Annotated in this window: 40 protein-coding genes and 1 riboswitch; of the genes, 34 read left to right on the top strand and 6 right to left on the bottom strand. The window is 42.6% G+C overall.

The window, feature by feature from the left end; translation table 11 throughout:
* Window positions 1-488 precede the first annotated feature (488 nt).
* From ADA55_RS06170 to purD, 13 genes are all read left to right on the top strand, one after another.
* Window positions 489-689, top strand: coding sequence for an NETI motif-containing protein (locus tag ADA55_RS06170; RefSeq protein WP_048680636.1), 201 nt, complete (start codon window positions 489-491; stop codon window positions 687-689).
* Between the two features lie 74 nt (window positions 690-763).
* Window positions 764-865: riboswitch (purine riboswitch) on the top strand.
* Window positions 866-1044: 179 nt separating this feature from the next.
* The gene (gene purE, locus ADA55_RS06165) at window positions 1045-1533 is read left to right on the top strand and encodes a 5-(carboxyamino)imidazole ribonucleotide mutase (RefSeq protein ID WP_034306127.1); all 489 of its coding nucleotides are present in this window, start codon (window positions 1045-1047) and stop codon (window positions 1531-1533) included.
* Window positions 1517-2677 (top strand): 5-(carboxyamino)imidazole ribonucleotide synthase, encoded by a 1161-nt coding sequence (purK, locus tag ADA55_RS06160; RefSeq protein ID WP_048680633.1) that lies wholly within the window; start codon window positions 1517-1519, stop codon window positions 2675-2677. Before purE ends, purK begins: the two co-directional genes overlap by 17 nt.
* A complete protein-coding gene (gene purB / locus ADA55_RS06155; RefSeq protein ID WP_034306123.1) occupies window positions 2674-3966 on the top strand; it encodes an adenylosuccinate lyase in 1293 nt (430 codons plus the stop codon). The genes purK and purB overlap by 4 nt, the downstream gene beginning before the upstream one ends.
* Window positions 3967-4068: 102 nt before the next feature.
* Window positions 4069-4788 (top strand): phosphoribosylaminoimidazolesuccinocarboxamide synthase, encoded by a 720-nt coding sequence (gene purC / locus ADA55_RS06150; RefSeq protein WP_048680630.1) that lies wholly within the window; start codon window positions 4069-4071, stop codon window positions 4786-4788.
* A complete protein-coding gene (gene purS, locus ADA55_RS06145; RefSeq protein WP_034306118.1) occupies window positions 4781-5035 on the top strand; it encodes a phosphoribosylformylglycinamidine synthase subunit PurS in 255 nt (84 codons plus the stop codon). Before purC ends, purS begins: the two co-directional genes overlap by 8 nt.
* Window positions 5032-5718: a phosphoribosylformylglycinamidine synthase subunit PurQ gene (gene purQ, locus ADA55_RS06140; RefSeq protein ID WP_048680628.1), complete on the top strand. Its 687-nt coding sequence runs from the start codon at window positions 5032-5034 to the stop codon at window positions 5716-5718. The genes purS and purQ overlap by 4 nt, the downstream gene beginning before the upstream one ends.
* On the top strand, window positions 5702-7921 hold the full coding sequence (purL, locus tag ADA55_RS06135; protein WP_048680624.1) for a phosphoribosylformylglycinamidine synthase subunit PurL: 2220 nt from the start codon (window positions 5702-5704) through the stop codon (window positions 7919-7921). Before purQ ends, purL begins: the two co-directional genes overlap by 17 nt.
* Window positions 7906-9321 carry an amidophosphoribosyltransferase gene (purF, locus tag ADA55_RS06130; RefSeq protein ID WP_048680621.1) on the top strand — a complete coding sequence of 472 codons (1416 nt, stop codon included), beginning with the start codon at window positions 7906-7908 and terminating at the stop codon, window positions 9319-9321. Before purL ends, purF begins: the two co-directional genes overlap by 16 nt.
* Window positions 9322-9363: 42 nt before the next feature.
* On the top strand, window positions 9364-10389 hold the full coding sequence (gene purM, locus ADA55_RS06125; protein WP_048680618.1) for a phosphoribosylformylglycinamidine cyclo-ligase: 1026 nt from the start codon (window positions 9364-9366) through the stop codon (window positions 10387-10389).
* Window positions 10389-10964, top strand: a complete 576-nt coding sequence (gene purN, locus ADA55_RS06120; protein WP_048680615.1) for a phosphoribosylglycinamide formyltransferase — start codon at window positions 10389-10391, stop codon at window positions 10962-10964. The genes purM and purN overlap by 1 nt, the downstream gene beginning before the upstream one ends.
* 18 nt (window positions 10965-10982) lie before the next feature.
* Window positions 10983-12518 carry a bifunctional phosphoribosylaminoimidazolecarboxamide formyltransferase/IMP cyclohydrolase gene (gene purH, locus ADA55_RS06115; protein ID WP_048680612.1) on the top strand — a complete coding sequence of 512 codons (1536 nt, stop codon included), beginning with the start codon at window positions 10983-10985 and terminating at the stop codon, window positions 12516-12518.
* A gap of 19 nt (window positions 12519-12537) precedes the next feature.
* Window positions 12538-13812, top strand: a complete 1275-nt coding sequence (gene purD / locus ADA55_RS06110; RefSeq protein ID WP_048680609.1) for a phosphoribosylamine--glycine ligase — start codon at window positions 12538-12540, stop codon at window positions 13810-13812.
* Window positions 13813-13857: 45 nt separating this feature from the next.
* On the opposite strand, the gene ADA55_RS06105 is transcribed toward purD, so the two are convergent.
* Window positions 13858-14124: a YgaP-like transmembrane domain gene (locus ADA55_RS06105; RefSeq protein ID WP_048680606.1), complete on the bottom strand. Its 267-nt coding sequence runs from the start codon at window positions 14122-14124 to the stop codon at window positions 13858-13860.
* Window positions 14125-14269: 145 nt separating this feature from the next.
* Here ADA55_RS06105 and ADA55_RS06100 point away from each other — a divergent pair, with 145 nt between their 5' ends.
* From ADA55_RS06100 to ADA55_RS06025, 16 genes are all read left to right on the top strand, one after another.
* The gene (locus tag ADA55_RS06100) at window positions 14270-16015 is read left to right on the top strand and encodes an adenine deaminase C-terminal domain-containing protein (protein ID WP_048680603.1); all 1746 of its coding nucleotides are present in this window, start codon (window positions 14270-14272) and stop codon (window positions 16013-16015) included.
* Between the two features lie 43 nt (window positions 16016-16058).
* A complete protein-coding gene (locus tag ADA55_RS06095; RefSeq protein WP_048680599.1) occupies window positions 16059-17096 on the top strand; it encodes a DUF3048 domain-containing protein in 1038 nt (345 codons plus the stop codon).
* 26 nt (window positions 17097-17122) lie between these two features.
* A complete protein-coding gene (locus tag ADA55_RS06090) occupies window positions 17123-17437 on the top strand; it encodes a YerC/YecD family TrpR-related protein (RefSeq protein ID WP_034306094.1) in 315 nt (104 codons plus the stop codon).
* A gap of 220 nt (window positions 17438-17657) precedes the next feature.
* The gene (locus tag ADA55_RS06085) at window positions 17658-18341 is read left to right on the top strand and encodes a heptaprenylglyceryl phosphate synthase (RefSeq protein WP_034306092.1); all 684 of its coding nucleotides are present in this window, start codon (window positions 17658-17660) and stop codon (window positions 18339-18341) included.
* Window positions 18342-18402: 61 nt separating this feature from the next.
* Window positions 18403-20649, top strand: a complete 2247-nt coding sequence (gene pcrA / locus ADA55_RS06080) for a DNA helicase PcrA (protein ID WP_048680596.1) — start codon at window positions 18403-18405, stop codon at window positions 20647-20649.
* A 104-nt stretch (window positions 20650-20753) separates the two neighbouring features.
* Window positions 20754-22760, top strand: a complete 2007-nt coding sequence (ligA, locus tag ADA55_RS06075) for an NAD-dependent DNA ligase LigA (protein WP_048680592.1) — start codon at window positions 20754-20756, stop codon at window positions 22758-22760.
* A gap of 11 nt (window positions 22761-22771) precedes the next feature.
* On the top strand, window positions 22772-23941 hold the full coding sequence (locus ADA55_RS06070; RefSeq protein ID WP_048680589.1) for a CamS family sex pheromone protein: 1170 nt from the start codon (window positions 22772-22774) through the stop codon (window positions 23939-23941).
* A 372-nt stretch (window positions 23942-24313) separates the two neighbouring features.
* Window positions 24314-24604, top strand: coding sequence for an Asp-tRNA(Asn)/Glu-tRNA(Gln) amidotransferase subunit GatC (gene gatC / locus ADA55_RS06065; RefSeq protein ID WP_034306082.1), 291 nt, complete (start codon window positions 24314-24316; stop codon window positions 24602-24604).
* A gap of 12 nt (window positions 24605-24616) precedes the next feature.
* A complete protein-coding gene (gene gatA, locus ADA55_RS06060) occupies window positions 24617-26077 on the top strand; it encodes an Asp-tRNA(Asn)/Glu-tRNA(Gln) amidotransferase subunit GatA (RefSeq protein ID WP_034306080.1) in 1461 nt (486 codons plus the stop codon).
* Between the two features lie 12 nt (window positions 26078-26089).
* On the top strand, window positions 26090-27517 hold the full coding sequence (gene gatB / locus ADA55_RS06055; protein WP_048680586.1) for an Asp-tRNA(Asn)/Glu-tRNA(Gln) amidotransferase subunit GatB: 1428 nt from the start codon (window positions 26090-26092) through the stop codon (window positions 27515-27517).
* Between the two features lie 163 nt (window positions 27518-27680).
* Window positions 27681-28223: an RNA polymerase sigma factor gene (locus ADA55_RS06050; protein ID WP_034306075.1), complete on the top strand. Its 543-nt coding sequence runs from the start codon at window positions 27681-27683 to the stop codon at window positions 28221-28223.
* Window positions 28220-28687, top strand: a complete 468-nt coding sequence (locus ADA55_RS06045; protein WP_048680580.1) for a hypothetical protein — start codon at window positions 28220-28222, stop codon at window positions 28685-28687. The genes ADA55_RS06050 and ADA55_RS06045 overlap by 4 nt, the downstream gene beginning before the upstream one ends.
* Window positions 28680-29750, top strand: coding sequence for a multi-TM2 domain-containing protein (locus ADA55_RS06040; protein WP_048680576.1), 1071 nt, complete (start codon window positions 28680-28682; stop codon window positions 29748-29750). Before ADA55_RS06045 ends, ADA55_RS06040 begins: the two co-directional genes overlap by 8 nt.
* Window positions 29747-30673, top strand: coding sequence for a LiaF transmembrane domain-containing protein (locus tag ADA55_RS06035; protein ID WP_048680574.1), 927 nt, complete (start codon window positions 29747-29749; stop codon window positions 30671-30673). Before ADA55_RS06040 ends, ADA55_RS06035 begins: the two co-directional genes overlap by 4 nt.
* Before the next feature lie 180 nt (window positions 30674-30853).
* On the top strand, window positions 30854-31768 hold the full coding sequence (locus ADA55_RS06030) for a diacylglycerol kinase (protein ID WP_034306067.1): 915 nt from the start codon (window positions 30854-30856) through the stop codon (window positions 31766-31768).
* Window positions 31769-31829: 61 nt separating this feature from the next.
* Complete coding sequence (locus ADA55_RS06025; RefSeq protein WP_048680570.1) at window positions 31830-32405, top strand: GNAT family N-acetyltransferase; 576 nt, start codon at window positions 31830-31832, stop codon at window positions 32403-32405.
* 44 nt (window positions 32406-32449) lie between these two features.
* Here the strand turns inward: ADA55_RS06025 and ADA55_RS06020 are convergent, their stop codons facing one another.
* On the bottom strand, window positions 32450-32668 hold the full coding sequence (locus ADA55_RS06020; RefSeq protein ID WP_034306063.1) for a hypothetical protein: 219 nt from the start codon (window positions 32666-32668) through the stop codon (window positions 32450-32452).
* A gap of 189 nt (window positions 32669-32857) precedes the next feature.
* On the opposite strand from ADA55_RS06020, the gene rlmD reads away from it, so the two are divergent.
* Together rlmD and ADA55_RS06010 are read left to right on the top strand one after the other, a co-directional pair.
* The gene (rlmD, locus tag ADA55_RS06015; RefSeq protein ID WP_048680641.1) at window positions 32858-34228 is read left to right on the top strand and encodes a 23S rRNA (uracil(1939)-C(5))-methyltransferase RlmD; all 1371 of its coding nucleotides are present in this window, start codon (window positions 32858-32860) and stop codon (window positions 34226-34228) included.
* 448 nt (window positions 34229-34676) lie between these two features.
* Entirely contained in the window at window positions 34677-35225 is a 549-nt protein-coding gene (locus tag ADA55_RS06010) for a YitT family protein (protein WP_309247786.1), read from the top strand.
* Window positions 35226-35233: 8 nt separating this feature from the next.
* Here ADA55_RS06010 and ADA55_RS06005 read toward each other — a convergent pair whose 3' ends face one another.
* The 4 genes from ADA55_RS06005 to ADA55_RS05990 all read right to left on the bottom strand — a co-directional run bounded on the left by ADA55_RS06005 (window position 35234) and on the right by ADA55_RS05990 (window position 38274).
* Complete coding sequence (locus tag ADA55_RS06005) at window positions 35234-36094, bottom strand: DUF421 domain-containing protein (protein ID WP_048680564.1); 861 nt, start codon at window positions 36092-36094, stop codon at window positions 35234-35236.
* A 31-nt stretch (window positions 36095-36125) separates the two neighbouring features.
* Window positions 36126-36332, bottom strand: coding sequence for a DUF1657 domain-containing protein (locus tag ADA55_RS06000; protein ID WP_048680561.1), 207 nt, complete (start codon window positions 36330-36332; stop codon window positions 36126-36128).
* 194 nt (window positions 36333-36526) lie between these two features.
* On the bottom strand, window positions 36527-37540 hold the full coding sequence (gene spoVAD / locus ADA55_RS05995; protein ID WP_048680558.1) for a stage V sporulation protein AD: 1014 nt from the start codon (window positions 37538-37540) through the stop codon (window positions 36527-36529).
* Window positions 37541-38070: 530 nt separating this feature from the next.
* On the bottom strand, window positions 38071-38274 hold the full coding sequence (locus tag ADA55_RS05990) for a DUF1657 domain-containing protein (protein WP_048680555.1): 204 nt from the start codon (window positions 38272-38274) through the stop codon (window positions 38071-38073).
* Window positions 38275-38547: 273 nt separating this feature from the next.
* Between ADA55_RS05990 and ADA55_RS05985 the strand changes: the two genes are divergently transcribed.
* The 3 genes from ADA55_RS05985 to ADA55_RS05975 are packed head-to-tail and all read left to right on the top strand — an operon-like array spanning window position 38548 to window position 40499.
* Window positions 38548-38952: a hypothetical protein gene (locus ADA55_RS05985; protein ID WP_048680552.1), complete on the top strand. Its 405-nt coding sequence runs from the start codon at window positions 38548-38550 to the stop codon at window positions 38950-38952.
* Entirely contained in the window at window positions 38949-40226 is a 1278-nt protein-coding gene (locus tag ADA55_RS05980) for an ammonium transporter (RefSeq protein WP_048680549.1), read from the top strand. Before ADA55_RS05985 ends, ADA55_RS05980 begins: the two co-directional genes overlap by 4 nt.
* 45 nt (window positions 40227-40271) lie before the next feature.
* Window positions 40272-40499, top strand: coding sequence for a hypothetical protein (locus tag ADA55_RS05975; RefSeq protein WP_048680546.1), 228 nt, complete (start codon window positions 40272-40274; stop codon window positions 40497-40499).
* Window positions 40500-40682 lie beyond the last annotated feature (183 nt).

The raw sequence follows: 40682 nt of genomic DNA, 5'->3' as shown, positions 1-40682 counted from the left end.
CGCCGCCAAGCCATTTAAAAAGATCAGCCATCCGGCTGGTCTTTTTTTGTATTGCGATATTTTTCAGCTTTCAGGAGGAGTGACGTAAATTAACAGCTAAATCGACCTGCAGGCTAATTAATTTCATCAGCTGACTTATTTATTCGGACTAAACTTGAATTGAAATAATTCATGGGAGCAAGATACGAATATGTAACGATCATGGAGCAGAGGTAATTTCATGAATCAAGCTATTTTAATTCAGAGGGAGGAGAAGGGCGGGATATTGAAGGGGATGTAGAGTATATGAGAGTAGATGCTTTTAGGAAGGCAAGGGGGATCATATTCTGAGTCATTTTGGAATTTCCATTATAAAGTATTTATTTACATGCATTCTTGTCTTTACTTATTCTTTTCATTATACTAGGAAGAATTTATTATTGATAATATGCAAGTTGGATGGGTAAGGAAGAAGGCAGACAAAATAGAACCATGAAGGGATCGGTATTGTGAGTAAAAAGAGTAAGGAAAAGTTTGAAGTTATCGAGGGCGAGACGATCGATGCATGTTTAGATCGAATTAAAGCGGCAGGTTACTTTCCTGTAAGGCGAACGGAAGAACCTATCTTTGCGGAGAGAATCGAGAATGGCAAAGTCCATTATGAGCCGGTTGATCGAAAAATTGTATTCGAAGCAAAGTTAATCGAGTAAAACACGAACGTTTAATTAATATCATGTAAAAATATTCGATTTTAACTTGACATTAAAATGGCCGGAAGGTAAGATGAAGTTACATTAATACGTCTCATATAATCATGGGGATATGGCCCAAAAGTTTCTACCTGATGACCGTAAATCATCGGACTATGAGAAAAGCATCTGACTATTTCGGAAACCTAGCCAAGTCTTTTTGTATTTTCCAAAAGGGCTTTCTGTTCCGGACAGGTTGCTTTCTCGATGAGGAAGCAACCTGTCCGGTTTTTTAATTTACATGTTATAGATAAATGATAAGCGTCTGTCTGCATACTCGGGACGCCATAATATGAGTGTTGGAGGGAAAGATGATATGAAACCGCAAGTTGGGGTTATTATGGGAAGTGTCTCGGATTGGGAAACGATGAAGTACGCTTGTGAATCATTGGAACAGCTTGAGATCCCCTATGAAAAAAGAGTCGTTTCCGCCCACCGGACGCCGGATTTACTATTTGAATATGCAGAGAGTGCAAAAGATAGAGATATTAAAGTGATTATTGCCGGAGCAGGCGGGGCTGCACATCTTCCAGGTATGACCGCCGCTAAAACGATTGTCCCTGTGATTGGCGTGCCAATACAGTCGAAGGCATTAAATGGGATGGATTCGTTATTATCGATTGTTCAAATGCCTGGTGGCGTACCGGTTGCAACGGTTGCGATCGGAAAAGCCGGCGCAGTCAATGCCGGTTTGTTAGCGGCTCAAATGTTAGCGGCTTTTGATTCTGACATTGCTGATAGGCTAGAGGCTTTACGAGACGAAACCAGAGAAAAGGTGTTACAGAGCAGTGAACAACTTAAATAATACAATCATATTACCTGGACAGACCATTGGAATTATCGGCGGTGGGCAATTGGGCAGGATGATGGCCTTGTCAGCTAAGGCATCGGGCTTTAAGATAGCGGTCCTAGAGCCGACTGCAGAAGGCCCATGTGCTCAAGTGGCGGATATTGAAATCATTGGTGCTTATGATGATATCGAAGCATTGAAAAGGTTAGCTGACGTCAGTGATGTCATAACATACGAGTTTGAAAATATCAGTTCAGAAGCCTTGGATTGGTTAAAGCAACATGCATTTCTTCCACAGGGCTCAGAATTATTAAAGCTGACACAGGATAGATTGACTGAAAAAAAAGCCATATCCGATGCAGGAGCTTCCGTTGCTCCATATCAGGAAATACAGGATATTTCAGAAATTTACCTTCATATAGAGAAATTAGGGTACCCTAGTGTGTTAAAAACGACGCGGGGCGGTTATGATGGAAAAGGGCAGTTGGTCATTAAGGAAGAAGCCGATATCAAAAAGGCTGAACCCCTGCTCAAAACAGGTATATGTGTGCTGGAAGCCTGGATTCCTTTCGTAAAAGAAATATCCATCATCGTTACGCGTAAGGCTGATGGCGAGAAAAGTCATTTTCCGATTGCGGAAAACATTCATATTGAAAACATTCTTCATAAAAGCATTGTTCCGGCCCGTATCAGTATCCAAGCTGAACGGAAAGCTATTGATGAAGCTTTGCAGCTTGCAGAGAAACTTGATTTGGTGGGGACATTGGCAGTCGAGATGTTTTTAACCGCTCAGGATGATATCATCATTAATGAATTAGCGCCAAGACCTCATAACTCAGGCCATTATACAATGGAGGCATGTGAGACTTCACAGTTTGAACAGCATATAAGGGCTGTCTGCAATTGGCCTCTCGGAAATACGGCGTTATTGAAGCCTGTGGTAATGATAAACATCCTTGGTGAGCATATCGGACCCTTGATGGATGAAATTCCGACGCTTTCAGATTGGAAGGTTCACCTTTACGGTAAGAAAGAAGCCAAGCTTAAGCGGAAAATGGGTCATGTGAATATTTTACGTCCAACGATTGAGGAAGCTCTTTTGGAAAGTGATCGAAGCAAAATATGGAATCAACAGGTTGAAACGGAGGAAGTAAAATGATTGAACGTTATACCCGCCCAGAGATGGGAAACATTTGGACAGAAAAGAACCGCTTTAATGCGTGGTTGGAAGTTGAAATCTTAGCTTGTGAAGCATGGTCGGAGCTAGGTGTCATTCCAAAAGAAGATGTGAAGCTTCTTCGTGAAAATGCTACATTCGATGTCGACCGTATCAATGAAATCGAAAAAGATACACGCCATGATGTTGTTGCTTTTACACGTGCGGTTTCCGAAACGTTGGGTGAAGAACGGAAATGGGTCCATTACGGACTGACTTCCACTGATGTGGTGGATACAGCTCTTTCATATGTGATAAAGCAGGCGAATGAGATCCTTGCCAAGGATTTAAATAACTTCGTGGAGATCCTGAAAAATAAAGCGAAAGAACATAAATACACGGTTCAAATGGGACGTACACATGGAGTTCATGCGGAACCGACCACTTTTGGGTTGAAACTGGCACTTTGGTATCAAGAAATGAAACGCAATGTCGAACGTTTTGAAGAAGCAAGAAAGAACATAGAGGTTGGGAAAATCTCTGGGGCTGTCGGAACTTACGCAAACATCGACCCGTTCGTTGAAAAATTCGTTTGTGAAAAGCTTGGCCTTGAAGCAGCGCCAATCTCAACACAAACATTACAACGCGATCGCCATGCACATTATATGAGTACATTGGCTTTAATTGCGACATCTATTGAAAAGTTTGCAGTGGAAATTCGCGGCTTGCAAAAAAGTGAAACACGCGAAGTGGAAGAATTCTTTGCAAAAGGACAAAAAGGATCTTCGGCAATGCCTCATAAACGGAATCCAATCGGTTCTGAAAATATGACGGGTATGGCTCGTGTAATCCGCGGTTACATGATGACAGCATATGAGAATGTGCCATTATGGCATGAACGTGACATTTCGCATTCTTCTGCTGAGCGCATCATCTTGCCGGATGCAACGATCGCATTAAACTATATGCTGAACCGTTTCAGCAACATAGTGAAGAACTTGACCGTTTATCCAGAAAATATGAAACGCAATATGGACCGTACGCTGGGATTGATTTTCTCACAACGTGTGCTGCTATCCCTTATCGATAAAGGACTTGTCCGTGAAGAAGCTTATGATACGGTTCAGCCGAAAGCGATGGAAGCATGGGAGCTTCAGGTTCCATTCAGAAGCCTGATCGAAAAGGATGATAAAATCACAAGCTTGCTTACGAAAGAAGAACTTGATGATTGTTTCGATCCTACACATCACCTGAAAAATGTTGATGTAATCTTTGATCGTTTAGGTTTATAAAAGTGAAGGCGGCAAACATGGCACCTTTAATGGTGATATGTTTGCCAAGCCTGATCAATGGCAGGAAGATTCATAATATTCACAATGTGGGGGTCTGGACAGATGGAAAAACGAGAATTGTTGTATGAAGGAAAAGCGAAACAGATTTTTGCAACGGACAACAGTGAAATAGTATGGGTGGAATACAAGGATTCGGCAACAGCATTCAATGGTGAGAAGAAGTCAGAGATTGCCGGAAAAGGTAAGTTGAATAATCAAATTACTAGCTTACTATTTTCAAAGCTTGCCCAAGAGAATATCCCGTCCCATTTTATTGAAATGCTTTCCGAACGGGAGCAGTTAGTCAAAAGGGTGTCCATCATTCCGCTAGAAGTCGTTGTCAGAAATACGGCTGCCGGCAGTTTTTCTAAAAGGACTGGCATTGAAGAAGGCCAGCCGCTCAAGAAAACGCTGATTGAGTTTTACTATAAAGACGACGAGCTCGGCGATCCTCTGTTAACGGAAGACCATATTGAAGAATTGGAACTTGCAAGCAAGGAAGATGTAGCGATTTTAAAAGAAAAGGCACAAGAAATCAGTATCGTCTTAACGTCTTTCTTTAAAGAGTTGGACATTAAATTGATTGATTTTAAATTAGAGTTCGGCAAAACCCCGAATGGAGACATTCTGCTGGCAGATGAAATTTCACCTGATACCTGCCGATTATGGGATATTAATACGAACGAAAAATTAGACAAAGATGTATTCCGCCGTGATTTAGGAAGTTTAACAGATGCTTATGAAAAAATACTAGCAAAGTTGGAGGGCACTCAACATGTATAAGGTTAAGGTATATATCACACTACGCGAAAGTGTATTAGATCCACAGGGAGCAGCAGTGCAACAATCACTTCATAGCTTGACATATAACGAAGTTAGTGATGTTCGAGTGGGGAAATACATTGAACTTACAATTAAGGATACGGATCGTGATTTAGATCAACTTGTGAAGGAAATGTGTGAAAAACTATTGGCCAATACGGTAATTGAAGCTTACCGTTATGATGTTGAGGAGGTTATCACCCAATGAAATTTGCTGTCATAGTTTTCCCTGGCTCCAATTGTGATGTCGATATGTACCATGCGATAAAGGATGCACTGGGGGAAGAAGTGGAGTATGTTTGGCACTCTACAGACAATCTAGATCAGTATGATGGGATTCTCCTTCCTGGAGGTTTCTCTTATGGAGACTATTTACGCTCTGGAGCAATTGCACGCTTTTCGAATGTAATGGCTGAAGTCGTAAAAGCGGCACAAGCAGGAAAGCCTGTCTTGGGTGTCTGCAATGGTTTTCAGATTTTACTTGAAGCAGGACTTTTACCTGGAGCGATGCGCCGTAATGAAGGCTTGAAATTCATTTGCCGCAATGTAGGACTGAAGGTTGAAAATAACCAATCGATGTTCACGACAGGATATGAATTAAATGAAACGATTACGATCCCTGTGGCACATGGTGAAGGGAATTACTACTGCGATGATGAAACATTGGCTGAATTAAAACAAAATAACCGCATCTTGTTCACGTATGATGGTGAAAATCCAAACGGAAGCTTGGAGCAAATAGCGGGAATTACAAATGAACAAGGAAATGTCCTCGGAATGATGCCTCATCCCGAACGTGCTGTTGATTCGCTGCTTGGCAGTAAAGACGGCTTAAAGATTTTTCAATCCATCGTAAAAAACTGGAGGGAATCACATGTTATTACAGCTTGAACCAAGTCCGGAAAAAATTAAATCGGATCGATTGTACGCAACAATGGGACTATCCGATGATGAATTTGCAATGGTGGAGAAAATCTTAGGCAGACTGCCGAATTATACGGAAACTGGTTTGTTTTCGGTTATGTGGTCAGAGCATTGTTCCTACAAAAATTCAAAACCCATCTTAAGGAAATTCCCGATTACAGGGGAGAAAGTGCTACAGGGTCCTGGTGAAGGAGCAGGTATCGTTGATATCGGTGACGATCAGGCTGTCGTTTTTAAAATTGAAAGTCATAACCACCCTTCGGCAATAGAGCCTTATCAAGGTGCTGCTACCGGTGTCGGCGGAATTATCCGTGATGTTTTCTCCATGGGAGCCCGTCCGATTGCGATGTTGAACTCACTTCGCTTCGGTGAGCTAGACAATGATCGCGTGAAATATTTATTTAAAGAAGTGGTTGCAGGGATTGCAGGATACGGGAATTGTATCGGAATTCCAACTGTCGGAGGAGAAATTCAATTTGATCCATCGTATGAAGGAAATCCTCTTGTCAATGCAATGTGTGTCGGTTTGATCGATCATAAGGACATTAAAAAGGGCCAAGCGCATGGAGTGGGCAACACAGTGATGTATGTGGGTGCCAAAACTGGACGTGATGGCATTCATGGAGCAACATTTGCATCTGAAGAGCTATCAGAGTCTTCGGAAGAGAAACGGCCTGCCGTACAAGTAGGCGATCCATTCATGGAGAAACTGCTTTTGGAAGCATGCCTTGAATTGATTCAAAATGATGCCCTTGTTGGCATTCAGGATATGGGAGCAGCAGGTCTTACAAGCTCATCTGCCGAGATGGCGAGTAAAGCTGGCTCAGGAATAAAAATGAACCTGGATTTGGTACCGCAGCGTGAAACGGGAATGACAGCATATGAAATGATGCTTTCTGAATCACAAGAGCGGATGCTGATCGTTGTCACTAAAGGACGCGAACAGGAAATCGTCGACTTGTTTACGAAATATGACCTAGAAGCGGTTGCTGTTGGTGAAGTAACGGATGATAAAAACCTAACCCTTTCCCATCAAGGTGAAATCGTTGCTGAGGTTCCGGTTGATGCATTGGCTGAAGAAGCTCCTATTTATCACAAGCCATCTGCAGAGCCGCAATATTTCCGTGACTTCCAAAGCATGACGGCAGAAGTGCCAGTCATTGAAGATTATAAAGAAACATTGGTATCACTATTGAAGCAACCGACAATTTCGAGTAAGGAATGGGTCTACGACCAGTATGATTACATGGTCCGCACGAATACAGTCGTCTCACCTGGATCGGATGCAGCGGTAGTGCGTGTACGTGGTACGAATAAAGCCCTTGCCATGACGACGGATTGCAACTCCCGCTTTATTTATTTAGATCCTGAAACAGGCGGCAAAATCGCTGTGGCTGAAGCAGCCCGTAACATCATTTGCTCGGGTGCGGAACCTTTAGCGATCACGGATTGCTTGAATTTTGGGAATCCAGAAAAACCAGAAATATTCTGGCAACTGGAAAAAGCGGCAGACGGTATGAGTGAAGCTTGCAGAAGCTTAAGTACTCCTGTAATCGGAGGAAATGTTTCCCTTTATAATGAAACGAATGGTGAAGCGATTTATCCGACGCCTGTGGTTGGAATGGTTGGTCTAGTCAATGACCTTAAGCACATCACAACACAAACATTTAAAAATGAATCCGATTTGATTTACGTGGTCGGTGAAGCGAAAGTGGAATTCGGAGGCAGTGAATTACAGAAAATGCTAGAGGGTAAAATCTTTGGACGCGCTCCAGAACTTGATTTGGACCTTGAACTAAAACGTCAGCAGCAAATTCTGACAGCAATCCAAAAAGGACTTGTTGCATCAGCCCATGACCTTTCGGAAGGCGGTTTGGCAGTGGCTTTAGCTGAATCTTTATTCGGGGCAAGCAAACTAGGGGCAAAAGTGAGTATATCCGGGGAACCTGTATCTGAATTATTCAGTGAAACGCAATCACGATTCCTACTGTCCATCAATCCTGAAAATCAAGCGTCATTTGAAGCTCTTGTTGAAGATGCGATTTGCATAGGCTCAGTAACGGCTGATAATAAATTAATCGTGGCAACAAGTGATAGCAAAGTATTGGAAGCGGACATTGAAGATTTACAAACAGCTTGGAAGGGAGCCATACCATGCTTGCTGAAATAAGAAGCCTAAACGAAGAGTGTGGTGTTGTTGGAGTCTGGGGACATCCCGATGCAGCCCAGCTTGCTTACTACGGTTTGCATAGCTTGCAACATCGTGGTCAAGAGGGAGCGGGCATCGTCGTGACGGATGGTGAGCAGATGTCCATCTCTAAGGGCGAAGGACTTGTCACAGAGATATTCACTGCGGAAAAAATGCAGGCACTTTCCGGTAGCGGTAAAGCGGCAATCGGCCATGTCCGTTATACAACGGCAGGCGGCGGCGGGTATCAAAATGTTCAGCCTTTCCTGTTCAATTCTCATACAGGAGGGCTGGCCCTTGCCCATAATGGGAATATCGTCAATGCCCATCAATTAAAAGCACAGCTTGAAGGACAAGGAAGCATTTTTCAAACGACCTCTGATACGGAAGTTCTGGCACATCTGATTAAACGCTCCGGCTACTCGGATGTAAGAGATTCCGTGAAGAACAGTTTAAGTATGCTAAAGGGAGCCTATGCCTTTGTCATCATGACAGAAACCCAAATGATCATGGCAAGAGATCCGCATGGCTTCCGTCCACTTTCCTTGGGGAAAATAGGCGATGCATATTTCGCTGCATCTGAAACATGTGCACTTGATATTGTAGGTGCAGAATTCATCCGGGATATTGAGCCGGGTGAACTCGTTGTCATTAATGATGAGGGAATCACATCCGAATACTTTTCGCTTTCCAGCCAACAGGCAATGTGCACGATGGAGTACGTGTATTTTTCCCGTCCGGATAGCAACATTGATGGTATCAATGTTCATACGGCACGGAAAAACCTTGGTAAGCAAATGGCACTCGAAACCAAAATTGAAGCAGACGTAGTTACAGGTGTACCTGATTCCAGCATCTCGGCAGCGATTGGCTATGCTGAAGCTGCAGGCATTCCTTATGAAATGGGCTTAATAAAGAATCGTTATGTTGGACGGACTTTCATTCAGCCATCACAAAGTCTGCGTGAACAAGGCGTAAAGATGAAACTATCACCTGTAAGAGGGGTAGTGGAAGGCAAGCGGGTCATAATGGTTGATGATTCAATCGTCCGTGGGACAACGAGCAGAAGGATTGTCCGCATGTTAAAAGATGCCGGAGCGAAAGAAGTGCATGTGGTAATCAGCTCACCACCGATCAAGAATCCATGTTTTTATGGCATAGACACGTCTAAAAAGGAAGAACTGATTGCAAGCTCAAAATCGGTGGAGGAAATAAGGGAAATCATTGAAGCTGATTCCTTAACTTTTTTAAGTGTCGAAGGTATGGTCGAAGCAATTGGACGACCGTTTCCTGGAGAAACGCGCGGTTCATGCCTAGCTTGTTTCACCGGAAATTATCCGACTGAAATTTTTGAATACGAACGAGAAAAAACAAAATGTTAATCAAGTCGGCAATGATGATTGATTTTCGGAGGAGGATTTCAAATGGCTAATGCATATAAACAGGCTGGTGTGGATATTGAGGCTGGTTATGAAGCGGTAAATCGAATGAAAAAACATGTAAAGCGCACATTTCGTCCAGAAGTAATGAATGGTCTGGGCGGTTTCGGCGGCATGTTTGATTTATCTTCCTTGAACCTTAAAGAACCTGTGCTCATTTCTGGTACGGATGGAGTGGGTACAAAACTTTTGTTAGCGTTCATGATGGATAAACACGATACAATTGGAGTGGATTGTGTAGCTATGTGCGTCAATGATGTTGTCGTTCAAGGTGCTGCACCTTTATACTTTTTAGATTATATTGCCTGTGGTAAAGCAGATCCTGAACGAATTGAAATGATCGTCAAAGGAATTGCAGATGGCTGTGAGCAGGCGGGCTGTGCTTTAATCGGCGGAGAAACGGCTGAAATGCCAGGCATGTACGAGACGGAAGAATACGATGTGGCAGGCTTTACTGTAGGTGCCGTTGAAAAATCACGTTTGATTACTGGTGAAGCCATCTCGGCTGGTGACGTCGTTATTGGACTCGCTTCAAGCGGCATCCACAGTAATGGGTATTCCCTTGTTCGTAAAATCCTTCTTGAGGACTCAGGCATGGGGCTTCATGACTTCGTACCGGAACTGGATTGCAAGTTGGGAGAGGAATTATTAAAGCCGACAAAAATCTATGTGAAGTCCGTTTTATCGACGTTGGAAAAATTTGAGGTTAATGGTCTTGCCCATATCACCGGTGGAGGATTCATCGAGAATATTCCGCGTATTCTTCCTGAAGGATGCGGTGTTGAAATTGAGCTTGGAAGCTGGGAAATTCCAACTATATTCTCATTCCTTGAAGAAAAAGGGAACCTTGTAAAAGAGGAAATGTTCAATATCTTCAATATGGGAGTTGGAATGACGGCTATCGTGAAAAAAGAAGTGGCATCCGATGTGCTAGCCCACCTACGGTCTTGCGGTGAAGAAGCCTCAGTTATTGGGACGGTTGTGGATGGAAATGGAGTGTCGTTCAAATAATGAAACGCCTTGCTGTCTTTGCATCAGGTAACGGTAGTAATTTTCAATCAATTGCTGAAGCAATAAAAAGTGGAAAGTTGAAGGCGGAAATCTGTCTTGTCGTATGCGATCGTGAAGACGCATATGTGCTTGAGAGAGCAAAGCTTGAGAATATTGATTCTTTCTCCTTTTCAGCAAAGAATTACTCCAACAAGACTGAATATGAATCGGAAATCCTGGAAAAACTTCGCCAGTATGAGATAGAGTTCATCATTCTTGCTGGTTATATGCGTTTGATAGGTCCGACATTATTACAAAAGTATTCACAGAGGATCGTGAACATCCACCCTTCACTTCTGCCAAGTTTTCCAGGCAAGGATGCAATTGGCCAGGCTTTTGATGCCGGAGTGAAGGAAACGGGGGTAACCGTTCATTATGTGGATGATGGAATGGACACAGGACCGGTCATTGCCCAAAAAACAGTGCCGATTCTTGAAGGGGATACGAAAGACATCCTTCAGAAAAGGATTCAGGAAATGGAGCATGATCTGTATCCGTCAGTTTTGCAGGAGCTATGCCACAAGAAACTTACTTAATGGAGGGACCAACATAACATGAAGAAACGTGCATTAATTAGTGTATCGGATAAAACAGGTATCGTAGAATTTGCTCAAGGATTAATTGAAGCAGGTTTTGAAATCATTTCTACAGGCGGTACCAAAAAAACGCTGCAGGATAATGGTATTGAGGTAATTGGAATCAGTGACGTCACCGGTTTCCCTGAAATATTGGATGGACGTGTTAAAACGCTTCACCCGAATGTCCATGGAGCAGTGTTGGCAAAACATGATGACAAAAATCACGCAGCACAGCTTGCGGAACATAATATTGAACCCATTCAACTTGTCTGTGTGAACCTATATCCATTCCAGGCGACTATTTCCAAACCGGAAGTCACTGTGGAAGATGCTATTGAAAACATCGATATCGGTGGACCGACAATGCTTCGTTCTTCTGCTAAAAACCACGAATATGTGACTGTTATCGTTGATTCCAATGATTATCCTACCGTATTGGCTGAGCTGGAACAAAACGGCGGGGTATCAAAAACCACGAATCGCCGCCTGGCAGCAAAAGTTTTCCGTCATACAGCAGCATATGATGCCGTTATTTCAGAGTATATGACAGAGCTTGCCGATGAAGAAAATCCTGAATCATTGACTGTTACCTATGAATTGAAACAGTCGCTTCGTTATGGGGAAAATCCACATCAAAAAGCCGCATTCTATAAAAAACCGCTTGGTTCCGTTTTCTCAATTGCAGAAGCGAATCAATTACATGGAAAAGAACTTTCCTACAACAACATTAATGATGCTGATGCAGCACTTCAAATCGTTAAAGAATTCAATGAGCCGGCTGCAGTTGCAGTCAAACATATGAATCCTTGCGGCGTCGGTGTCGGTGCGACCATTTTGGAAGCATATGAAAAAGCATATGAGGCAGATGCCACTTCCATTTTCGGTGGGATCATCGCTTTGAACCGTGAAGTTGATAAGGCAACTGCGGAAAAGCTTCATGAAATCTTCCTTGAAATCATCATTGCACCTGGGTTTACACAAGAGGCAGTGGAAGTATTGACAAGCAAGAAAAACCTTCGTTTATTAACGATCGATTTCGACGCGGTTAAAAAGCCTGAACGTAAATTGACATCCATTGAAGGCGGATTGCTTATTCAAGATCAGGATGCACATAGCTTAAAGGATGCAGAGGTAAAAGTGGCAACGAAACGTGAGCCTACCCCTGAAGAGTGGAAAGCCATGGAACTTGGCTGGAAAATCGTGAAACATGTCAAGTCGAATGCAATTGTGGTTTGTAACGATCAAATGACAATAGGTGTTGGCGCAGGACAAATGAACCGCGTGGGAGCTGCAAAAATTGCTTTGGAACAAGCTGGGGAAAGAGCAATAGGAAGTGCATTGGCATCAGATGCTTTCTTCCCGATGGATGATACTGTAGAAGCGGCAGTGAAAGCGGGCGTCACGGCAATCATTCAGCCTGGTGGATCTGTTAAAGACGAAGATTCGATCAAGAAAGCTGATGAATATGGGATTACGATGGTGTTGACAGGAATTCGTCACTTTAAACATTAATCAAAAATGAGGTGCGATAATGAATGTACTAGTAATTGGCCGGGGCGGCAGGGAGCATGCCATAGCCCGCAAACTATTTGAAAGTAAACGAGTTGGGACCGTTTTTGCAGCACCGGGAAATCCAGGGATGACCGATGTAGCGACTCTTGTACCAATTGATGAAAACAATCATGGGGATTTGGTTGCCTTTGCAAAGAAGAATGCTGTTTCATTAACGGTGATCGGGCCCGAAACCCCATTGTTGAATGGACTTGCAGATGATTTTACGGAAGCGGGATTACAGGTATTTGGCCCTAATGGCCGTGCTGCAGTCATCGAGGGAAGTAAATCCTTTGCTAAAGATTTAATGAAGAACTACAGCATTCCCACAGCGGAATATGAAACATTTTCTGATTATGATTCAGCAAAAGCATATATCGAAAAAATGGGTGCCCCCATTGTCATAAAAGCGGATGGTTTGGCAGCAGGAAAAGGTGTCGTAGTTGCTATGACGATGGAAGAGGCGTTAGACGCCATCCATGATATGCTAGTCGGAGCAAAGTTCGGGGAAGCATCTGCCAAAGTCGTTATTGAGGAATTCCTTGATGGCGAGGAATTTTCATTGATGGCATTCGTTAATGGGGAAAAAGTGTATCCGATGGTCATTGCTCAAGATCATAAGCGGGTTTTTGATGGAGATCAGGGTCCGAACACAGGTGGAATGGGTGCATATTCACCGGTGCCGCAAATATCCGATGAAATGATCCAGACTGCAGTCGAAACGATTCTTAAACCCACGGTAAATGCGATGATTTCTGAGAATCGGAGTTTTACAGGAATATTATATGCCGGGTTGATCGCCACTGAAAAAGGCACAAAAGTCATTGAGTTCAATGCCCGTTTTGGCGATCCGGAAACGCAAGTCGTTTTACCTCGTCTAAAGACAGACTTCGTAGATACGCTTGAAGCGGTTCTTTCTGGAGAGGATTTACAACTTGAATGGCATGAAGAAGCCGTGCTCGGAGTGGTCGTCGCAGCTGATGGATATCCAGGGGAATATAAAAAGGGATCTATCATTAAAGGCTTGGAAAAGATTGATCCGAAAGCCCATGTTTATCATGCTGGAACGGCTCTCAATAATGAAGGGAACTTCATCTCGAATGGCGGACGTGTACTTCTGGTTGCTGCAAAAGGGAAAGATTTGGCCTCTGCGCAAGCTGAAGTATATAAAGAGTTAGGGCATATTGAGAAAGACGGTTTATTTTGGCGAACGGATATTGGCTACCGAGCAATAAAATTCAATTTTTCATCATAATATAAAGAAGCTGACTCTAAGCGGAGTCAGCTTCTTCTATAAGACTTAATATGAATCAGATTGATTCGATTCATTTTCCTGTTTTGGTCCTTTTGTCATCAAGTTTTGTCCGTTTTCCATCGCATCTACGACAGGACAATAACGGAGGATTCCTTCGCCTATTTTCATGGCGGAAAGCATGGCCACGATTATATAAGATTGGTTTTTCCATGGTTTTTTCACCATTTTAGCCGTAGCCCATGTTAGAAATGTAAAACCACAAGTAATTCGCATTAAAGCATTTATTATACTGATATTTTGTTTAAACTTCATATAAAATCCATCCCTTCACAAAAATTTAACAATAATCTGGATAACATTACTGTTCTAATGGGGCAAGTATGTTACTATGAAATAAAATTGGATTGAAAATGGTTTTTTTCATACACTGTTTCTAATAACTTATGGGGGAATGTTTATGCTTGAACAGCGCTATAGATGGAAAAATAAACATCTAAGAGAACATATAGATGTGCTGGATGGCAATAGGGCACCACACATTCTGCTAAAAAATACGACTTATTTAAATCAGGCTTTACGAAAATGGGTAAAAGCGAATATATGGATATATGAAGATCGCATCATATATGTTGGCGATAAGCTTCCTGATAATATAGACCGCTGTGAAATGGTCGACTGTACAAACCAGTACTTGGTCCCGGGTTATATTGAGCCGCATTCACACCCTTCTCAATTATATAATCCCCTTTCTTTTTCACGTTATGCATCTCATTTTGGCACAACGACATTGATCAATGATAACTTGCCGTTTCTATTGCAGTTAGATAAAAAGAAAGCGTTTTCTCTTTTGAAAGAATTACGTAACATTCCTGTAACAATGTATTGGTGGAGCCGTTTTGACGGACAAACGGAATTGATCGATGAAGATATGGTCTTTTCCCATGGGGCCGTCAAATCATGGCTGGAGCATGATGCCGTATTACAGGGCGGGGAACTAACTGGATGGCCGAAGCTTCTCGATGGGGATGACATGATGTTGCACTGGATTCAGGAAGCCAAGCGAATGAGGAAGAAAATAGAAGGACACTTTCCAGGTGCTTCAGAGAAGACTTTAGCAAAAATGACCTTGTTCGGCGCCGATTGTGATCATGAGGCAATGACAGGTGATGAAGTCATGTCACGCTTGCTGCAGGGCTATTATGTATCGTTAAGACATTCTTCGATCCGTCCGGATTTACCAAAGCTGATACAGGAAATCCATGAACTGGGCATTGATCATTATGACAAATTCTTTTATACGACAGATGGATCACCGCCGTCCTTTTATGAAGGTGGTTTCATAGACTGCTTGATCAAAATAGCGATAGAGCATGGCGTTCCGGTCATCGATGCCTACAATATGGCGACCATCAACATCGCACGATATTATAACATTGAATACCTTCATGGCAATATTGCCACAGGGAGGGTGGCGAACATCAACTTCCTGACCGATGTAAAGGAACCCGCACCGGTTTCGGTAATGGCGAAAGGGAAATGGGTGAAAAGGGATGGTGAGATCATTCCGGATAAACAGGAAATCGAATGGAGTGATTTCGATTTTAAACCGCTCGATCTTGATTGGGATCTCAGTTTAAAGGAAGATTTTGAATTTTCCATGCCGTTCGGGATAGAATTGGTTAATAATGTAATTACGAAACCGTACTCCCTTGCCAATGATGTTGGGCATGAAGAACTGAACTTTGAGGATGATGAATGCTTTTTCATGCTAATCGACCGGGAAGGGAAATGGCGCATCAATACGATATTAAAAGGGTTTGCGGACAAATTGTGTGGCTTTGCTGGCTCTTATACAAATACAGGTGATATCATATTGATCGGTAAAAGGAAAAAGGATATGCATTTGGCATTTAACCGGCTGAAGGAAATTGGCGGTGGAATCATTTTGACGGAACAAGGCAAGGTGATTCATGAACTTCCTCTGAAATTAAAGGGAGTCATGTCGACCAAGGAGGTTCCTGAATTGATAAAAGAAGAAAATGAATTGAAACATTTGCTGCGGGAGAGAGGTTATCGCTTCGCCGATCCTGTGTATACCCTTTCATTCTTTTCGACAACCCATCTGCCATATATAAGGCTCACCCAGCGAGGAGTATATGATGTAATGAATAAAACTATACTCTTTCCCACTATAATGCGTTAAAATATAAGAGAAGAAATGGCTAATAAATCAGAGGAGTGGAAAGATGAATTTTAAGAGAGTTCTTTTCATCGTTATTGCTATTTTACTGCTGGCAGGCTGTTCGACGAAAGAGGATCCTGCATCGGATGACAGTAAGCCGAAAGACCAAGCTGTCATCAAAAATACAGATGTGAAAAATGAACCTTCCAATGAGTTTCCACTTACAGGTATGGCCACCGAAGCAGGCAGTGAGCGAAGGGCTGCAGCAGTGATGATTAATAATCATCCGGAAGCACGCCCGCAATCGGGTCTCTCAGAAGCCGATATGGTTTACGAAATGCTCGCAGAAGGTGACATAACCAGATTTTTAGCTATCTTCCAAAGTGAAATGCCTAGTCAAATCGGTCCGATTCGGAGTGCAAGGGACTATTATATCGAATTGGCTAAAGGCCTTGATTGCATCTATGTCTGTCATGGGTATAGCCCCGAGGCAAAGACCATGCTGGACAGAGGGTATATTGATAACTTGAACGGATTATATTATGATGGTACTTTGTTTCAACGTTCGGCAGATCGAAAAGCACCGCATAATTCCTACACCTCCTTTGAGGATATCGAAAAAGGTGCAAAGGAAAAGGGTTATGAGTTGAATGGTGCACCGGAGCCTTATGCTTTCCTTACAAAGGAAGAGGCAGCTGGACTTCAAGGGGAACCGGCATTGAAAACCGAGGTTTCCTACGGATCAGACGAGTATGATGTACAGTATGAATACGAGGCCACGGAAGAGAAATATAAACGTTTTTCGAATGGAGAGCAAACAGTCGAGCATAAATCGAATAAACCTATTTTACTGGATAATATATTGATCATTGAGGCTGCTCATCAAGTGATCGACGACAAAGGGCGTCGAAAAATCGACTTGAAAAGTGGCGGAAATGGTTATTTACTTCAAAAAGGAAAAGCGAATGAAGTAGAATGGGTGAATAAGGATGGTCGTATTACACCAGTGAAAAACGATAAAGAGGTAGGGTTGATTCCAGGGAAAACTTGGATCAATATTATTCCGGATGAACCTGGTTTAGTAGGAGACGTCTCATTTTGATACCCATGAAATTGAGGGGGAGTAACATGCAAATTGATAAGTTAAGAGGAAAAGAAACGGATCAGCTGTTCAAGTCGATCCTTTCCTTGCGTGATTTGGACGAATGCTATCGATTTTTTGATGATCTATGCACAGTTAATGAAATTTCATCATTGGCACAGCGTCTTGAAGTAGCCCGCATGCTTGAAGAAGGAAAAACCTATCATAAAATCGAAACGGAAACAGGTGCAAGCACGGCTACGATTTCCAGGGTCAAACGCTGCTTGAACTACGGAAATGATGCTTATTCCATGGCTCTGAACCGTATTAAGGATAACGTAGAGGAAACAACTGAATCATAATTCTTTCGATTATAATAAAAAGCTGGGGAATTCATTTCCCGGCTTTTTATTTTGTGTCCAGCACGCTCATTGCCGGCTGTCTTTCAGCCGTATCCATGTTATATTGGATTTTAGATTAAAAGGTTCCATTTGGTAATAACATTTTATCGATACTTCTCTTTTTTAATGAAAAATCTTAATGCTATAATGGTGTAATGGGAAGTGTGAATGGAGGATTATAATGTACGATTTTCGCGAGTGGAAACATGTTTTCAAACTCGATCCAAATAAAGAAATAAGTGATGAGGCCCTTGAGAAAGTCTGTGAATCCGGTACTGATGCAATCATGGTCGGGGGAACGGATGGTATCACGCTTGAGAATGTGCTTCATTTAATGGCACGTGTCAGGCGATATACGGTCCCGTGTGTGATGGAAATTTCTTCAGTTGAAACGGTGACGCCAGGGTTTGATTTATATTTCATTCCGAGTGTCCTGAATAGCACCAACCCGGATTGGATGATGAAATTGCATCAGCAAGCAGTCAAGGAATACGGATACCTTTTGAATTGGGATGAAATTTTCGTTGAAGGGTACTGTATCCTGAACCCTGAGTGCAAGGCGGCCCAATTGACGAAAGCCAATACTGATTTGGATATGGATGATGTGGGTGCATACGCGATGATGGCGGAAAAGATGTTCAACCTGCCGATCTTTTATTTGGAATACAGCGGTGATTATGGCGATGTCCAGATGGTGGAAGCGGCCAAAGAGAGTTTGGAAGATACCATACTATTCTATGGCGGTGGGATAAAATCGGTTGAACAAGCCAAAGAGATGTCCAAGATTGCGGATGTCATCGTTGTCGGCAATGTGATTTATGAAGATTTGAAAGTGGCCCTGGCAACAGTTACGGCAGTTAAATGAAAACATGTAAGAAATATAGTATACTAAAACAGAAACGAATGTTCGTATAGGTGGTGTGATAATGCAATATTTAGCGGAAAAATTATTAATTGGTTTGAATGAACAGCAACAAAAAGCAGTGAAAGCAACAGATGGTCCACTTTTAATCATGGCTGGGGCAGGAAGTGGAAAGACGCGTGTGCTGACTCACCGAATAGCTTATTTGATGGTCGAGAAGGAAATAGCGCCTTGGAACATCCTTGCAATCACGTTCACCAACAAAGCTGCACGTGAGATGAAGGAGAGGATCCGTGCCATACTTGGCGGTGCATCCGAAGATATCTGGATTTCGACTTTCCACTCGATGTGTGTCCGCATTCTACGAAGAGATATCGACCGTATCGGATTTAATAGGAACTTCTCGATATTGGATACGACGGATCAGCAATCGGTCATAAAACAAATCATGAAAGACCGTAATATGGATACAAAGAAATATGATTATCGTGCCATTTTGGGCAGCATCAGTTCAGCGAAAAATGAATTGGTCGGGCCGGAAGAGTACCTGAAGACGGCGTCTGATTACTTCACTAAAGTAACGGCCGATGTTTATACGGAATATCAAAAACGGCTGCGCAAAAATTCAGCGCTCGATTTCGATGATTTGATCATGATGACGATTCAATTATTCCAGCTCGTACCTGAGGTGCTTGAATATTATCAGCGTAAATTTCAATACATTCATGTTGATGAGTACCAAGATACGAACAGGGCTCAATATATGCTTGTTAAATTATTGGCTTCACGCTTCCGTAATCTCTGTGTTGTCGGGGATTCCGATCAGTCGATTTATCGTTGGCGCGGTGCGGATATTGCGAATATCCTTTCATTTGAAAAAGATTATCCGAATGCCAACATGATTTTCCTTGAACAGAATTACCGCTCGACGAAAAAAATCCTTGCAGCAGCGAATAAGGTCATCGATAACAATCAAAACCGTAAGCCGAAAAATCTTTGGACCGAGAATGCAGATGGCAATAAGATATTCTATTACCGTGCGGACAATGAACAAGGGGAAGCGCAATTCGTAGCCGGAAAGATAAATGAGTTAGTTCAGGACGGCAGCAGGAAGTATTCAGATATAGCAATACTTTACAGAACGAATGCACAATCACGTGTCATGGAGGAAGTTCTGCTTAAATCCAATATTAATTATGCAATAGTCGGGGGCACTAAGTTCTATGACCGTAAAGAGATTAAGGATTTACTTGCCTATCTTCGACTTATTGCGAACCCTGATGATGACATCAGCCTTCGCCGTGTAATCAATGTGCCAAAACGCGGAATTGGTGCAACTTCGATGGACAAAGTGGCAGATTATGCAGATCAATATGATGTTTCCATATATAAAGCACTGGAGTCTGTGGAAATGGCAGGGATAAGCGGGAAGGCCACCAAAGCGGCAAGGGAATTCCATACGCTGATCACTAATTATACAAATCAGCAGGAGTACTTATCCGTGACGGAACTTGTGGAGGAAGTCATCGAGAAAACTGGTTACCGTGAGATGCTGCAGGCAGAAAAAACGATTGAATCACAAAGCCGGCTTGAAAATATAGATGAGTTTTTATCTGTTACGAAAGCATTCGAAGATAACAGCGAGGACAAATCATTGGTGGGCTTTTTGACTGACCTGGCGTTGGTTGCTGATATAGACCAACTTGACGAGAATACCGAAGAAAATACAAATACGGTAACGTTGATGACATTGCATTCAGCGAAGGGACTTGAATATCCGGTAGTCTTTCTATTGGGCCTTGAAGAAGGGGTTTTCCCTCACAGCCGCTCGCTTATGGATGAAGAGGAGATGGAAGAAGAACGCCGTCTGGCTTATGTGGGAATTACAAGGGCCGAAAATGAACTATTCATAAGCAATGCCCAAATGCGGACATTGTATGGACGGACGAGCATGAATCCCGTTTCACGTTTCATCAGTGAAATACCAGAGGAACTTCTAGAAGACCTAAAACCGAAACCTGCTCCTAGAGCTAGGCAAACGCCTTTCAGCTCTTCGAGAACCGGGTCTCCTTCAACGGCTTCAACAAGAAAAGTGCCTGCCTTTGGAAAAGCTGTTTCTGCACCATCCGCAACGGGCGGTGAAGAAATCGGCTGGGCTGTCGGTGACCGTGCCTCCCATAAAAAATGGGGTATAGGAACCGTGGTAAGCGTAAAAGGGGAAGGCGAAGGAAAGGAATTGGATATTGCCTTTCCAAGTCCAATCGGCATCAAACGCCTATTGGCGAAATTTGCACCAGTTGAAAAAGCATAAGCTATTAATATGCTCCTGCTGGTAAAGAATAGGGATATCTTACTTTAGACACCGCTCTTCTATACAGAAGTGCGGTGGAGTCTTCTTTAGAAAGGATTGAACGTATGGACTTACAAGCTGCAGAGAAGAAAGTTCTGGAACTGCAAACGTTATTGAACCAATACAGCTATGAATATTATGTGATGGACCAGCCATCAGTACCTGATGCTGAATATGATCGGCTGCTACGTGAACTTATTGGGTATGAGGAGAAATTTCCGGAACTGCAAACGGAGGACTCACCGACACAACGGGTCGGTGGCGCCATTTTGGATATGTTTGAAAAGGTGGAGCATACCACTCCGATGCTTAGTTTAGGCAATGCCTTCAACGAAAGTGACTTGCGGGATTTCGACAGAAAGGTCAGACAATCTGTAGGTGACAATTTTTCCTATGTATGTGAATTGAAAATTGACGGACTTGCCGTCACACTTCAATATGAGAATGGATATTTCGTAAGAGGGGCAACCCGTGGAGACGGAACGATCGGTGAAGATATTACCGCTAATTTGAAAACGATCAAGTCGATCCCATTGAAGTTACGGGAGCCGGTCGCCATAGAAGTGCGCGGTGAGGCCTTCATGCCAAAAAAATCATTCGAATCATTAAACAAGGCTAAGGAAGAACGCGATGAGGAACCATTTGCAAACCCGCGAAATGCCGCTGCCGGCTCGTTAAGGCAGCTTGATCCGAAACTTGCTGCGAAACGGAACTTGGATATTTTCCTTTATGCGATTGCCGATTTGGGGGAAACGGGGGTCCGTTCCCATAGCGAGGGTCTGGATTTATTGGATCGACTCGGGTTTAAGACGAATCGGGAAAGAAAAACATGCTCGAATATAGAGGAAGTACTGGCCTATATAGTAGAATGGACGGAACAACGTCCAAACTTAGCCTATGATATTGATGGAATTGTCGTAAAGGTGGATTCCCTTGAACAGCAGGATGAATTAGGTTTTACTGCAAAAAGTCCGCGATGGGCCATTGCTTATAAATTCCCAGCTGAAGAAGTCATTACAACCCTAAGGGATATCGAGCTGAATGTGGGCCGTACGGGTGTATTGACCCCGACTGCCGTTTTGGATCCCGTCCGGGTAGCAGGTACGACTGTGCAGCGAGCTTCACTTCACAATGAAGACTTAATCCGTGAAAAGGACATCAGAATCGGAGATCAAGTGGTTGTGAAAAAAGCGGGTGATATCATTCCTGAGGTAGTCAATGTACTGGCAGAGCGCCGTACAGGGGAAGAAGTCGAGTTTCAGATGCCGACTGAGTGCCCCGAGTGCAGCAGTGAACTTGTCCGGCTGGACGGGGAGGTGGCTTTACGCTGCATCAACCCGAAGTGTCCTGCACAAATACGGGAAGGCCTGATTCACTTTGTTTCCCGTACAGCTATGAATATAGACAGTCTTGGTGAAAAAGTGATTAGCTTGTTATTTAAAGAAGAACTCATACAAGATGTGGCTGATATTTATAAGCTTACATACGATCAACTGATTGCTTTGGAAAGGATGGGGGATAAATCCGTCACTAAACTTCTTCAAGCGATTGAAGCTTCGAAAGCCAACTCGTTGGAAAAATTACTATTCGGGCTGGGCATTCGCCATGTTGGTTCAAAAGCTGCCAAGACGCTTGCGAGGGAATTCGGGACGATGGAAGCCTTAAGCAAGGCGAGCCGTGAAGAACTAACGGCCATCAATGAAATAGGCGATAAGATGGCTGATTCCATCGTAGCTTATTTTGAATTGGAAGAAGTCCATGCTTTATTGAATGAGTTGGATGCAGCCGGTGTGAATCTTACTTTCAAAGGGCAAAGAGCTGTTGCTATAGAAGATATCGACTCCATTTTTGCCGGTAAAACAGTCGTTTTAACGGGGAAACTGCATCAGTTAACACGTAACGAAGCTAAAGAGAAATTAGAGGCGCTAGGAGCTAACGTTGCTGGAAGTGTAAGCAAGAAAACCGATTTGGTCGTAGCTGGTGAAGATGCCGGTTCCAAACTGGAAAAAGCCGAAAGCCTAGGCGTCATGGTATGGGATGAAGAGAGACTGATTGAGGAACTAAATAAATAAGAGGTGTAGCTATGAGGAAACACTCCATTTTGGGGATGATTCTTATACTGCTTCTTGCTGGATGTGCGCCTAGTTTCGAGGATAAGCAAGAGGTAGTTCAAGACTCCAAAGACAAAAAAGAAACGGCAATTATTCCGAAGTATAAAATTTCGGAAGAATATTATCAAACAATCCTACCGTTTGAACCTTCAAAGGCACGCGGTTTGGTCGTATCCAATCTAAATACCAGATATGACATTGAAGAATTCGAAAATGGATTGATGCGGTTGGCCCAAACCCAATTCGACCCGGAAGATTACCTGTTTCAAGAGGGGCAAATGCTGGATAGCTCCACCATCTCTTCCTGGCTGAACAGAAAATATACCGATAGTCAGTTGAAAGAAAAGAAGATGAAGGCCTCACAGAACCTTGGCTTGAATCCGGTTGATCCAGGCAAAGGGGACATTGATAAGCGGAATGAAGAAAATCCGATCTATCTTGCCCATATTTTAGAACATAATTACTTGGTAAAAACAAAAGATAATTCAGTGAGCCTTGGCGGAGTTGTAATCGGTCTTGCGTTGAATTCAGTGCATTACTATCAAAAAGAGGCATTCGGTGCCACCTATGAAAATAAAATCGATAGTAAAAAGCTAAAGCAAGAAGGGGAAAAAATTGCTGCGGAAGTTTTAAAAAGGCTGCGTAAAATGGACAAGCTGAAAAATGTTCCGATTACGATTGCCTTATTCGAGCAAAATGAAAAATCTTCAGTAGTCCCTGGGAATTTCATTTCCTATACAAATATTGATAAAAACTCGAACAATATTGGAAAATGGACGAACTTGGACGAAGAGTATTTCCTATTTCCTTCTGCTGCTGCTGAAAAGAAATACCGTGATGACGTCAATACTTTCACGAACTTTAAAGAAGATGTCGAAGAATACTTCCCTAACTTTAATGGAGTCATCGGCAGGGCGTTCTATATGGATGATCAATTGCAAAGCCTGAACATCGATATCCCCATTCAATTTTATGGGAACTCGGAAGCGATAGGCTTTACCCAATATGTTGCTGGGCTCATAATGGAACGTTTCCCGAACTATATTGCCGTACAGGTATCCATTACGTCTGTAAATGGACCTGAAGCGCTCATAGTCCGTGAAGCGAATCAGGACGAACCAACCGTTCATATATACGAATGAAAAAAGGATGAAGCTTAGCGGCTTCATCCTTTTTTTCGACTGGAATCTATTTCTTGTGAATGTCAAAATAACCTTTAACAATGAACAAAGATATATAATAGAAAGTAAACCCTTCCATCTTAGGGAACAAGTTCTTTAAAAAAGGCAACATTTGTCGAATTTTAATAGTCTTATTGTCATTTCCCCGGAAATTCCGGCAACTTTCCCATATTTCCCGGAAAATATCTCTTTTTCCTTAAGAAATAATTGAATTTCGACATTGTATCTCTTGTTGCTTTACTGTGCAATAGTTTGATATGATTTAAACGATGATTATATGGAGAAAAGCGACGAAATTCAGTCGATTTGGATATTTTTTCGGAGGTGAAGAGAATGTCACGTATTTCTATGGAACAAGTTAAACACGTTGCCCATTTGGCCCGTTTGGCCATTACGGAGGAAGAAGCAAAACAGTTTCAGCATCAGCTTGACCAAATGATTTCATTCGCGGAGCAGTTGAATGAGCTTGATACGGATCAAGTAAACCCGACTTCTCACGTTTTGGATATGAAGAATGTTATGCGCGAAGATGTCGCAAAACCGGGATTGCCAGTAGAAGAAGTAGTTAAAAATGCACCGGATAGCAAAGAAGGATATATCCGTGTACCATCAATAATTGAATAAGGAGGGACAATGATGTCGTTGTTCGAACAAAAGGTTTCTGAGCTTCATGAACGCTTACATAAGAAAGAGATAAGTGTCACTGATCTTGTTGACGAATCGTACAAGCGAATCGGACAGGTAGAGGACAAGGTGAAGGCATTTTTGACACTTGATGAAGAAAACGCCCGCAATCAAGCAAAACGATTGGATGATCAATTGGTAAAAGGCGAGAACGAAGGCGCTTTATTTGGTATGCCAATCGGAGTGAAGGATAATATTGTCACTAAAAATTTGCGTACGACTTGCGCGAGCAAAATTTTGGAGAACTTTGATCCAATCTATGATGCAACCGTTGTTCAAAAGCTACAGAAGGCAGAAACGGTTACGATCGGGAAATTGAATATGGATGAGTTTGCGATGGGGTCTTCCAATGAGAACTCAGCATTTCAAGCAACACGCAACCCTTGGAATACGGAATATGTGCCAGGCGGTTCTTCGGGTGGTTCGGCTGCATCTGTCGCTTCCGGTGAAGTCCTATTCTCTTTAGGTTCCGATACGGGTGGATCGATCCGCCAACCAGCGGCATATTGTGGAGTTGTCGGCTTAAAACCTACATATGGACGGGTTTCCCGATTCGGCCTTGTAGCATTTGCGTCTTCATTGGACCAAATCGGACCGGTTACAAGAACTGTTGAAGATAACGCTTATCTGCTTGAAGCAATCTCAGGAGTAGATCCAATGGATTCGACCTCTGCTAATGTTGACGTGCCGAATTTTGTGAATTCATTAACAGGCGATGTTAGAGGATTGAAAATAGCCGTGCCTAAAGAATATCTTGGCGAAGGCGTTGGTGAAGAAGCACGTAATTCCGTACTTGAAGCGTTAAAAGTACTAGAGGGTCTTGGAGCTCAATGGGAAGAGGTTTCCTTGCCGCATTCCAAATATGCTTTAGCTGCCTATTATCTTCTATCTTCATCGGAAGCCTCGGCTAACCTTTCACGTTTTGACGGTGTTCGTTACGGACATCGGACAGATAATGCAGAAACTCTTATAGAAATGTATAAGCAAACCCGTGCAGAAGGATTCGGTGACGAAGTGAAACGCCGTATCATGCTTGGAACGTTCTCCTTAAGTTCCGGTTATTATGATGCTTATTATAAAAAGGCTCAAAAAGTACGTACATTAATCAAAAAAGACTTTGAAGATGTCTTTGAAAAATATGATGTCATCGTTGGGCCGACTACACCTACGCCTGCATTTAAAATTGGTGAAAAAGTAGACGATCCATTAACGATGTATGCGAATGATATCTTGACGATTCCAGTCAATCTTGCTGGCGTACCGGGTATATCCGTGCCATGTGGATTCGCAGCGAATGGTCTTCCGCTTGGACTGCAAATGATTGGGAAGCATTTTGATGAAAGCACGATTTACCGCGCGGCTCACGCATTTGAGCAAGCAACAGATTTTCATAAACAATTTCCTAAGCTGTAAGGGGTGAAAATAATGGACTTTGAAACGGTGATTGGTCTAGAAGTACACGTAGAATTAAAAACGGATTCTAAAATTTTCTCAGCGAGCCCAAATCATTTTGGTGCCGCTCCAAATAGTAACACGACTGTAATTGACCTAGGCTACCCAGGTGTATTGCCTGTCGTCAATAAAAAGGCTGTTGATTTTGCAATGAAGGCTGCAATTGCCCTGAATTGCGAAGTGGCGGAAGTTACGAAATTCGACCGGAAAAACTATTTTTACCCGGACAATCCTAAAGCATACCAAATTTCACAGTTCGATCAACCGATCGGTGAGCATGGTTGGATTGAAATCGAAGTGGGCGGCAAGAAAAAGAAAATTGGCATTACCCGCATTCATATGGAAGAGGATGCTGGAAAGCTGACACATAAAGGGAACTATTCGCTTTGCGATTATAACCGCCAAGGTACGCCTCTTGTTGAAATCGTATCCGAACCGGATATCACTTCCCCGGAAGAAGCGTATGCTTATTTGGAAAAGCTGAAATCCATCATTCAATACACGGGCGTTTCCGATTGTAAAATGGAAGAAGGCTCACTTCGTTGTGATGCTAACATTTCCTTGAAACCTGTTGGCCAAAAGGAATTCGGTACGAAAACCGAATTGAAAAACTTGAATTCATTCAACTTCGTTCGCAAAGGGTTGGAGCATGAAGAAATCCGACAAGCGGAAATCTTGAATGAAGGCGGCAAAATCGAACAGGAAACTCGCCGGTTCGACGAAGCTACAGGCAGAACCGTACTAATGCGAATTAAGGAAGGCTCCGATGATTACCGTTATTTCCCGGAACCGGACTTATTGACGATCCATATTGATGAAGAATGGAAAGCTCGTATCGCTGCCGAAATTCCGGAACTTCCGGATGCCCGGAAAAAACGCTATGTCGAAGAATTTGGCTTACCTGAATATGATGCAGCCGTTTTAACGGTAACGAAAGAAAGTGCGGATTTCTTTGAAGCGACAGTTGCTTCAGGTGCCGATGCAAAACTGGCATCTAACTGGATCATGGGTGAGGTTTCCGCTTTCTTGAATGCAGAAGGCAAAGAGCTGCATGATGTCAAATTGACTGCTGAATCATTGGCTGGAATGATCAAGCTGATTGAAGATGGCACGATTTCGTCTAAAATCGCTAAAAAGGTTTTCAAAGAATTGATTGAAAACGGCGGGGATGCTGAAACGATCGTCAAGGAGAAGGGACTAGTCCAAATTTCCGACGAAGGCGCATTGCGTACAGCCGTTGAAGAAGCATTGAATAATAACCCGCAATCCATTGAAGATTTTAAAGCGGGTAAACAAAAGGCAATCGGCTTCCTTGTCGGGCAGATTATGAAAGCGACAAAAGGACAAGCCAATCCACAACTTGTTAATAAAATTTTGGTGGAAGAAATCAATAAACGTTAATATTGACCGTATCACTTTTAAAGTGGTACGGTTTTCTCTTGATTAAGGAAAAAGTTTACTGAGAAAAATAATAAGCGGAAAAATAATTTTGAGTTATCTGTAGGGGTAACTCCTTTTTGTGTCGTCTATTACATGAATGTTTATCAGGAAAGGGGGAAGAGAAGTGTCCGATGAGTTAGTAGAGAAGGTAAGGGCTGGGAATGATCATGCATTCCGAATGTTGATCGAAACTTATAAACAGACGATTTATAGAACCGTCTATTCCGTCTTGCGGAATCAAAAGGATGCAGAAGATGTTACCCAGGAAGTCTTTATCAAAATATACACTTCTCTTCCTCAATATAAGAACCAAGGCTTCAAAACTTGGATTACCCGAATTGCCGTCAATCATGCAATCGATCTAAAGAGAAAGAGGGAACGCCAAAAGGAAGAATTACAGGACGAACATTCATCGGAAGTTAATTTGGGCTTAACGGATGATGTCGAGGCAGTATTTTTTCGGAATGAAAGGCGAAAGCAAGTATTACGGAAGCTGAATGACCTTCCAGAGGGATATCGGGACGTTGTATATGGCTATTACATAAAGGAAAAGACATTCAAGCAAATTGCAGAGGAACAGCAGATTCAAGTGAAATCTGTGGAAGTAAAGCTATACCGGGCAAGAAATTGGATGAGAAAACATTGGAAAGAGGAGGATTTTTCATGAATCATGTTTCAGAGGCACAATGGGTTGCATATTTGGCAGATGAAATACCAGAGGCTTTAAAAATTGAATATGAAAATCATCTATACTCCTGTGACAAGTGTTTGTCCGTCTATATGGAAGCGATGGAAAAAGAAGAAACAAGTCTGGACCTTGAAGGATTTGATATTGCAGGTCCGGTCATGGACTCGATTAGCCGATTGAAAGGCGGCTTTGTTGATGATTCTTGGCCACATCGAAAAGAGAAGTCACTTCGGACAATCACAAGACATTACCTGATTGCGGCCGGATTTACGATTTTATTAATGGCAGGCGGTGTATTTCAATCATTGACAGAATACGTGGATTCTGTGGAATCAAGCAGTGATAAGAAAACGCAGTCCTTGACCGAGGACCTTATTGATAAAACATTTACTTGGATGGATACAATCGAAAAGAAAAATAAGGAGGGGTTTAGAAATGAATAAAAGTCCGGTATTAGCTTTTTTATTATCCTTTCTGCCAGGTTTCGGACATTTTTACCTAGGAAGGCAATATAAAGGGCTATTTTATTTTCTTGCCACAGCTGGATTGGGGCTTGGAGGTCTTTTTCTTTCGTTAATCAGTCAATCGGATGCGTTTCTGGCATTTTCCGTTATTGGAATGGTGTTTTATTTCATCAGTATATTTGATTTGGTGGTCACCTCACTGAGGAATCCTAAAAGTGAAGAGGATGTGGAGGGAATGGCAAATCAGCCGGAAGCGGAAAGGTTTTATGTAATCATCCTTTCATTCGTTCCTGGGTTAGGGCATTTTCAGCTAGGCCTCATGAACCGTGGGCTCATTTTTCTCATCAGCTTTTTAGGCTTTGGCATCATGGTGATATTCATCAGTGTGATGACACAAATGGAAGGTCTGTTAATATTCATGGCACTATTGCCTGTTATCTGGATTTACAGCTTTTTTGATTCTGTTCAACAGCTGAATAAAAAGCAAAGAGGTGAGGAGCTTATCGATCGGACCGTTTTGGAAGATTTCGAGGAGAGACGGGAATCCGGGAAGAAGAGTAAAGCGGTCGCGACTTTATTCGCTATTTTCCCTGGTGCAGGTCACTTATATTTGGGGCTGCAAAAACGCGGGATACAATTGATGGCCGGCTTTTTATTCGCCATTTACATACTGGATTTACTCCGGTTGGGTTTCTTCTTCTTCCTTATTCCGATTATCTGGTTTTATAGTTTTTTTGATGGATTGCAAAAAGCATCAAAAATGGAGGAGGGTCCAGTAGAAGATACGCCCATCATTTCGGGAATGGTCAATCATCAAAAATGGTTAGGATTGGGTTTGGTGGGAATTGGAATCTATTTCTTGGCTAGTAATATGATCGTCCCGGCCATCGCTCCCCATTTAGATGAATGGATTGGAAGCAACTTGGAATATTGGTTTAGGGATTATTTTCAAAAAGGCCTTGTATGCATCCTTCTAATAGGCGGAGGAATCAAATTGCTGTCGGGAAGTAAAAAAGGGAGCGTCAAGGAGGAGACAAAATGAGAACATGGAGAGTCGGAACGATTTCAATGGGAATCTCACTGGTTGGTTTGGGTTTGGTTTTACTGGTTTCTCAAATTGCGGATATGAATTTGACAACGATTCTGCTATCATGGTGGCCGTTGCTGTTCATTATCTTGGGTGCAGAGATTCTCTTCTATATTTATTTTTCCAGAAAAGAAAGTTCTTTTGTGAAGTATGATATTCTTAGCATTCTTTTCGTGGGATTGCTTGGAACGACGGGAATAGTTTTAATTCTGCTTACATCAAGCGGATTGATGGATCAAGTTAGGGCTGCCGTGAATAGTGAAGAGAAAACGGTCAATTTGCCTGGTTTCAATCAAAAGGCAGGAAAAGGCATACAGAGAGTTGTCCTGGACCCTGGCCCATACCCATTGACCATTGAAAGTGGTAATGACGGAGAAGTTTCCGTTTTTGGAACATATGGTGAGCGGGTAATGGAAGATGCTGATTCATTGTTGAAGAAGGCGGAAGATTATTTACTCGTAGAGAGAAATGGTGATACGCTTTATATAAGTTTCAAGGATTTGCCGATTCAAAATGGACTTTTGGACAGTGGTACAATGAATCTTAAGGCCACCCTTATAATCCCTGCTGAGTTGGCAGTGGAGATAGACGGTCAAAATACCGATCTTGTCTTGAAGCCTAGAAAGCTCTTGAATGACTGGAGTGTGAAAGATAGCGGAAATCTAAGTGTATTCCTTCAGGATAATAGTGATATCAAGATAGATGCCAGAGAGGCCGAGGAACTTGAAGGTCCTGAGAATGGCTGGAAGATGACTGAAGTGAAACAAGAAACAAATGAAGAAGGTATTGTAAAAAAGAATGGGCTATTCAATACTGGTAAAGGGAAACATACATTAACGGTTACCGACACATTTAACGTGAATGTTCAATATCCCTGATTGAAATCATTTACTAGAATAAAATTGTAAAAAGCATTATAATTTTCCCTGATAAGATTTCTAGTAAAATGCAAAAGATATGGACCGAAATACGGTCCTCTTTTTTTCGAATATTGCTTTTCATGTAACGAAGGATTAAGATGTAAATTATGGAATCAATATGTATAAGGATGATGGGAAATGAAAAGAGCAAGGTTGATTTACAACCCGACTTCGGGCCGGGAAGCCATTAAGAAGAGCCTGCCAGGTGTGCTAGCGAAGCTTGAAGAAGCTGGTTATGAAGCTTCTGCACATGCGACGACCGGTGCTGGGGATGCGACGAAAGCGGCAAAGATAGCGATTGAACGCGGCTATGAGGTAGTTATTGCAGCAGGGGGCGACGGTACGATTTATGAGGTTGTTAATGGACTGGCCACTGCAGAGAAACGTCCGAAACTAGGAATCATCCCGACGGGAACGACCAATGATTTCGCGCGGGCGCTGCATTTACCGAAGTCGATCGAAGGGGCAGCCGAAATTATTGCCGGCGGGCATACGATGCCGATCGATATCGGGAAAATGAACGATAAGTATTTTATCAATATTGCTGGCGGGGGCAGATTGACCGAATTGACCTACGACGTGCCGATCAAGCTGAAAACGATGCTCGGTCAGCTAGCGTACTATATTAAAGGAATTGAAATGCTTCCTTCAATTAAGCCGACGGAAGTTTCTATTGAATATGATGGAAAGCTTTTTGAAGGGGAGATCATGCTTTTCTTGGTGGCTAACACGAATTCGGTCGGCGGCTTCGAGAAACTGGCCCCTGACGCCTCTTTGAATGATGGTATGTTCACGTTGCTTATTTTAAAAAAGGCAAACCTGGCTGATATTGTCCGTGTCGCAACATTGGCAATGCGCGGTGAGCATATCCATGATAAAAACGTCATTTATGAAAAAGCCAATCGAATTAAAGTACAGGCCAAAAAGGATATGATGCTTAATTTGGATGGGGAATTTGGCGGGATGGCCCCAGCTGAATTCGTCAATCAGTACCGCCATTTTGATGTATTCATCCCGCAAGGACTACTGCCGGATGATCCGGCAAATAAATAGGGTGAAAAGGCCACTGAATCTGGTGGCCTTTTCAGTTTAATGAAGCAAGGAGAATTGCAACATGTATATCAGGAAAGCGACACCGGAGGATGCGGACAAGGCAGCCATATTGACCCGGTTAGCGATTAAGGAAATTGCAGAGGTTTTGACAGGTGAAACGGAAGAAGAAAGAATACTTTCCGTTCTTGCCGATTTGTTCAGGAAAAGTGGGAATCGGGTCAGCTATGAAAATACGCTTGTCAGTGAACATGATGGACAAGTATCTGGATTGATCATTGCTTACCATGGTAAGGATGCCGAAAGCTTGGATGAACCGATAGTGAAACAATTAAGGATGAAAATGAAAGACCCAAGCGTTACGCTCGATAAGGAAGCGGAAATGAGAGACTTTTATTTGGATACCGTGTCCGTTGACCCGAATTTTCAAGGAAGAGGAATTGGCAGTGCACTGATTCAATATGTGGAGGAATACGCTAAACATAAGGGGTATCCAAGAATTTCTTTAGTCGTTGAAAATGAAAATGAAGCGGCGAATCGTCTCTATGGCAGATTAGGATATATAGAAATGAAAACCATTTCGATTAGCGGCCATGAATTTCGCTATATGGTAAAGGAAATAGAAGAACCTCCTGTTTAACAGGGGGTCCTTTTTAGTTCTTTGAAGTTTGGCATTGTATGCGATTACATTTGCTGCCCATTCATGGCTGCCCAATCAGCGTAAGCTCCGGTGCCATTACATCCGGGACAGTCGTGTATATCGGAAAAATGATATTCCGTAGGTACGAAGGAGCTGTATCCACGTCCGTAACAATCCGGACAGAGGCCTTTTTCCTCCATACTCGCTCGATGTTTTTCTATCCTTGTAGCATTCCAGGCCGATATAGAGTTAAATAAACCCATTTCCTCACCTCTTTTGGTTTTCCTTATTTTTCTTTTTTTATTGAGCTTTTATTCATGGAACTATGAAAAATCCGTAATTCCTTCCACTATATTTTTATGAAAACCAGGGGAAATTGGTGAGTGGTTTTGTGGCAAGGCCTCTATTGTGGTAAAATACAGGCTAGCATAAAAAAGAAAAGAGAAGATGATATGAAAAAAACAGCACCAGTTGCTAAAAATGATATAGTAGAGGTTTTATTTGAAGATTTAACACATGAAGGAGCTGGCGTCGCTAAAGTCGATGGCTACCCGATCTTTGTTCAGGGCGCCCTTCCAGGTGAAAAAGCAAAAATCAAAGTGATGAAGGCTAATAAGGGTTATGGCTTCGGACGTTTGATGGAGATTATCGAGAACAGTCCATACCGGGTTGAGGTCACGACTGAAGACTACCATAAGTACGGTGGTTGTCAGCTGCAGCATATGAGCTATGAAGGACAGTTGGAATTCAAGGAAAAGCAAGTACGTGAAGTGATGACACGCATTGGGAAACTTGAGGATGTGAAGGTTCACCCGATCATCGGGATGGAGAATCCAACCCATTATCGCAATAAAGCGCAAGTGCCTGTTGGTGAAAAGGATGGCAAGCTAATAGCAGGGTTCTTCAAACCGCGGACACATGAAATCGTTGAAACGAAAGAAAGCATTATCCAAAATGAAGTGATTAATGAAGCCGTTCAAGTCGTTAAAGAGATTTTCAGTAAACTTGGTATCCCCGCTTACAATGAAGAGGCACATAAAGGTGTATTGCGGCACATCATGGCCCGTTATGGCAAGCGAACAGGGGAATTAATGATTGTTCTTGTTACTAGAACGAAAAGTATCCCTTTCATCGAAACTATCGTGAAGGAAATCGTTGAACGTCTTCCACAAGTTAAATCCATCGTTCAAAACGTGAATTCCAAGAAAACGAATGTTATCTTAGGCGATAAAATGACTGTGCTATGGGGCGACGAAGTGATCCATGATATGATCGGTGATGTGAAATTTGCGATATCGGCAAAATCCTTCTACCAAATCAATCCAGATCAAACGAAAGTCCTTTATGATAAAGCTCTTGACTATGCAGGGCTGACTGGTGAAGAAACGGTGATAGATGCCTATTGCGGCATTGGGACCATCTCTTTATTTTTAGCTAAAAAAGCGAAAAAAGTAATCGGTGTCGAAGTGGTCGAAGAAGCGATCGAAGACGCACGGCGCAACGCTGAATTGAATGAAATCTCAAATGCAGAATTCATTGTCGGCGATGCAGGTAACGTTATTGCTGAATGGTATCAAAAGGGCAACACTGCTGATGTCATCGTGGTGGATCCGCCACGCAAAGGTTGTGAAGAATCCCTTCTGAATACGATCATCGAGATGAAGCTTAATAAAGTCGTATACGTATCATGCAACCCAGGTACTCTAGCGCGTGATCTTCATATCTTGGAAGAAGGCGGATATAAAGCAGTTGATATCCAGCCTGTCGATATGTTCCCAATGACGACACATGTTGAAAATGTAGTGTTATTAGAGTTGAAATGATTGAATGTGGGCCCGGTCTAATTGACTGGGCCCGCATTTTTTATGTTTGCACAATATGGATTGACTTCCGATCCAACCACTCGCTCTCTGCGGGCGGTCGTCCCTCGGCATGCGCCTGAAGGGTTTCACTAGGCGCGCTTTTCCCGCAGGAGTCTCTCCAATCAACTTAGTTACAACAGTTAGAAAGGAGACCAGCCTAAAGGAGTTGCAGGGTTGCTTTGGGTCAGGTTGTTTCGGGAGAATATTTGAAGAAAGATAAGTTCCCGAACCCCTTTGTCAACAAACTGGGTCCTGGTCTAAATGACCGGGACCTTTTTCACGTAGTTAAATTGAGGAAAAGGGAGGGGGATTTTTTTTTGCAAGTTTATTCTTGACGCTCTTACTTGGACATATATTAAGAAACATATGGATTGGGAGGCAAGGTGATTTTATTAATTTTCAAAAAGCGGTGGCTGTTATTGTTGGTAGCTTTTTGGTGGGCATTGGAATTAATGGATTTTTGGTTCCTCATCATTTAATAGATGGCGGCGTAATTGGGATTGCACTCATCCTTCATTATTTCTTTGGTTTTCAAACGGGACTATCCATGTTGGTCCTTAGCATTCCTATATTTTTATATGCCTGGTATTATGAACGCCCTTTTTTCTATAGCAGCGTTCACGGATTGCTTTTGACATCCCTTTTTATGGACTGGCTTAATCCATTGAAAAAGGTTTTTTCCATTTCAATACTGACAAGCTCTTTGATTGGCGGTGTCATCATAGGAATGGGCATAGGACTCATGCTTCGATATGAGACAAGCAGCGGGGGAACGGATATGCTAGCCAAAATCATCTCTAAATCCACCTCCATGGATATCGCTTTGGCGATTATCGTCATAGATACACTAATCATTTCAGCTGCAGCATTCACCTTAGGTATCGAAATTTTTCTTTTTTCATGTGTGACGATCGTCATCATTGGACTTGTCACATCGCTTATGAAAGTGAGGGAATGAATATATAATCAGTTCCTTAAGATATGGGCTACGTTATCTATTGCCTTTTGCAGCTTTTCGCTATTTTTGCTAAACATCTCTTTAGCTTCTTTTGATTCAGTTCCAAGTGCAAACAACTCCAAGTCCGCTTGGCACTTTTTCAAGGTCGCGAGCATAAGAGGTTTTTCCTGAGGAGAAGGAACTTTAAGTTTATCATCAAAAAGATCCACAGTTAATTCTCCGTTAGAATTGGCTTGACCAAGAAAAACATTTTCGAGGATTACCCCCAACTTATCCAGTTCAGTATGAAGCCAATGTCGGTTCAGACCTATCGTGGAAAGTGGTTCATCAAGTATTAGGCCGTCCATGATGATGGTTTGTGGCTCCTTTACTGCAGCCACTGGCAGGTTAAGGTCCTTAGGTGTTACAGGTTGATTTTGCTTCTTTAACATTACGGAAAAATCCCCATTGGCTTCCAATAAGGCAAACTCAACTTCAGAAATATCGAAGACATCCTTTTTTCGGAGCAACCCCAGCAATTCATCGATGGTATATTTCTCTTTTTTTAAATTATCTTCCATGACTTTCCCATCTTTGATGAATACCGATGCTTTTCCTTCAATAAGATCACGAAAAGTTTTACTTTTCAAGGATATTAATCCTGCAATGAAGGGTGCTATGGCAAAAACGAGAATGGACAGTACGCCATGTATAATATTGCCCTCCACTTTTGTAGCTAATTCTGCCCCAACATTACCAATGGTTATGCCCGTTACATATTCAAAAAAGGAAAGCTGGGACAATTGTTTTTTTCCTAACACTTTAGTGATCAAAAAAAGAACAATTAAAAAGAAAAATGAGCGTAAAAGAATTTCTATCCAATCCGGCATTACCAAAACACCTCCTGCTTGATCATGGTTATTAAAAACCTTTATATTGTGGTTCTTCCCGTTCTAACTCGCCCACGCGCGTTTGTACATCCTTCCTAACTTCATTCACCACCAGCATCGTTTCATGCAAAATCCGTTTAGATTCATCATCTTGAGTCCGGAGTGCTAAGCTGGATAAGCCCGCTTCAACTCCTTTTAAGCTAGAGACACATTGTTTGACATTGGAAGCTATCGTCATGCAGCATCCTCCTTATCTTTTTAGGTCTTCTGTAATAATGACTCGGAACCATGAGCGGCTGTTATCCAGGCACTGGTTGCTTCAAACATGCCAGCGGCAACAACCCGATCAATCGATGCTTTTTCACATCCGCTAGGGCTACGGAAACAACCTCCGCAGCCAAGAAATGAGCAGTCAAACATCAAACCTTAGTTTTATGCTTCTCCGTCATATTCAATCGATACGGCATGGGCGATGCATGGGATCGTCTCGCTTTGTTGAAAGGATAGAGGAGATAGCAAGGCACCGGTGGCCACGACGAGCAATCGTTTTATTTCTCCTTTTTTCATGCGATTCAATAAATGACCATAAACGACGGTTGCGGAACATCCAGGGCCGCTTGCCCCGGCCAGGACCGGCTGACCATCCCTGTATATCATTAAACCGCAATCTTTATATTGCTCTTCTTTAATCGGCGTGCCATGTTTTTTAAATAATGCCAGAGAAACTTCATGTCCGATCTTTCCTAAATCCCCGGTCACTATCAAATCATAATAGGATGGGTCGAGGTTTCTTTCTCTAAGATGTGCTTCAATCGTATCTACAGCGGCCGGAGCCATGGCACCGCCCATATTGAAAGGATCGGTCAATCCCATGTCGATGACACGGCCTATCGTTGCTGAAGTGACCCTTGGGCCTTTCCCGGCACTGCTTAATAAAGCCACGCCAGCACCCGTAACGGTCCATTGGGCTGTTGGAGGTTTTTGCCCTCCGTATTCAGTTGGGTAGCGAAATTGCTTTTCTACTGCGGCGTTATGACTTGATGCTCCTGTCAATAAGTACTCTGCTCCTTTGGTATTGACAAGGTAGGCGCCAAGAGCCAGTCCCTCCATGGAGGTGGAGCAGGCACCAAATAAGCCGAGATAAGGTGTTCCAAGTGTTCGACAGGCAAAACTGGTAGGGGTTATTTGATTGATCAGGTCGCCTCCAAGGAAAAATTGTATCTGTTCCTTTTGAAGACCCGCCTTCTCGATTGCTTTTGTACTCGCTTCTTCCAATAAAACTTTATGTGCTTTTTCATAGGTATCTTGATTGATCCATAAATCGGAATGGAGAAGATCGAAATCATCCGCAAGCAAACCGTCTGCTTCAAATGGACCGCCAACGGTTCCTGTGGAGACGATGACAGGCTTTTGATCAAACACCCATGTGCGATGCCCCGTAAGCATTATTAAACCACCCCATTGTATGAGTATTGTCAGTAAGATAAAACAAAGGAATAACATAAAAATCCTTCAGCCAATTTGAATATAGTACAGCCATTACCTAAAAGGAAACCTTTGGCCCGGTGTTCAATGGCTGCGGTATCACCGCAACCTGAAAGTAACAAAGCGGCCAATTCGGTCAAACAAAATCCGGTGATAAAGCAGTCAGCTTTTACTTTTTATCATTTAGCATCCTCGTATCACTTCATTCGGCATTAAAAGTATTTCTGAGGTCCAGGACAATCGTAATCCTCAAAACGAGCTTCTATGATGATTTTTAAGTGGCAGTCGATTTAAGAATTACAGCTTTTTCTTCCGTGACCCGTACTGAATCAGTTCAAGGCAGGTATGTAACCCTTTGGTAGTTTGAGATTGGCTTAAAGATTCTGTTCTACATTATATTTTGATATAGAAAAAGGAATGAAAATTTCATTCTTGGTTATGGAAAGATAAAAAAGGCTGGTTGCTTTAACCAACCTTTTTTATATGAATGATCATTGTTTATATTGAGGCTCCTCGTTTTGAATCTCTTCAATGCGAGGAGCGATGCTGTCGACAATCGATTGTGTTTGTTGGGCAGCTTGTTGATACAATTGTTTGGCTTGCTCATTATCTGTAGAAAGGGCGAAGGTTTCAAAGCTCGCTTGAGCGCTTTTTAACCCTGCTATAGTTGTTTTGACATCATTTATAACTGTCATATATGAACCCCCTAATTTTTTAACTGCCTTCTTAGAGTGGGGAAAAAATGATTATCTATACCTTCCAAATATATCTATGAGTGAAATCAAGTGACTAGCTTATTAATCAAACGTTTGATTAATGGAATGGAAACAGGCAGAATTCATTGTATTAATCCTCCTTTTTCGTTGTACGAATCGTTTTTATTGTTTAATCATTGACCGAATTCAGAATTTTAAATATAATTGTAGAAAACATAACGTGATTACGTGAGGTGACATGACATTTATATTATGGACGATTTATATAGTAGGGTTGCTATTGAAATTTCATCTGAAGAAGTGATAAAAGGACTGCTATTCCACAAAAGCAAACAGGAGTCGGAAATTGAATCGATCAAAGGTAAAATTCATAAATATGAGCAAAAACGTAGAGCTGAGGAAGCTTGGTATCAATCCCTATCACCATTTAAACGTTTTTTTACAGGGCGTGCCCCAAGTCATCACCAGGCGGTTGAACATTTGGTGAATGTGAAAGATAGATATAAACAAATCGAGAAAATAAAACAGCGGGTCGCTTTTATAAATGAGGTGATCGGTGTACTTGAGGCTGAAACGGAAAAAAGGGAAATGAATTTACCATCAGACATCATTAAAGAAATAATGGCCTGGCAGAAATCGGAGGGAACGCCGAGATGACTCTAGAAACGTTAAACGCTGGCTTGGATACGATTTGGGTGGTTCTGACAGCAGCCATGATACTATTGATGGAGGGCGGGTTTGCCTTATTGGAGGCAGGGTTCGTCCGTACGAAAAATAATGTGAACATCATCATGAAGGTTTTTGCCGATATTACGATCGGAACGCTTTGCTATTTCGTCGTTGGTTTTGGCTTAATGTATGGAATGGATGTATTTGGAATCATCGGGGCAAGTGGCTTTCTGCTGAAAGGTGATTTGTCGCACATCGACCTTACGATTTCCATGGACGCATATTGGTTATTTCAAGGGGCATTCGTCATCGCCGTCATTTCCATCGTTTCGGGAGCCGTTGCGGAAAGGATCAATTTTCGGGCGTATCTTATTTTTGTCGTAATGATGACAGCATTCATCTATCCAATTGCCGGTCACTGGGTATGGGGTGGCGGCTGGTTAAGCAGGTTGGGCATGCAGGACTTCGCAGGGTCTGCTGTCATTCATGCACTAGGCGGTTTTTCAGCACTTGCGGCTGCCATTGTAATCGGGCCGAGAGCAGGTAAATTCACTTCAAGGGGGACCAGCTCCATTTCGCTGCCGAGTAATCTCCCATTGGCATCTGTTGGGGCATTCCTTTTATGGTTTGGCTGGTTTGGATTTAATGCAGGAAGCACCTTGCAAGCTACAGATGTCCGCATTGGACATATTGCCATTGTCACGATGCTCTCAGCTGCATCAGGGGGAGCGGTAACCCTGCTTTATACACTGTTTAGATATGGACGCTCGGATGCACCTTCCGTCATCAATGGCTCACTTGCTGGTCTTGTCGGGATTACATCTGGATGTGCATTCGTTAGTGATCTGGCGGCGTTGCTGATTGGAGCAGTTTCTGGAATGTTGATGTTAGCTGCGACAAATTGGTTGGAAGCCCGGAAAATCGATGATCCGGTCGGTGCCTTTCCTGTTCATGCGGCATCAGGAATGTGGGGTACGATAGCGGTAGGGCTTTTCTCCACTGAAAACGGACTGTTGGCCGGCGGGGGATGGCATTTGCTCGGAGTTCAAATATTAGGATTAGTGGTGTTATGCATCTGGGGCTTTTCAGTGACTTGGCTTGTTTTTAAAGTTATAAATGTTTGGCTGCCTATAAGATCGACTGAAGAAGAAGAAGAACTTGGGTTGGATATCAGTTATCATGGCATCATGGCCACACATACCTCGCCGGAGTTCATCAAGGTAGAGGATTACTATAAGCAGGATGAAGAATTGACAAGGTAATCTCTATAATACAATGGTAAAATCAAGTAAGAGGTGAATTTTTAAATGGGTGTATGCAATCTTAATCATTCGCAACAAGATGTCAGGCTAAAATTTGAAAGCCAAAAGGCATTTTTACCAACACAATTGAGTCAAACATTAGATCGATATCTTGAAAAAGGGAATTCGCAGGAAACATTGAATGAACTTTTTCATCTATTGAAGAAATATGACTTGTCTACCCAGGAGGAACAGGAATCTAGAAACGAAAAGTTGAAACGGATTATGTTGTAAATTAGAAAGAGCAGGAGTGTAAATATGACTCCCGCTCTTTTATTTTCTTGGCTCTTTTCGTAAAGATTGTTGTTTTTAAAACGAAACGATCTAAGGTTGATTGGGGCGGAAGTGCGAGACTCCTGCGGGAGCGGCGGGACAGGTGAGACCCCACAGGCGTTTACGCCGAGGAGGCTCACCGCC

The sequence above is a fragment of the Bacillus sp. 220_BSPC genome, from assembly GCF_001054655.1.
GTDB lineage: Bacteria > Bacillota > Bacilli > Bacillales > DSM-1321 > Peribacillus > Peribacillus frigoritolerans.
This window is presented reverse-complemented; position numbering and strand designations above follow the sequence as displayed.

Bases quoted from the DNA above. Each gene is read 5' to 3' on its own strand.
- purE (WP_034306127.1), top strand. From the start codon at position 1,045: ATGAAACCGCAAGTTGGGGTTATTATGGGAAGTGTCTCGGATTGGGAA.
- purB (WP_034306123.1), top strand. From the start codon at position 2,674: ATGATTGAACGTTATACCCGCCCAGAGATGGGAAACATTTGGACAGAA.
- purC (WP_048680630.1), top strand. From the start codon at position 4,069: ATGGAAAAACGAGAATTGTTGTATGAAGGAAAAGCGAAACAGATTTTT.
- purS (WP_034306118.1), top strand. From the start codon at position 4,781: ATGTATAAGGTTAAGGTATATATCACACTACGCGAAAGTGTATTAGAT.
- purQ (WP_048680628.1), top strand. From the start codon at position 5,032: ATGAAATTTGCTGTCATAGTTTTCCCTGGCTCCAATTGTGATGTCGAT.
- purL (WP_048680624.1), top strand. From the start codon at position 5,702: ATGTTATTACAGCTTGAACCAAGTCCGGAAAAAATTAAATCGGATCGA.
- purF (WP_048680621.1), top strand. From the start codon at position 7,906: ATGCTTGCTGAAATAAGAAGCCTAAACGAAGAGTGTGGTGTTGTTGGA.
- purM (WP_048680618.1), top strand. From the start codon at position 9,364: ATGGCTAATGCATATAAACAGGCTGGTGTGGATATTGAGGCTGGTTAT.
- purN (WP_048680615.1), top strand. From the start codon at position 10,389: ATGAAACGCCTTGCTGTCTTTGCATCAGGTAACGGTAGTAATTTTCAA.
- purH (WP_048680612.1), top strand. From the start codon at position 10,983: ATGAAGAAACGTGCATTAATTAGTGTATCGGATAAAACAGGTATCGTA.
- purD (WP_048680609.1), top strand. From the start codon at position 12,538: ATGAATGTACTAGTAATTGGCCGGGGCGGCAGGGAGCATGCCATAGCC.
- ADA55_RS06105 (WP_048680606.1), bottom strand. From the start codon at position 14,124: ATGAAGTTTAAACAAAATATCAGTATAATAAATGCTTTAATGCGAATT.
- ADA55_RS06100 (WP_048680603.1), top strand. From the start codon at position 14,270: ATGCTTGAACAGCGCTATAGATGGAAAAATAAACATCTAAGAGAACAT.
- ADA55_RS06095 (WP_048680599.1), top strand. From the start codon at position 16,059: ATGAATTTTAAGAGAGTTCTTTTCATCGTTATTGCTATTTTACTGCTG.
- ADA55_RS06090 (WP_034306094.1), top strand. From the start codon at position 17,123: ATGCAAATTGATAAGTTAAGAGGAAAAGAAACGGATCAGCTGTTCAAG.
- ADA55_RS06085 (WP_034306092.1), top strand. From the start codon at position 17,658: ATGTACGATTTTCGCGAGTGGAAACATGTTTTCAAACTCGATCCAAAT.
- pcrA (WP_048680596.1), top strand. From the start codon at position 18,403: ATGCAATATTTAGCGGAAAAATTATTAATTGGTTTGAATGAACAGCAA.
- ligA (WP_048680592.1), top strand. From the start codon at position 20,754: ATGGACTTACAAGCTGCAGAGAAGAAAGTTCTGGAACTGCAAACGTTA.
- ADA55_RS06070 (WP_048680589.1), top strand. From the start codon at position 22,772: ATGAGGAAACACTCCATTTTGGGGATGATTCTTATACTGCTTCTTGCT.
- gatC (WP_034306082.1), top strand. From the start codon at position 24,314: ATGTCACGTATTTCTATGGAACAAGTTAAACACGTTGCCCATTTGGCC.
- gatA (WP_034306080.1), top strand. From the start codon at position 24,617: ATGTCGTTGTTCGAACAAAAGGTTTCTGAGCTTCATGAACGCTTACAT.
- gatB (WP_048680586.1), top strand. From the start codon at position 26,090: ATGGACTTTGAAACGGTGATTGGTCTAGAAGTACACGTAGAATTAAAA.
- ADA55_RS06045 (WP_048680580.1), top strand. From the start codon at position 28,220: ATGAATCATGTTTCAGAGGCACAATGGGTTGCATATTTGGCAGATGAA.
- ADA55_RS06040 (WP_048680576.1), top strand. From the start codon at position 28,680: ATGAATAAAAGTCCGGTATTAGCTTTTTTATTATCCTTTCTGCCAGGT.
- ADA55_RS06035 (WP_048680574.1), top strand. From the start codon at position 29,747: ATGAGAACATGGAGAGTCGGAACGATTTCAATGGGAATCTCACTGGTT.
- ADA55_RS06030 (WP_034306067.1), top strand. From the start codon at position 30,854: ATGAAAAGAGCAAGGTTGATTTACAACCCGACTTCGGGCCGGGAAGCC.
- ADA55_RS06025 (WP_048680570.1), top strand. From the start codon at position 31,830: ATGTATATCAGGAAAGCGACACCGGAGGATGCGGACAAGGCAGCCATA.
- ADA55_RS06020 (WP_034306063.1), bottom strand. From the start codon at position 32,668: ATGGGTTTATTTAACTCTATATCGGCCTGGAATGCTACAAGGATAGAA.
- rlmD (WP_048680641.1), top strand. From the start codon at position 32,858: ATGAAAAAAACAGCACCAGTTGCTAAAAATGATATAGTAGAGGTTTTA.
- ADA55_RS06005 (WP_048680564.1), bottom strand. From the start codon at position 36,094: ATGCCGGATTGGATAGAAATTCTTTTACGCTCATTTTTCTTTTTAATT.
- ADA55_RS06000 (WP_048680561.1), bottom strand. From the start codon at position 36,332: ATGACGATAGCTTCCAATGTCAAACAATGTGTCTCTAGCTTAAAAGGA.
- spoVAD (WP_048680558.1), bottom strand. From the start codon at position 37,540: ATGCTTACGGGGCATCGCACATGGGTGTTTGATCAAAAGCCTGTCATC.
- ADA55_RS05990 (WP_048680555.1), bottom strand. From the start codon at position 38,274: ATGACAGTTATAAATGATGTCAAAACAACTATAGCAGGGTTAAAAAGC.
- ADA55_RS05985 (WP_048680552.1), top strand. From the start codon at position 38,548: ATGGACGATTTATATAGTAGGGTTGCTATTGAAATTTCATCTGAAGAA.
- ADA55_RS05980 (WP_048680549.1), top strand. From the start codon at position 38,949: ATGACTCTAGAAACGTTAAACGCTGGCTTGGATACGATTTGGGTGGTT.
- ADA55_RS05975 (WP_048680546.1), top strand. From the start codon at position 40,272: ATGGGTGTATGCAATCTTAATCATTCGCAACAAGATGTCAGGCTAAAA.